Genomic DNA, 57,671 nt, shown 5'->3' with positions numbered 1-57,671 from the left:
TGGAAGTCTTGCGGCTCTCCAATACGAAGGCAACGGCTTGATCAAATAACTCATCGCTGTTTGCGTTCGGATTGACAATATTGGTGGTCTCGATGGCCGCTTCGCCACTGAGCAGACCTTCCACATAATTGGTTGGAGCCTGTTCTTTGACGAAATTGACAACTTGATGTACTTCATCATCGGAAACAAATGCACCTTGCAGGCGTGTCGGTTCTGCGCTGCCCGGTTGCAGGAATAACGAGTCGCCGTATTTGAGCAATTCGTCTGCACCCATTTGGTCAAGAATAGTGCGGCTGTCGATTTTGCTTTGTACGGTAAAGGCCATACGTGTCGGAATGTTGGCTTTAATCAGGCCGGTAACCACATCAACGCTTGGGCGTTGAGTGGCGACAATCATGTGAATACCTGCCGCACGCGCTTTTTGGGCAAGACGTGCGATTTGCTGCTCAACGGATTTGCGTTCGGTCATCATTAAGTCAGCCAACTCGTCGATAACGACCACAATCAACGGCAGTTTTTCCAGAGGCTCAGGATCGTCAGGATTTAAGCTGAACGGGTTGAGCAATGGTTTGCCTGCTGCTTTGGCTTGTTCGACTTTTTGGTTGAAACCGTCCAAATTACGCACGCCGGCATGGGAAAGCAGGCGATAGCGTTTTTCCATTTCGGCAACACACCAGTTCAATGCTTGGCCTGCCTCACGCATATCGGTCACAACCGGGCAGAGCAGATGCGGAATGCCGTCGTAAATGCTTAATTCCAGCATTTTCGGGTCAATCATAATGAAGCGGACTTCGTCGGGCGTGGCTTTGAAGAGCATGGACATAATCATGCCGTTCACGCCGACAGATTTACCCGATCCGGTCATACCTGCGACTAAAAGATGCGGCATTTTTGCCAAGTCGCCGACAACGGGGGTACCTGCAATATCTTTACCCAAGGCAACGGTCAGTTTGGACTTGGCGTCGGTAAACACGGATGAAGAGAGGATTTCGCTCAACATGACATCTTGGCGTTTCTCGTTGGGCAATTCAATGCCCATGGTGTTTTTACCGGCAATGGTTTCTACGATGCGTACCGCTTGCAGAGACATCGAGCGCGCCAAATCTTTGGACAGGGCGACAATTTGACTGCCTTTGACACCTTGTGCCGGTTCGATTTCGTAGCGGGTAATCACAGGGCCGGAAGTAGCGGAAACAACCTGTACGCCGATGCCGAATTCAGCCAGCTTGGCTTCGATTAATTCTGCGGTTTGTTGCAATTCATCCGGATTGACGGCAACCGGTTCTTCAGACGGCATACGCAACAGATTCATGTTGGGTTTGTGGTATTCGCCGTTGTTTTTAGGTTCAGTATCGTCAAACAGGGAAGTTTGGATTTTAGGGGGCGGCGCAACGGATACGGCGACGGTTTTACGGTTGCTGCTGCTGCCTGCCAACGGAGCAACCGGAGTGGCGGTAATGGTTTTGGCCTCTTTAACCATGCGGCGCGTATTTTGGGTTTCCAAAGCTTCGGAGTGGACATCTTCTTTTTTATTTTGGAATTGAGACAGTTTTTTCATCAGGCTGCCAAACAGGCCGCCCATATGGCTGCCGGATTTGGCCATGACTTCCAACCATGACACCTGAGCCAGCAGGGAAATGGATAAAAGCAACATCACCAGCATAATCAACAGGCTGCCCGACTTGCCTAACAGCCAAGCCAAGCCTGAACCGGCCAACAGGCCGACCAATCCACCGGCTCCAACGGGAAGGGATTCGCTCAATGCGTTGTCAAACAGGAAATGTTCGATAATCGGGCTGCACACCAGCAGGAGGAATAATGCCAAAGCGGCTACGCCGTGATTGTAGGGCTTATGGTTTTCCTGCTTTTTCATGGGGCGGAAGTTTTTGTAGAGGAAAACGCAAGAGGCGGCTATCCACCACCAAAATGATAAGCCGAACAGATAATATCCGACATCGGAAAGATAGGAGCCAAAGAGGCCGCCAAGGTTGGCGACATCGTTGCTTTTGGGAACGCTGCGCGACCAGGCAGGGTCGTCCATGCTGAAGCTGGCCAGGGAAATGGCCAGATAAATGGTGATAACCAAGCCAAACAGCCATAAAGCATCATTAATCAAGTTGACGACATGCTCGGGACGCGCTTTTTTTTCTTCGTTTCTTTGCAGCTCTTTGGCGGCTTTCAGGCGTTGGGAGACTTTATTGTCGGCTTGAGTTTGTGCTTTGGTGGATTTGCGTGTGGTCGGTTTGGCTGCCGGTTTGGTAGAGACGCGTTTTTTTGTTTGGGTTTTAGAAGATTTTGCAGTCATGAGATAAAGGCCGTCTGAAAAGACCGGAGGTAATGTGCGTAAAGGGTAAATTATACCGTATTTACTAGGCACAAGAAATTGAAACGGGCGTAATCATTATAGGATTCAGGCCGTCTGTTTGGCGTGACGAAAATTTTGGATTTCGTTTCCACCTATTCAGACGGCCTGATGTTTTGATTGATTTGGACTTACATTCTGCCCAGTTCGCGCTGGAGGGCTTGAATGTTTTTCTCTCTATCCAAAACCGCACCTTGCAGCGTACTGATGGCCTGTTGATTGACGCTGCCACCTTTGGCTGTCCGCGCTTGGCTCAGTTGCTTTTTGGCATCGGCCAAAGCCGCGCGTTCATTGGATAACTCGGTTTCCAAAATAGAACGGCGACTGTTGACGCCGGAGGATTTTGGAACCGGAGGAGGAGCTGTTTCAGAAGCGGTGCGGACAGGAGCTGGTTTGGGCGTTGCCTTATGGTTGGATTTTGTCGCTGTGTTTTTGCTTTTGGCCGGAGCTATTTGTGATGTCGGCGCATTGAGTGTCGGCGTATCGCTGACCGGGGCGTCGTATCGGCTGCTGCTGTATTTGCCGACAATCGGCAAATCGTTGACGGCTTGGCAGTTGCCGCTTGGGCGCGAGGTATAGACAATTGAGCCGTTGACTTCACAGGTGTAGATTTTTGCGGCATGGGCTTGGCTGTTGAAAATGGCAAGCGGCAGCAGGGATAGGGTAAGCAGATATTTTTTCATGATTCAGGTAGGGCTGATTCGTTGCAGTTGAGCATTTTATTCTTGTTCAGACGGCATGGGCTGCTGTTTTTTGGCTTTTGCACCGTTTTTGTTTTTGCTCGGTTTGTCGGCTTTTTTCTCTTGTTTATCCGATTTTTCCGCGCGTGCCTTTTTCTTAGGCTTTGCACTTGCGCGTTCATCAGAGGCATTGAGGCTGCGGATGTTGAGGTGGTAACCGCTGCCTTGATGGCCGCTGATTTTAGGCAATTCGGCCTGTGCGCAGGAGGATTTGGGTTCGGAAGTATAGCTGCCGTTGCCGCAGGAATAAACTGCGGCGGTAGCGTGAAGAGAAATACCCAAGATGAAAGAGGATACGAAGAAGTACCCGGCTTGTTTGATGGTTGAAGTCATGTTTTTCCGTATTGTGTTTTATTTCAGACGGCCTGATGGCTCTATTTTTATTGGGAAAACTCGGCTTCGACATCAACTTGGATTTGCTCAAGCTCTTCCTGCCATTGCAGCCAGTTTTCTTCCAGTTGCGTTAATTTTACTTTAGTTTCTGTTAATTGTGCGAGTGTCTCTTGCAATTTGGGTTTATTTTCTTCTGAATAAGCAGATTCTTGTGCCAAAAATGCTTCACAGGCCGTCTGAATATCAGTCAATCGTGCGATTTCTTTTTCGGCTTTGTCGATTTTCTGCTGAATCGGTTTGCTGCGTTTGGCTTTTTCCTGACGGATTTGTGCTTCTATGCGCTTGGTGTCTTTGCGGCTTTGGCTTTGTGCAGAAGCGGCGGGGGCAGCAGCTGCGTTTTCTTGTGCCAACCGCCATTGACGGTAGTCGTTCAAATCACCGTCGAAGTTGTTCAGACGGCCTTTGTCAATCAATAGGAAGCTGTCGGTAGTCGCTTCAAGCAGGCTGCGGTCGTGCGAAACGACAATCAATGCACCTTGGAAACTTTGCAGTGCAAGTGTCAGGGCGTGGCGCATATCCAAGTCTAGGTGGTTGGTCGGTTCGTCAAGCAACAGCAGATTAGGCTTTTGCCAGATAATCATGGCAAGGGCAAGCCGCGCTTTTTCCCCGCCGGAGAACGGCTCGGTCTTTTGAACCGCCATATCGCCGACAAAGTTGAAACCGCCTAAAAAGTTGCGGATTTCCTGTTCGCGGACTTCGGGCGAAAGCTGTTGGATATGCCAAACCGGACTTTGGTCTGCGCGTAAAGTATCCAGTTGGTGTTGGGCAAAATAGCCGATATTGAGCTTTTCGGAGCGAACGATGCTGCCGGAAAGTAAATCGATTTTTCCTGCCAATGCTTTGATAAATGTGGATTTACCGCTGCCGTTAACACCTAACAGGCCGTAACGTGCGCCGCTTTCCAAAGACAAGGTGATATCGTGTAAAACGGTATTGTCGCCATAACCTAAGTCGGCATGGTCGAGTTTCAATAATGGATTAGGCAGATGGGTCGGATTGGCAAACTCAAAGGAAAACTCGCTATCCAAATGCGCAGGAGCGATGCGCTCAAGTTTGGCTAATGCCTTCATGCGGCTTTGAGCTTGTACGGCTTTTGTGGCTTTGGCTTTGAAACGGTCGATAAAGGATTGCAGATGTTTAATTTGCGCCTGCTGTTTGACGTAAGCGGCTTGTTGTTGCGCCAGGCGTTGGGCGCGTTCGGCTTGGTAGAAATCGTAATTGCCGCCGTATTGGGTCAATTTTTGTTGCGACAGTTCGATGGTCTGCGTTGTGGTGGCATTCAAGAAGTCGCGGTCATGGGAGATGATGATTTGCGTACAAGGCAGGGAAGCGAGATGGTTTTCCAGCCACAACACGGTTTCTAAATCCAAGTGGTTGGTCGGTTCGTCCAAAAGCAGCAAATCGGCACGGCAAATCAGCGCTTGGGCAAGGTTGAGGCGCATACGCCAGCCGCCGGAAAAAGATTTGACGGGATGGGTATGTTCTTCTTGTGCAAAACCCAAGCCGTTAAGTAGTTTGGCGGCGCGTGCAGGAGCGGTATAGGCATCGATTTCTTCAAGTTTGGCGTGATATTCGGCTTGCTTCATGCCGTCGTTTTGTGCTTCTGCTTGGGCTAAGGCCGTCTGAAAAGCCTGCAATTCGGCATCACCTTGCAAAACGTAGTCTAAAGCGGAAATATCTAAATCAGGCGTTTCTTGAGAGACGGAAGCAAGGCGCCATGTTTTGGGAATAAGGATTTCGCCGCCATCTTGTGTGATTTCACCTTTTATCAGCGCAAACAGGCTGGATTTGCCTGTACCGTTTTTACCGATTAAACCAACGCGTTGGCCGGGGTTGATTACGGCATCGGCTTTATCGAGTAGGACTTTCAAACCGCGTTGTAAGGTGAGTTTTTTAATTTCTATCATGATGGCAGGCAAGGGGATGAGTAAAACGAAAGGCGTTATTTTACCTGAAAAGATATATAAAAGGCCGTCTGAACAAGTATGAAAACGAAATCAACGATTTCTATTTCACTTAATTCAGACGGCCTTTATGAAATGACGGTCGGAAATGCTTTCAAATTGTCTGTCGTTTCAATTAAATTTGAAGATCGGCATTGTCCGCACGGATTTGGCGCAGGAATTTTTGTGTCCGCTCATGTTTGGGATGATTGAACAAATCTTGCGGGCTGCCTTGTTCGACAATAACGCCGCCGTCCATCACGACGACCGTGGTTGCCACTTCTAAGGCGAATTTGATTTCATGCGTAACGACAACCATGGTCCAGCCTTCTTGTGCCAATTCCTTCATGGTATCCAAAACATCTTGCACCAATTCAGGGTCAAGCGCGGAAGTCGGTTCGTCAAACAGCATCAATTCAGGCTGAATCGCCAATGCTCGGGCAATGCCGACACGCTGCTGTTGACCGCCGGAAAGCTGGTAGGGGTAGAGGTCAATCTTATCGCCCAAACCGACTTTTTCAAGCAATTTGACAGCCTCTTCACGCGCTTGAGCGACAGGCTTGCCTTGTACGGCAACCGGTCCTTCCATGACGTTTTCCAACGCAGTTTTGTGCGGAAAGAGGTTGTATTGTTGGAACACCATGCCGGATTTGCGGCGCAGTGCCAAAATATCGTGTTTGCTTGGTTTTTTGGAAAAATCGATGCTTAACGGCTGCGCATTGTCAAACTCGATTTGACCTTGTTCAGGCATTTCCAAAGCGTTTAAACAGCGTAAAAACGTGGTTTTGCCTGAGCCGGAAGGGCCTAAGATAACAACCACTTGTCCTTTGCCGACATCCAAATCGATGCCGCGCAAAATGGTATTTTCGCCAAAGGTCTTATGGATATTGCGGATTTTAATCATGACAACTCCTTATTTGGCGACATAGCGGTCGAAACGTTTTTCCAAACGCGCCTGAATCAAAAACAGCACTTTGCAGAAACACCAATAAACCAATCCGGCTTCGATATAAACCGGTAGATAGTCATAGGAGCGATTAGCAATCTGTTGAGTAACTTGGAATAATTCAGTTACCGTTACAACTGCTGCAAGCGAGGTATTTTTGAACAAACCGATAAATTCATTGCTCAAAGGCGGTACGGCAACGCGGAATGCCTGCGGAGCGACAATGCGGCGGAATGTCTGCATATAGGTCATACCGATGGAGAAACCAGCTTCCCATTGACCTTTAGGTACGGACAAAATTGCCGCGCGTATGGTTTCGGAAGCGTATGCACCAACGTTGAGCGAAAAGCCGATGATGGCGGCAGGAATCGGGTCGATATAAATACCAACAGATGGCAGACCATAGAAGGCCACTGCTAGTTGTATTAAAAGCGGTGTTCCACGAATGACAGAAATATAGAATTCAACCACTTTAAGTAGAATTTTTTGAAGAATTCCACCAGGTGGCATGATTCTTACCAAAGCAACGGCTACAGCAATAATCATACCGATAACGAAAGAAGCAATCGCCAGAGGAAGAGATACTATAAAGCCGGCTTTGACCATAGGCCAAAACGCGCTGATGAGCATATCAGCGCGTGTTTCCGTCATAAACGGCAGAGAGGCAAGGAAATTATTTAACACTGATGTCTTTTCCGAAGAATTGTTCGCCCAGTTTTTTCAGCGTACCGTCGGCCTTCAGTTCGTTCATGGCTGTGCTGAATTTGGCCAATGCCTCATCATTGCCTTTATTGACAATCAAGCCGGAGCCGACTTTTTCGTCAGCCGGGGCAGACCAAACGATTTTTACACCAGCATCAGGTTTATTTTTCAGATAGTCCAATACTGCCAATTCGTCGTTCAGGGTTGCGTCGGCACGTTTTTGTTCAATCAGAGTCAGAGATTGCGCCAAACCATCTACCGGCACGAGTTCAGCTCCTGCCGCTTTGGCTTTTTCGCCATAGTTGCTGGTCAGGGATTGTGCGGTTTTCACGCCTTTGATGTCATCGATGGATTTGATGTTGCTGTCTTTGCGTACAACCAATACGGCACCGCTCCAGCTGTAAGGCTCGGATTTGTCAAAAGTCGCTTGACGTTCAGGGCTGGTCAGGCCGACTTGGTTGGCGACCACGTCAAAACGGCCGGCTTTCAAACCTGCCATCATAGAGTCCCAACGTGTTTCTTTAAATTCAACTTTGATACCCAGTTTGTCGGCAACTGCGCGGGTTACTTCGACATCGTAGCCGGTCAATTTGCCGTCTTTGTCGTGGTAAGTGAATGGTGCGTAAGTACCTTCCGTACCGACAGTGATGGTACCTTTGTTGTTGATACGCTCAATCAATGAGCCTGAGGCCGCACCGGATTGTGCCGGAGCAGAAGAAGCTGAGTTGCTACCTTCTCCACCGCAAGCAGCCAAAACTACTGCAGCGATGCTGCCAAGTACGAATTTTTTCAACATGGATTTTTACTCCTGACTTTAAGTGTGTCATTTAGTATTAAAGCGTGCATTCTAAGCGAAACTGCCCAAAATACAAAATACATCTTATGCCTTAAAAGGCCGTCTGAACGCTGATTTGTTCAGACGGCCTTGAATGATGTATAAAAAATTCAGCTTATGCAATTTCAAGCCACATGACTTGATAGGGTTGCAGGACCAAATCCTGATTCAGAGAAACGGTTTGACCGCTGATCAAATCGTGCGCTTTAAACGGCATGGCCTGCAGGGTGTGCGCACTGATGGTTTGCGCATGTTCGCTGAAGTTGCCGAATGCCAAAAGCGCGTTGTTGCGCATATAGCCGATGATGTGTTTGTTGTTGGTGTTGAAGGTGACCAATCTGCCGCCATTAAAGCGCGGATTGCTTTGGCGGATGGAGATCATATGGCGCAAACCTTGGAAAATTTGACCGGCAGTGGTCGAGCCGTCATGGCGTTGGTTGTACAACTCCTCATTGTAACGAGGACGGTGTGCCCAGCGGCTGTCATCGCTCTTGTTGCTGTCTTGCGACCAGTCATCGTCATTGAGCGTACCGACTTCGTCGCCTAGGTAAATCAGCGGTAGGCCGCCAGTACTCAAAGCAATGCTGTACAAGAGTTTGATGCGGTCAACGGCATGCGGATCATTTTGAGCCAAGCCGACCAATGCTGCGGCTGTACCGCTGACACGGCAGTCGCCTGTGCTTGGGTTGTATTGGAACGGTACGCCGCGTGCGAAGCTGCCGTCGAAATGGTTGACGAAGAAGCGGTTGAGGAATTGTCGGTGGTCATAGCCGTGAATACCGAACTGCCATGCATCCTCATCGGCAAATGTCCAGCCGATGTCGTCATGGCTGCGGACGTAGTTGACCCATGCTGTGTGGTCGGGCAGGTTGTGGCGGTAGGTCAGTGCTTGATGGAGCAGGTTGACTTCGCGTGTCGCAAGCGTGTTCCACAACAATGCCATTTGCAGAGGGTTGTAGCCGATTTGGCATTCGTCTTGGCTGATGTATTGGACAACTTGGTCAGGATGGACAATGGCTTCGGATTTGAAGAAGACGGCTGGCGCTGCGATACGCATTACAGAGTTAAACGCACGAATCAGAGCGTGTGCCTGAGGCAGGTTTTCGCAGCTTGTGCCCATTTGCTTCCAAATAAAGGCAACGGCGTCCATGCGCAGAATATCAACGCCCAAGTTGGCAAGAAACATCATTTCGCCTGCCATGGCACGGAATACCCATGGGTTGCTGTAATTTAAGTCCCATTGGAAGGAGTTGAACGTCGTCCATACCCAGCGTCCGTCTTCCAGTTGGGAGAAACCGCCCGGATGTTGGTCGGGGAAGATTTCACGCAGGGTACGGTCGTATTGATCGGGCATCCAGCGGTCGGGGAAGATGTAATAGAAGTTGTCGTAGAGCGGATCACCGGCGGCGCAGCCTTTTGCCCATTTGTGTTCGTTGGATGTGTGGTTGAAGATGAAATCGACAACGGCGGAAATACCTGCTTCATGCAAGGCAGCAATGACATCACGCAAGTCGTCTATCGTACCCAGTGCCGGATTGACATCGCGGTAGCTGCTGACCGCATATCCGCCGTCGCTTTTGCCTTCGGGACATTTAAACAGGGGCATCAGGTGCAGATAGGTCAGGCCCAATTCTTGGAAATAAGGGATTTTGGCTTTCAAGCCTTGCAGATCACCTGCGAACAAATCGACGTAGCACACGCCGCCAACCTGTTTGTTGGACAAAATCCAGTCAGGATCATTTTCGCGCGCGATATCGATATCTTTTAAGGATGAGTTGCGTTGGGAATAGCTTTGCCATGCTTGGGCAATCAGTTGCTCCAACATGGGGAGGACGGCTTCGTTGTTGTTGTAAACGTTGTCCAGCTCGTGCATCAGTTTTGGGAAGTGTTCCTCAAGTCGTCTGTCAAACTGTTTCCAGTCTTCAGATGTCTCGATGCTTGCACGCTGTTCGGTGGTATAAATCGATAAGGTGCGTTCTTTAAGGTGATGCAAGGTCAAATCAACCTGTTGAGTCTGGGTCAACATAATGCCTACTCCGAAATTAAGGTGAAATTGTTTTGAAGCTTGGTTTCACTTCTTTTGCAAATCCATGCCGATCGTGGGCGGCTAAGACTGTAATTTTGCGTCAAGAAACTGTCTCAATGATACTGGAAGTGCTTGAGTGTGCAAAGGGTTTTCAAGGTTAGGAACGATGATTTTTCAAGTGTTTGATTTTGATTAAAAGTAGGGTTGAGTATACGGAAAGTAGCCTTTTGACGAACTTATCTTTCAGACGGCCTGAGTTTATGAGAAAAACTTTTATTTTTATCATCTTAGATATCTTTTTATTCCAATATGGCCGTCTGAAACATATGTACAGCATAGCGGATTGCTTGTTTCGTCTAAAAACGTGTCACAGAGATTAAGCTCATGATTTCTGATGTAAATCAAGATTCTATAAAGAGGCAGTGATTGTGTTTTGAAGAGGGAGGGAATGTACGAGTTTCATTTATTAAAAAATGAATCCATCAATTTCTTTATTGATAGTGGTTATTATGTAGATTATCAAGTTAATAAGGGAAAGGTGTCTGTCTGGTTTGTCATGCTTTTTTAATATTATTTTTTAAAATTAGACTTGACCCATTACAAGCAATTACTTAAAGTACCCATCTTATTTTTACACAAGAAAACGGGTTGTCCCGTTCCAAAAAAATGAGCGCAATCAAACCACCACAAATCACCGTATTCGACAGCAAGCCAACCGATGCTTATTTCTTCGGTACTTGCGTTCTTGACCTTTTCATGCCTGAAGCCGGTATGGATGCCATCACTTTAATCGAACAACAGGGTATCCGTGTCCATTATCCAATGGAGCAAAGCTGCTGCGGTCAACCGGCCTATTCGTCAGGCCATCCTAAAGAAGCCTTTGATGTTGCCAAAGCGCAACTGGATTTATTCCCTGAAAATTGGCCGATTGTCGTGCCTTCCGGTTCTTGCGGCGGCATGATGAAACACCACTGGCCGACTCTTTTCAAAGGCACCGAGTACGAGCAAAAAGCCATTGATTGCGCCAACCGTATCATTGAATTTACCCACTTCCTGCTGGCGATTGGTTACAAACCTGAAGATAAAGGCGAGCCGGTTAAAGTGGCTGTCCATACTTCCTGCGCGGCACGTCGCGAGATGAATGTCCATTTGTCAGGCTGGCAGCTGATTGACGGCATGGAAAATGTTGAACGTATCGTCCACGACCATGAAAGCGAATGCTGCGGTTTTGGCGGTACATTCTCTGTGAAACAAGCCGATATTTCCGGCGCGATGGTAACCGACAAAGTCGCAGCCTTAAAAGAAACAGGCGCAACTGAAATCATCAGCGCGGACTGCGGCTGCATGATGAATATCGGCGGCAAAATCGCTAAAGACGAACCGAATATGCCACGGCCGAAACATATTGCATCTTTCCTGTTGGAACGCACCGGAGGTAAAGCATGAGCGCGCGCGAAAATATTTTGGCGAAATTGAAAAAAGCCGATGCCTTACCGATGGAAGAGCCGCCGGTTTTCGATTATTACCGTGAAATGGGTGTTTCTTGGGCAAACGATGTCGAGCGTTTGAAACATTGGGCGGCTGCCATGCGTGCCGTCAAAACGGAAATCTATTGGGTTACTAAATCTAACTGGCCGCAAGTATTCCGCCAAGCAGCCGAAGGCAAAGGCTTGAAAAACATTCTGCTTCCCTTGGAAACAGAACATGGTCAGCTGGCTCGTGCAGCTTTGGCCGATACCAATATTGAAGTGCGTGGTTTTGAGCGAAAAATCGACGACTGGAAAAACGAATTCTTTACCGATATTGAGGCTGGTTTTAGCGGCTCTAAATGCGGTATTGCCCGTACCGGTACGATTATGCTGGAGTCCAGCCCTGTCGAGCCGCGCAGCCTGAGTTTGGTGCCGCCTGTGCATTTTTGCCTGTTTGACACCAGCAAAATGTACAACGAATTCCATAATGCTGTTGAAGGCGAAAAACTGGTAGAAAAAGGCATGCCTACCAACGTTATTTTGATTTCCGGCCCGTCTAAGACTGCCGATATTCAATTGACTTTGGCCTATGGTGCACACGGCCCGCGCGATTTAGTGGTTTTGGCCGTTCTGCCTGATCACATTTCCCCTGCCGATTTGGAGGAAAAAGCATGAGTTCCCAAACCATTAAATTCCATATGAAGCCGGAAACGTTCAAGCAAAACGCTGCGATTTCTTTGCAAGACAAGCCTCTGCGTAAAAGCTTGCGCACGGCGATGGATATGCTGATGACCAAGCGCAAAGCCGTTTTGACAGATGAAGAAGAGCTGCAAAGCCTGCGTGACTTATGTGAACATGTCCGTCAACGTTCGTTGTCCAAATTACCTGCATTATTGGAACAGCTGGAAGAAAACCTGACCAAGTTGGGCGTTAAAGTCCACTGGGCGGAAACCCCTGCCGAAGCCTGCCAAATCATTCACAACATCATTACCGATAAAAACGGCAAGCTGATGGTGAAAGGCAAATCTATGGTCAGCGAAGAGATTGAGCTGAACCATTATCTGCAAGATCAAGGCATTAAAGCGGTTGAGAGCGACTTGGGCGAGTTTATCGTTCAAATGGCCGGCGAGAAACCAACTCATATCGTGATGCCTGCCATTCACAAGACCAAAGAGCAGGTTAGCGAGCTTTTCCATCAAAACCTTGGCACTCCATTAACAGACGATGTAGACCAGCTGACCGGATTTGCGCGTAAAGCTTTGCGCGATATTTACAGCACTGCCGATGTCGGTTTGAGCGGTGTGAACTTTGCCGTCGCGGAAACAGGTACTTTGTGTCTGGTCGAAAACGAAGGTAACGGCCGCTTGAGCACCACTGTGCCGCCTGTGCACATCGCCATTACCGGTATTGAGAAAGTGGTTGCGAAACTGTCGGATGTGCCGCCTTTGTACAGCCTGTTGCCACGTTCAGCTATCGGTCAGAACATTACCACTTATTTCAATATGATTACCGGCCCACGCCGCAGCGAAGAACTGGACGGTCCGCAGGAAATGCACTTGGTTCTGCTTGATAACGGCCGTAGCCAAGCGTATGCAGAAGATCAAATGCGCCGTACCTTGCAATGTATCCGTTGCGGTGCGTGTATGAACCACTGTCCGGTTTATACCCGTATCGGTGGCGCGGCTTACGGCACGACTTATCCCGGTCCGATTGGCGAGATTATCTCTCCGCATTTGTTGGGCTTGGATGCGACACGCGATCTGCCGACTGCGTGTACCATGTGCGGCGCCTGTGTCGAAGTTTGCCCGGTACGTATTCCGATTACCGAACAAATGCAACGTCTGCGCGTTGAAGCACAACGTTCGCCAACAGAAGCCGTTCCTCATCCTATCCGTGGTCAAGGTGCATCGCATACCTTCGGTGAGCAAATGGCGTGGCGTACGTTTAACGGTATTTTCAGCGGCAGTAAGGCTTATCGAGCATTCGGTTGGGCGGCTACCAAATTCCGTGCATTGACACCGAGCAAGCAGTTAAGCTGGACCAATAACCATGTTCCGATGAAACCTGCCAAACAAACATTGCATGAGATGATGGCAGAAAGAAAACGTCAGCAAGAAAAAGCATAAGGCTTGAAAATAAAACCTGGGGGATAAAAGCCTCAGGTTTTATTTTTTATTGAATATTACTGGTGTTGAATGACTGATAGTAATTGATTTCATTAGCTTATTTTTATTTCTATTAAATAAGAGGCCGTCTGAAAATGATTTTCAGACGGCCTTTATTATAGCCCAAAGTTTTTGTCTAAGTCCTTAGAGCAACACTTTCTCCACGCCGCCGTTGTTGGCTTTTTTCACAAACTCGTCCAGCCAGTTTCCGCCGAGGATGTGTTTCGCCATTTCGATGACGATATAGTCGGCGGGCATGTCGTTGTCGTCGGCGTATCGGCTCAGTCCTTGCAGGCAGGCGGGGCAGGTGGTGAGCATTTTGATGGGTTCGCCTTGCGGCAGCTCTTTGAGGTTTTTCTCAATTTCCTCTTGTTTGCGGAACTTGACCTGAGTAGCAATGTCGGGGCGTTTGACGGCGAACATGCCGGATTCGCCGCAGCAGCGGTCGCTTAAAACGACTTTCTGCCCCATGAGGCTGCTTGCCATTTGGGTGGCGTTCATGGTTTTGATGGGCGTGTGGCAGGGGTCGTGGTAGAGGTATTGCTGACCTTTCACGCCGTTCAGTTTCACGCCTTTTTCGAGCAGGTATTCGTGGATGTCGATGATGCGGCAGCCGGGGAAGATTTCTTCAAAGCGGTATTTTTCGAGCTGGTCGTAGCAGGTACCGCAACTGACGACGACGGTTTTGATGTCGAGGTAGTTGAGGGTGTTCGCCATGCGGTGGAAGGCGACGCGGTTGTTGGTGCTCATTTCTTCGGCTTTAGCCTTATTGCCGCCTGCGTCCTGCGGATAGCCGCAACACATATAGCCGGGCGGCAGGACGGTTTGTACGCCGACGTGCCAAAGCATGGCTTGGACGGCGAGTCCGATTTGGCTGAACAAACGCTCAGAACCGCAGCCGGGAAAGTAGAACACGGCTTCGGCATCTTCAGGCGCGGCGGGGTTGCGGATGGTGGGGGTGCTTTTGTCGTCTTCGATGCCGAGCATGGAGCGCGGTGTTTTGGCGGGCACGCTTTTGGGCAAAGGACGGTTGATAAAGTGGATGATTTGTTCTTTGACAGGGGCGGTGCCGACCGTGGCTTTAGGTTCGGCTTTTTGCTTTTTGGTGCCAATCGGAAGAAGCTTGCCGATTTTGTAGGCAAAGTTCTGCGCAGGGAAGCCGGTCTGTATCATGGCGGCGCGAAGGGCTTTGATGGTTTTCGGGCCTGTGGCGTTCAAAAATGCCATGCCCATTGAAGCCACAGGCGCAAAGCGTTTGTGACCGGAATCGGCAAGGTAGTTGCGTACGGCTACGGTAACATCGCCGAAGTCGATATTGACAGGGCAAGGTTTAACGCAGCGGTGGCACACGGTACAGTGGTCGCCGATGTCCATCAGTTCTTCAAAATGTTTGACGGAAACGCCACGACGGGTTTGTTCTTCGTATAAGAAGGCTTCGGTCAGCAAGCCTACGCCGAGGATTTTGTTGCGGGGGCTGTACAGCAGGTTGGCACGCGGAACGTGAGTAGAGCAAACAGGTTTGCATTTTCCGCAGCGCAGGCAGTCTTTGACGGAATCGGCGATGGTGCCGAGGTCTGATTTTTCCATAATCAGCGATTCCGCCCCCAAAAGCTCGAAAGACGGCGTATAGGCGTTGCGCAGGTCCGAGCCTTTCATCAGTTTGTGACGGTTGAAGGTGTGTTTGGGATCGACTTGGTTTTTGTAGTCCCAAAACGGCTGCAAATCTTCATCGGTCAAAAATTCGAGCTTGGTGATGCCGATGCCGTGTTCGCCCGAAATCACGCCGCCGAGCGAACGGGCGATTTTCATAATGCGTTCGACCGAACGGTAGGCCGTCTGAAGCATTTCGGCATCGTCTGAGTTAACCGGAATATTGGTATGAACGTTACCGTCGCCGGCGTGCATATGGAGGGCGACGAAGACGCGGCTGCGCACGGTTTTGGCGTGGATTTTGCCCAAACCTTGAATAATTTTGGTATCGGTTTTGCCGCTGAAGATTTCAGAAAGCGGCTTCATTACGTCCGCTTTGACAGACACACGCAGGCGGAAATCGCGGAAGGCAATAAAGCAGCTTTCATTGTCTTTGGCTTCGGGCGCGGCGTGGACGGATGCGCCATAGCGAGCTTTATAGTCGGCAAGTGGCGCATCCAAGTTAGCAAGCAACCATTCCCAACGCGCTTTGACAGAGGAAACGTGGGCTAGGGCGTGTTTGCCGCGTTCACCTAACAGTTCGGCGGTTGGCAGGTCTGTTCCCATTTTGTCGATGGGGAGTTTGCCGGACAGATATTGCTCCAAGGCGGCACAGAGTTTGAGTTTGTTTTGGATGGAAAGCTCAATGTTGATGCGTTCGATGCCGTCTGAATACTCACCGAGCCTTTCGAGTGGGATTACCACGTCTTCGTTGATTTTAAAGGCGTTGGTATGTTTGGCGATGGCGGCGGTGCGGCTGCGGTCAAGCCAGAAGGTTTTGCGCGCTTCTGGAGATATGGCGATAAAGCCTTCTCCGTCACGGGCGCGGGCGAGTTCGCAGATGTGTTCGGCGGCTGCCTGCACGGCGGCTTCATCGTCGGAAACCACGTCTGCCAGCAAGACCATTTTAGGTCGGCCTTTGCCTGCCGCTTTGGTGGCATAACCGACGGCACGGACGTAACGCCAGTCTAAATGTTCCAAACCGGCCAGTCGTACGCTTTCATGGGCAAGCAAGAAGTCGCGGATTTCGACGATGGACGGCGTGGCAGTGGCGACCGTACCGAAAAACTCCATACACACGGTGCGCGTGTATTTCGGCATTTTATGCAATACGAAGGCGACGCTGGTGATGATGCCGTCTGTGCCTTCTTTCTGCACGCCGGGCAGGCCGCTTAAGAATTTGTCGGTAACGTCTTTGCCCAAACCGACTTTGCGGAATTTGTGGCCAGGGATTTCCAAGCGTTCGGTTTTAACGATATTGAGACCGTCTGAATCCAGCGTATGTACGTCAAATATGGCGGTTTCTTCATCGTGGATTTTGCCGAAATTGTGGCGCACGCGTTCGATACGCAACCATTCGCCTTGAGGGTTAACCATGTTCCAGTAGGCGAGGTTGTCCAAGGCAGTACCCCACAGCACGGCTTTTTTACCGCCTGCATTCATCGCCACATTACCGCCTACGCAAGACGCATCGGCGGAGGTCGGATCAACGGCGAACACCAAACCTGCCTGATGCGCGGTTTCTTCCACTCGTCGGGTTACCACGCCTGCGCCGCAATGGATAATCGGATGTCTGCCGTCCAAGCCTGCCAGCTCAACGTATTCGACGCCGCGATGCTTGTCGAGTTTTTCGGTATTGATGACTGCGCTGTTTGCGTCCAAAGGTACTGCGCCGCCGGTATAACCCGTACCGCCGCCGCGTGGGATAATGACCAAGTCCAACTCAATTAAGGCGCGCACCAAAGGCGCGATCTCTGCCTCGGTATCAGGATTGACGACGACAAACGGATACTCCACGCGCCAGTCGGTCGCATCAGTAACGTGCGTTACCCGCGCCAGCCCGTCGAACATAATATTGTGCGGCTTGGTGATTTTGCTTAAACGTTCCAAAATCTGATGGCGTTTTTGGATGGTTTCATCAAAACTGCTATCAAAACGTTCGACTGCTTTTTCTGCTGCGGCAACCAAGACATCCACTTGCTGATTGTCGTCGCGGCGCTTGCGGATTTCGTTTAAACGGTGGCGCATTTCCCGCACCAGCGCGGCGCGGCGTTTCGGGTGCTCCAACAAGTCATCGACCAGATACGGATTGCGCACGACCACCCAAATATCGCCCAATACTTCAAACAGCATTCGTGCCGAACGTCCTGTTTTCCGTTGACCGCGCAGGTCTTGCAGGATTTGCCACGCTTCGTCGCCCAACAGTCGGATGACGATTTCGCGGTCGGTATAAGAAGTATAGTTATAGGGAATTTCTCGAATACGCTGAGGGGCAGTAGTCGTGGTCATGGTTGTGTTCCGTTGATGGATGTAATGTTTTTATATTAAAGGCCGTCTGAAAAATGCAATTTCTTCTTGATGCCGTAAAGTGTTAATGTAGTGTAATTTTCGATATTTTTCAACGGAAAAGACGATAAACATTTCAATGGGAATGATTTGCAACTAGGTAATATTGTTTACAATCTTGTCGTGTAAATGGTTTTCAGACGGCCTGATAGATTTTATCGCTTGAGTTTTTCTGTAAAACCGCTATAATGCGTTTCTTCTATGGCGGGTCTCCCCGCATGGTAATTCGGAACACCGGGTCAGGGGCGGAAGCCAGCAGCCCACTCTGATGAGCCAGTGCCGGGGGTTCGGCTCGCCACCTTATTCAAAAATGCCGGAGATGATAAAGTCTCTGGCATTTTTCATTGTATAAAGCGTAATAAAAAGGCCGTCTGAAACCTTATTTTCAGACGGCCTTTGAGTTTATGAACCAGCTATTTATGCTTCTTCTGATTTTGTATTGGGCAAAACGCAGTTCAGGATAATGGCCAATACGGCGCACAAACCTACACCGGCGAAGCTCAAAGTACCTACTTTGATAATCATGCCGCCGATACCGGTTGTCAATACGGAGCTGACGATAACCAGATTTTTCGGCTGCATCAAATCGACTTTTGCATCAATCAATGTTTTGATGCCCAAAGAGGCGATTGTACCGAACAGCAGCAACATAATGCCGCCCATAACCGGCATAGGAATCGAAGCCAAAAACGCGTTGAATTTACCGAAAAACGCCATGAAAATCGCAAAAATTGCTGCCCAAGTCATGATGACGGGGTTGCTGTTTTTGGTAATCATCACCGCTCCGGTTACTTCACCGTAAGTGGTCACAGGAGGGCCGCCAATCAAACCGGCCACGCACACGCCCAAGCCGTCGCCGGCGAGGGTTTTGTCCAAGCCCGGGTCTTTGGTGTAGTTTTTGCCGGTCACATTACCGATGGCCATAATGCCGCCGATGTGTTCGATAGCCGGGGCAATGGCAACGGGCAACATAAACAAGGCAGCCTGCCAATTGACTTGAGGCGTTTCAAAATGAGGGACGGCAAACCAAGGAGCGTTGATGATGGCGCTGGTATCGACCAAGCCCATGATCAAAGCCAACACATAGCCTGAAGCCACGCCGATCAGAATCGGAATCAGCTTCATCATCTTGCTGCCGAAGACAGAAACAATGACGGTTACCGCAAAGGTAAAGCCGGAGAGAATCAGCGAGTCGATATAGTCGATGACCTGTTTTCCATCCGCCTGACCCATAGCCATGCTGCTGGCTGCAGCGGCTACGGACAAACCGATTACCATAATCACCGGACCGATAACCACGGGCGGCAACAGTTTGTGTACCGCATCCAGACCACGCCATCTAATTAGCGCGGCAAAGACAAAGTACATGAAACCTGCCGCAAACAGGCCGAACATGGTAGAAGGCAGGCCCCATTCGCCGATGGAATAGATAATCGGTGCAATAAAGGCAAAAGAAGAGCCGAGGAAAATCGGCACTTTACGTTTGGTAACCAATTGGAACAACAAGGTGCCCAAGCCTGCACCCAATAATGCCAAAGCCGGGTTCAGTCCCGTCAAAAGCGGCACAAGCACCATGGCACCGAATGCGACAAACAAAATCTGTGCACCGGCTACCGCCGTTTTAAGCTGGTTCATAAAAGCTCCGAAGAAAATTCAAACGGCGCAGATTATACTGATTTATCCTAGTCATGAACATTTATTTACAAAAGGCCGTCTGAACAAATGTAACGATGACACCTGTTCAGACGGCCTTGTTTGATAGTGAATGGTTAATAACTTATCAAAATCGATTAGGAAAATTCCTAACCGCGTGTTTCGCGCCAAACCAAATAATCGCGCAGGGGCGGCATGGGCGGATTGATGCAGTGGGGGCAGATGCCGGTTGTGTCTTCGTCGTCGCTGTCGATGTGGTAGGCATTGGGGTCAAAGCGCACCTGCTGCATCACGGCTTGCGCCAATGCTTGTTCCTGTACGACATCAAATTCAAATTTTTCCAAAATCTCATTCAATAGGCGGATTTCGCCGTCGCTGAAAGATTCGCTGTGTTTAACAATGAGGCGTTGATAATCTTCATTGCTGATTTTTTCGTGAAGTAAATCGGTCTGGATAGTCATGATTTTTATTGTTGAAATAAGATGGTCAAGGTGTGGATTATAGCGGATATCGTGGTGGCTGTTTCAAAGCTTGTCTATACCATCAATAGCCTCCTATTTTTTCAGCCTGATACGCTTTTTGCAGCGGCCTAATTTGCGCCAAGCGTGCATGATCGATTTGTTCGGCAATTAAATGGGCTTTTCCTTGTGTGCGGCACTCGGCGGCAATTTTGCCTGCATCTACTTGGTTGGCGGCCTCAAGTAAGGCCAGCCAGTGTTCACGTTGCGGATAGGGGGCGTCTTCAAGGTTCAGACGGCCTTGTTTGTCAGCCACGCAGACGTTTAAGGCCGTCTGAAAACGTTCGGGGCGGCGGAACGCGTCGGTTTTTTTCAAAATCTTCAAAATGGTTTTGCTTTTGAACTGCCCGACTTGATGGAGCATGATGTGCCAACGGCAGATGAGTTCGGCAAGCTCGGCACAGTGTTTGGGCGCGCGCAGGCGTTGATTGACTTCGCGGACGGGTTCGACTCCATTGACGTCGTGTCCGTAGTGTTTCGGCAGTATATCGGCCGGTGTTTTTGCCTTGCCCAAGTCGTGCAATAAGGCGGCATAGCGTTCGGCGAGGGATAGGTTCATCTCGGCGGCTCGTTGTACAACCATCAGCGTATGAATACCGCTGTCGATTTCGGGATGATAGTCGGCGCGTTGCGGTACGCCGAAAAGGGCATCGACTTCGGGCAGTAAAACTTTGAGTGCGCCGCATTCGCGCAAAACTTCAATCATTCGGCGCGGATTTTTTTCCATCAAGCCTTTGGCCAATTCCTGCCAGACGCGTTCGGCAACCAAGGCATCCGCTTCGCCGTTTTCTACCATTTGCCGCATCAGCGACATGGTTTCATCGGCAATTTGAAAACCATAACGCGCGGCAAAACGGGCGATACGCAAAATCCGCACGGGGTCTTCGGCAAAGGCAGGCGAAACGTGGCGCAGGATGCCGGCCGCCAAGTCTTGTTGTCCGCCAAAGGGATCGATGATTGTGCCGTCTGAATCTTGCGCCATGGCATTGATGGTCAGGTCGCGGCGCATCAGGTCTTGTTCCAGCGTAACGTCTTTATCGGCATGAAAGCTGAATCCGGCATAACCTTTGGCGGTTTTGCGCTCGGTACGGGCGAGGGCGTATTCTTCGTGGCTGTCTGGATGGAGAAAGACGGGAAAATCCTTGCCGACAGGTTGATAGCCTTGAGCCAGCATGGTTTGCGCATCTGCACCGACGACTACCCAGTCGCGGTCCTTGACGGGCAGGCCTAACAGATGGTCGCGGACAGCGCCGCCGACAAGATAGGTTTTGATGGTTTGTGTATTCATATAAAAATCGAACGATATAAAAAGGCCGTCTGAAAAGCCGTATTGGGTTTTCAGACGGCCTGATTCAGAACGCTATTATGACGCTTTAGGCTTGTTGCTGTCGATAAGATTCAGTCCGGCGGCAACAAACCATATCGTTATGCGGCATATCCTTTATAATAAGTCCATTCAAATACGGAGCGGTAAACAATGCAGACTTGGCACGAGGCAATTGGTGCGGAAAAAGAAAAGGCGTATTTTCAAATGATTTTGGAGAAGGTACGCCATGAAAGGCAGGCGGGGATAACCGTTTATCCGCCTGAACGTGACGTATTCAATGCCTTTCGGACGACTGAATTCGGAAATGTAAAAGTAGTGATTTTGGGGCAAGACCCGTATCACGGCGCGGGGCAGGCGCATGGTTTGGCGTTTTCCGTGCAATCTGAAATTGCGGTGCCGCCATCGCTGGTCAGTATTTATAAAGAGTTGGCGACGGATATTGAGGATTTTCAGATTCCGCAACACGGCTATTTGCAGCATTGGGCGGAACAGGGCGTGTTGCTGTTGAACACGGTGTTGACTGTCCGTGCTGGTTCGGCTCATTCTCATGCGACTTTTGGTTGGGAGGCGTTTACCGATGAAGTTATCCGACAATTGGATAAGGAACGCGAGCATTTGGTCTTTATGCTGTGGGGCAGCCATGCGCAGAAGAAAGGCGCGTTTATCGACCGCAGCCGTCATTTGGTGCTGACCGCGCCGCACCCTTCGCCTTTATCGGCGTATCGTGGCTTTTTCGGCTGCAAACATTTTTCGCAGGCAAACGCTTATTTGCAGGCGCATGGTTTAGAGCCGATTGATTGGCAGGTTTGAATAAGATGAAAGGCCGTCTGAAAGCAGATTTTCAGACGACCTTATGATTTAGTCTCAAATCGAATATTCAATCAGTTCGTTTTGAGAAAAGACATAAACCTGTTTCGGAATCAGGTTCAATTCTTTGCCTTCGGCGATTTGGTAACGCGCGGCATCGCTGCCTGCCAGCGTGATATGTACGTCCTGTTTGTCGTGTTTCACCAAAATATGCGTCAATGCGCCGACGGCGTGGATTTTTTCGATTTTGGCACGAATCATCGGTGTTTCGTTTTCGGCTGCAAGCTGCCATTCGTGTGGGCGGATATAGCCGATAGCGGTTTGTTCCTGCCATTTGTAGTGCGCGTCCAATTTCCACGCGAAGCCGTTGTAGTGCCAGATGCCTTTTTCGATGCGTCCTTCAAAAGCGTCGGTTTCGCCTAAGAACTCGGTAACGAAGGCGTTTTCAGGTTTACGGTAAATGGCTTCGGCGCTGCCGGTTTGTTCGATTTTGCCGTGGTTCATGACGACAATTTCGTCAGAAACTTCGAGGGCTTCTTCTTGGTCGTGTGTTACTAAAATGCTGGTTACGCCTAGGTTGTGATGGATGTCGCGCAACCAAGTGCGTAATTCTTTGCGCACTTTGGCATCCAGTGCGCCGAAGGGTTCGTCCAAAAGCAGGAGTTTCGGTTCGACCGCAAGCGCACGGGCAAGGGCGATACGTTGGCGTTGGCCGCCGGAGAGCTGGTGCGGATAGGATTTGGCGAGGTGGGAGAGCTGCACGAGTTTGAGCAGTTCTTCGACTTTGGCGCGGATTTGTTCTTTGGATGGGCGTTCGGATTTGGGCAATACGGTCAAACCGAAGGCGACGTTGTCAAACACGTTCATGTGGCGGAAGAGGGCGTAGTGTTGGAACACGAAACCGACTTTGCGCTCGCGCACATGCTTGGCGGTGACGTCTTGCCCGTCAAAGAGAATTTGGCCACCGTCGGCGTTTTCCAGCCCGGCAATAATGCGCAAGAGCGTGGTTTTGCCGCAGCCGGAAGGGCCGAGCAGGGAAACGAGTTTGCCGGTGGGGACGTTGAGGTTGATGTTTTTCAGCGCGTGGAACGCTCCGAAGTGTTTGTTTAAGTTTTGAATAGTGATGCTCATGCTGCGTTCCTTTCGGCGGCGGCGAGTTTTTTATCTTGTAATTTGGTAATGATGTTTTGCACCAGCAAGGTAGCCAAGGCTAAAAGTGCCAATACGCTGGAGAGGGCGAATGCGCCGGTGAAGTTGTATTCGTTGTAGAAGATTTCAACCAAAAGCGGGATGGTGTTGGTTTCGCCGCGTATGTGTCCCGATACCACGCTGACCGCGCCGAACTCGCCCATTGCGCGGGCGTTGGTGAGGATGATGCCGTAGAGCAGCGCCCATTTGATGTTGGGCAGGGTAACGCGCCAAAACATCTGCCAGCCGCTTGCGCCGAGAATCAGCGCGGCCTGTTCTTCGCTGTCGCCCTGCGCCTGCATCAAAGGAATGATTTCGCGCGCAACAAAGGGGAAGGTAACGAACAGCGTCGCCAAAATAATGCCGGGGATGGCGAAGATAATCTGTATGCCTTGCGCTTCCAGCCAGCCGCCCAATGCCGTGTGCGCGCCGAACAATAAGACGAACATCAAACCGGCCACCACGGGCGATACGGAAAACGGCAAATCGAGCAGGGTAGTCAGCAACTGCTTGCCGCGGAAGTCGAAACGGGTCAGCAGCCACGCCATCGCCACGCCCAAGACGGCATTGACGGGGACGACAATCAGCGCGGTAATCAGCGTCAATTTGATGGCAGACCATGCCTCGGGATCGGTCAAGGATTGCAGGTATAAATCCCAACCGCCTTTTAAGGCCTCATAGAATACGGCAACCAAAGGCACGACCAGCATCAGCAGCAGAAAGCCCAAGGCGGTAGCAGTCAGCAATACGCGCAGCCAACGCGGTTCGCTCAAGTTTGGATTAGTGGAATGGGTTTTCATGTTAGTGAAGTCTCTATTTATTCTTGTATCCTTTTAGGCCGTCTGAAAAATGTTTGCTTGATGTTTCAGACGGCCTGTTGTTTGTTAAACCCTCGCTCCGGCGCGGCGGCTTAAAGTCCATTGCATAATGTTTAAAATCAGCAGGATGACAAATGAAATCATCAGCATAAACAGAGCAACGGCAGACGCGCCCTGAGCATCGTATTGCTCCAGTTTTCCGGTAATAATCAATGGCAGGATTTCAGACACCATCGGAATATTGCCTGCGATGAAAATGACCGAGCCGTATTCGCCGGTAGAGCGGGCAAACATCATGCCTGCACTGGTCAACAAGGCCGGTGTGATTTCAGGCAAAAGGACACGGCGGAACGTAGTCCAACGGCTTGCGCCCAAAGTTGCCGCAGCTTCTTCATACTCGCCTGACAATTCTTCCAATACCGGCTGCACGGCGCGGACGATAAAGGGCAGACTGACGACAATCAGCGCAATCCAAATACCGATGGGCGTAAAGGCGATTTTGATGCCCAAAGGCTCGAAAAAACGGCCTATCCAGCCATTGGGCGCATACAAGGTTGCCAATGCAATGCCTGTTACTGCTGTCGGTAGCGCAAACGGCAAATCGACCAAAGCGTTTACCAACCCTTTGCCTGGAAATTCGTAGCGCACCAATACCCAGGCGACCAACGTGCCGAACACGATATTGGTCAACATCGCATAAAACGACATCCGCAAGCTCAGCCAGACGGCCGCCAAGACATTGGGTTCGGTAATCGTGTTCCAAAATCCGCTCCAGCCGATTTCTGCCGCTTTGGCCGCCATCATCGCAAACGGCAAAACCACCAAAAGCGACAGGCATAAAACCGTCAAGCCCAGGCTGAGTTTGAAACCCGGCAATACAGAAGGCGTTTTGAGTAACAACATAATGGCAACCGTCAGAATTTAATACACGCTTACTTTAACAAGGCAGTCTGAAAACTGGAAAGAATGCTTTGTTTGGTATAAAGACGATTTTGTTATATTGAAGACATGAAAAGGCCGTCTGAAAACCAAATTTCAGACGGCCTTGCTGGTGTGGTAAGGATCAATAGGCAACAGGATCTTGAGATGCAGGCTGGTGTTGCGCCGCGTCATAGTTTTCCTGAGCCGAGCGGACGGCTTTTTCCAAACCCTTGATCCGTTCGAGATAGCGGGCATAGTTGCGTTCATTGCCATAACGTATTTTTTTGCCTTCTTCCAAATTTTTCTTGGCGGTATCTAAAGCACGCTTGGCCGCGCCGACGTCAGCCGGATTGACCGGGGCGACAGCTTCTTCCGCTTGCTCGGTTTTACTTGGGAAAGTCGGCGTTGCCGGTGTTGAAACAGGCGCAGAAGTATATACGGACGGTTTGCCGATATTGCTGGCTTTGCAGTTTTTGCCGCCGGCTTGGGTATAGACTTTGCGGCCGGCAGAATCGGTACATTCAAAAATAGGCGCGGCGGAAACCGCAGTTGTCAAAGTGAGCAGTAATGTGCTGATCCAGATTTTGTTCATTTTTTATTTTTCCTTAAAACCATTTCCACCAAACAAGCAAAGCCGCAATCATGATGATGTTGGCGAAGAGGATGGGCTTCCACTGTCTGGGCGCACGTCGTAATTCAGCGCCCGAGCGCGTGCGGCGGATATAGAAAAACGGGCTGAGCAGCATGGAAGCGGCACATACCAAAATAATCACGGCGTAATAGATTTTGTGCGTTTCCATATCGTTTCTCCGTTTCAGACGGCCTGAAAGGCTGCCTACAACGCATTTTTGCGTGAAGCGTTGCCTGTTTTCATCTTGCATCGAAATTGGGCGCATTTGCCATGGCCTCAATCCTGAGGTCTTTGCAAAAATATGCTACAATCGCGTCCGATTATAACATTCTATTTATAAAGGTTTTACGAATAATGATTTCTACCAACGGCATCACCATGCAGTTCGGCGCAAAGCCGCTGTTTGAAAACGTATCCGTCAAATTCGGCGAAGGCAACCGTTACGGCTTGATCGGCGCCAACGGCTCAGGCAAATCCACCTTCATGAAAATCCTCGGCGGCGATTTGGAACAGACTGCCGGCGAAGTAGCGATTGAAAACGGCGTGCGTTTGGGTAAATTACGCCAAGACCAGTTTGCCTACGAAGATATGCGCGTGCTGGACGTGGTGATGATGGGTCATACAGAAATGTGGGCGGCGATGACCGAGCGTGATGCAATTTACGCCAACCCCGAAGCCACCGAAGACGACTATATGAAAGCCGCCGAATTGGAAGCCAAGTTCGCCGAATACGACGGCTACACCGCCGAAGCACGCGCTGCCGAATTGTTGAGCGGCGTGGGCATTTCCGAAGATTTGCACAATGCGACCATGGCAGAAGTTGCCCCGGGCTTCAAACTGCGCGTATTGCTGGCGCAAGCCCTGTTCTCTAAGCCAGATGTATTGCTCTTGGACGAACCGACCAATAACTTGGACATTAATACCATCCGCTGGCTGGAAGGCGTGTTGAACCAATACGACTCCACCATGATTATTATTTCGCACGACCGTCACTTTTTGAACGAAGTCTGCACCCACATGGCGGATTTGGACTACAACACCATCACCATCTATCCGGGCAACTACGACGACTATATGCTCGCTTCCGCCCAATCGCGTGAGCGTGCCCTGAAAGACAACGCCAAAGCCAAAGAGAAACTGCAAGAGCTGCAAGAGTTCGTCGCACGCTTCTCTGCCAACAAATCCAAAGCCCGTCAGGCAACCAGCCGTCTGAAACAGGCAGACAAAATCAAATCTGAGATGGTCGAAGTCAAACCTTCTACCCGTCAAAACCCATATATCCGTTTTGAAGCCGACGAAAAAGCCAAGTTGCACCGTCAGGCTGTGGAAGTTGAAAAACTGGCCAAACGTTTTGAAACCCAGTTGTTTAAAAACCTGAACTTCATCCTTGAAGCAGGCCAACGCCTTGCCATCATCGGCCCGAACGGCGCAGGTAAATCTACCTTGCTGAAACTCTTGGCCGGCGCATACAACCCCGAATATTCAGACGGCCTGTTGCCGGACGAAGGCACCATCAAATGGGCGGAAAAAGCCAGTGTCGGCTACTATCCGCAAGACCATGAAAACGACTTCGACGTCGATATGGACCTGAGCGAATGGATGCGCCAATGGGGTCAGGAAGGCGATGACGAACAAGTCATCCGCGGCACTTTAGGCCGCTTGCTCTTCGGCAGCAACGATGTCGTGAAAAAAGTGAAGGTTCTCTCCGGTGGCGAAAAAGGCCGTATGCTTTACGGCAAACTGTTGCTGTTGAAACCCAATGTCTTGGTCATGGATGAACCGACCAACCACATGGACATGGAAAGCATCGAATCCTTGAACATGGCGCTGGAAAAATACAACGGTACGCTGATTTTCGTCTCGCACGACCGTCAGTTTGTATCTTCATTGGCTACCCAAATCATCGAATTGGATGGCAAAGGCGGATATGAACACTACTTGGGCGATTACGAAAGCTATCTGGAGAAAAAAGGCTTAGTTTAAGCCCATGCTGATAACCTATTAAGGTATTGAAATGCCGTCTGGAAATCTTTATGTTTTCAGACGGCATTTTTTTGAAGCGTTTCATATTATCAATCACTGAAACTGCTAAGATTAAAATGGATAAATTTCTTGTTAGGAATTTTTATTAAAGCCATAAAACAGATATACAAAAGGCCGTTTGAAATATTTCAGACGGCCTTTATTTATGTTTTGATAGAAAGATGATTAACTGAATAAACCTTTAAACCACAACACAATCGCGTCCCACATACGGCGCAACCAGCTGCCTTCTTCCACGCCGGTCAGTGCGACGACGTCTTTTTCGGCAATGATTTTGCCGTCTTTCATGACTTTCAGCTTGCCCAATACTTGGCCTTTTTCAATCGGGGCGAGGACGGGCTGAAGCGTTTCTAAGATTGGTTTGACGTTTTTGCCGGTATCGTGGGGAATGGTAATGTAAACATCGTCCAAGAAACCGATATCTACGGCTTTGGTGCTGCCTTTGTAAACTTTGACTTGGGAAATCACTTCTCCGCCGTTGTACAGTTTAGGCGTATCAAATGCCTGTAATGACCAGTTGAGCAATTTGCTGCTTTCGCTGGCGCGCGCTTCGGTAGATTCGGCACCGGCAAGAATGGAAACAATACGGCGGTTGTTGCGTTTGCTGGAAGCGGCGAGATGGTAGCCTGCGCCTTCAGAATAGCCGGTTTTCAAACCGTCGATACTGCTGTCGCGATAGAGCAGAAGATTGCGGTTGGGCTGCTCGATATTATTGTATTTGAAAGATTTGTTTGCAAACAAAGGATAGTATTTAGGATAGTCGTTGATCAGTGCGGCTGCCAAAATGGCCAAGTCGCCAACGGTTGAAACATGGCCGTTAGAAGAAATGCCAGTCGGGTTGTTGAAGTGGGTGTGCTTCATGCCCAAGCGTTTGGCTTCTTCATTCATTTGTTTGACGAATTCGTCGATAGAGCCGTTGCCAAGGGCTTCGGCAAGGGTAATGGCGGCATCGTTGGCCGATTGGATGGTTGTACCCTTAATCAAATCGCTGACGCTGACAGGAACTTTGGGGTCGAGGAACATGCGCGAACCTTCGACTTTCCAGCCGACGTTTGAAACTGTCAGCATTTGATCTGCTTGAAGCGTACCGTTTTCCAGTGCTTTAAAGGCAAGGTAGGCTGTCATCATTTGCGTCAACGCGGCAGGCTCGATAGGGGTATCGGCATTGTTGGATGCCAAGGTTTGCTTGCTGTGCAGATCGGTAACAATATAGGCGGTCGCCGCAATTTCCGGCGGCGTTGTCGGGCTGTTGATGCTGTGCAGCAGCGGCTGCGTTTGAGCCTCGCTTTGTACGGCAGGTGCGGATGCAACCGGGTCGGCAGCGAGGGCAGGAGTATTCAGGAGGGCAGCAAAAATTAAGCTAAGTAGCGTTTTTTTCATCATTATTTATGGATTTGAATATGAGTGGACACTGTTTCTTTCAAAGTAAACAGTTTGGCATATTAAATAGATATTAAGCGGACATTATACCGTCTCATTTAGGCTTTGCTAAGATTTTTCTTGCCTTCAGACGGCCTCAGGGGTATGGTTTTAACTTTTTCCTCCGGTCGATTTGACCGAATTGCAATTTATTTCCGAACACTAAAATACCATGAACCATTCCCTTCCTCTTTCTGATTATCTAACCCGTATTTTGACCGCTTCCGTTTATGATGTGGCCGTAGAAACGCCCTTGGATTTGGCGCGCAGTCTGTCAGGCCGTCTGAACAATCAGGTTTTGCTCAAACGTGAAGATTTGCAGCCGGTGTTTTCGTTCAAAATTCGCGGCGCGTACAACAAAATGGCGAAGCTGCCTAAAGAAGCCTTGGATTGTGGCGTGATTGCAGCAAGCGCGGGCAACCATGCACAGGGTGTGGCTTTGTCGGCTCAATATTTGGGTTGCCGCGCCGTCATCGTGATGCCGGAAACTACGCCGAAAATCAAAATTGACGCAGTCAAGAGCCGAGGCGGCGAAGTGGTATTGAAAGGCGTGTCTTACAACGATGCCTATGATTATGCGATGGAGCTGGCAGAAAAGGAAAAACTGACTTATATCGCGCCATTTGATGATCCTGATGTGATTGCCGGTCAGGGAACTGTTGGCATGGAAATCCTCCGTCAACACCGCAATATCAATGCGATTTTTGTGCCGATTGGCGGTGGCGGTTTGGCAGCAGGCGTTGCGGCATTTATTAAACAGGTTTGCCCTGAAATTAAAGTCATTGGCGTGCAAACCGATGATTCTTGCTGTATGAAGCAATCGGTAGAGGCAGGGGAAATCGTACATTTGAAAGATGTCGGCCTGTTTTCAGACGGCACGGCGGTTAAAGTGGTGGGCGAGGAAACTTTCCGCCTGTGTAAAGAGCTGTTGGACGAAATTATTACGGTCAATACGGATATGTTGTGCGGCGCGATTAAAGATATTTTTGACGATACGCGCAGCATTACCGAGCCTGCGGGCGCATTGGCCCTTGCCGGCTTGAAGGCTTACGTTGCGAAAAACAATATCCAAGGTCAAAATTTGGTTGCCGTCACCAGCGGTGCCAACATGAACTTCCACCGTCTGCGCCATGTTTCAGAACGCAGTGAGCTGGGCGAGGGCAACGAAGGTATTTTCGCCGTTACCATTCCTGAAGAAAAAGGCAGCTTCCTTAAATTTATCAATGTCTTGGGCACTCGGAACATTACCGAGTTCAACTATCGCTACGGCAATGACAACAATGCTCATATTTTTGTCGGCTTGCAAACTGCCGGTGCGCAAGACTTGGCTGTCATCAGTGAACAACTGACTGAAGCAGGCCTGCCCAATGTCGATCTGACCAATGACGAAATCGCCAAAATCCATATCCGTTACATGGTCGGCGGACGTACGGAAAAAGTATCCGGCGAACGCTTGGTCAGCTTTGAATTTCCGGAGCGCCCCGGCGCATTGTCCCGTTTCTTGAACCATATGCGTGCCGAATGGAATATTACTTTGTTCCATTATCGCAATCATGGTGCGGACTACGGCCGTATTTTAGTCGGTATCGATGTACCTGAAAGCGACAATGAGGCTTTTGCCGACTTCTTGGATAGCTTGGGTTATGTCTATAAAGAAGAAACCGACAATCCGGCTTATAAACTTTTCTTGGCTTAATCAGTAAGATAAAAGGCCGTCTGAAATTTTTCAGACGGCCTTGTGTTTTATGTTTGGCTTTATTTCTTACGGAACACCAAGTCCCAAACGCCATGACCCAATCGTTTGCCTCGGGCTTCAAATTTGGTTTCAGGACGATAATCAGGCGTAGGGGCGTAATCGGCAGCCGTGTTTTGCAAAGAGTCGAAACTGCTCAAAACCTCCAGCATTTGCACGGCGTATTCTTCCCAGTCGGTCGCCATATGGACATAGCCGCCACTTTTGAGTTTGGGCAACAGCTTTTCAACAAATGGCACTTGTACCAAGCGGCGTTTGTTATGGCGCTTTTTGTGCCAAGGGTCAGGGAAGAAAATATGAATGCCGTCTAAAGAACCGTCTTCCAGCATCTTTTCTACTACTTCCACTGCATCATGACGCATCACGCGGATATTGGAAATGTGTTCTTCCTCAATCAGCTTCAAGATATTACCGACGCCCGGGCCGTGAACATCAATCGCTAAAAAGTCGGTATCGGGCAGACGTTTGGCAATTTCCACTGTCGCGACGCCCATACCGAAACCGATTTCCAAAACTTTAGGATTATCCCGTCCAAAAGCATGGTTCAAATCCAAAGGAGCTTCTTGGAAGTCCACACCAAATTGCGGCCACATTGTATCGATGGCGCGCTGTTGGGCTGCGGTCATATGGCCTTGGCGCAAGACGAAACTGCGGATGCTGCGTTTGTGTTCTTCTGGAACGGTATTTTCGGGCGTATTTTCTGGAATGTTTTCAGACATGTTGTTTTAAATCAGTGAGAAATCAAATAAAAAGGCCGTCTGAAAGAATCAGACAACCCTGCATATAAATCGGCGTGATTATAGCGAATAAACGCTTTTCCTGAAACCTTTCAACAACAAGGTTTCAGGTTCAGACGGCCTTTTTAAGACAATACCGGTTGCGGTACTTTGTGTTGCACTGCATAAACCGCTGCTTGGACGCGGCTGCTTAGGTTTAACTTGCGCAACAGGTTTTGTACATGCACTTTGACGGTTGACTCAGCCAAATTTAAATGGCGGGCAATGATTTTGTTGCTGTGTCCGGCGGCAAGATAGCCCAAGATTTCCATTTCGCGCGGGGTCAGTTGCTCCAGCAGATGGTCGGAGCGGGAAGGAGAAGGGGAAATCAGCGATTGCACCAAGCGGCTGGTCATTTCTGGAGAAAAGACGTTGTCGCCATCGACAGCTTTGCGGATGCTTTCTAACAGGAAGTCGGCGTTGATGTTTTTCAGCAAAAAGCCTTTTGCACCCATACGCATACATTCGGTCAAATCGTCGCTGTCTTCAGAAACGGTCAGCATGATGACGGTCAGCTGCGGATTGATACTTAAAATTTGAGCCAATGCTTCGCGGCCGTTCATGACCGGCATATCCAAATCCAGCAAGACTACATCAGGCTTGAGCTGCTCAACCATTTTTACGCCGGCCAGGCCGTCTGAAGCTTCGCTGACGACTTCAAAATCAGGCTGGCGGGAGAGCAGGGCTTTGATGCCGCTGCGAAATAGGGTGTGGTCGTCAATAAGGGTAATTTTAATCGTCATGATGCTGTTCTCATTTGTTGCGGCAAAGTCAGCATAACCGCCGTACCTTGCCCAATCTGCGATGTAATGGCCAATTCTGCGTTAATCCGTTGGGCCCGTTCCTGCATAATGCCCAAGCCGACATGTTCGCCTGAAGGCCGGTTTGATAGGTGTTCTTTATTAAAGCCTGCGCCGTCGTCCCGAATTGTCATGACAAAATCGCCGTGGTTGGCAATTTCGACGCTGACATGTTGCGCACGCGCGTGCTTCCGGATATTGGACAGGCTTTCCTGCAAAATGAAGATGATCTGCAAATGCTCATCATAATTCAAAGCCTGCCCGTCGTCCTGCCATTTTAAATCAACTGGAATACCGGTTTGTCGTTCAAAACGCGCCAGCAGCGATTCTACCGCTTCAGGAAAATCTTTATTACTGATTTTGGTGCGGAAATTCATCAAAAGTTCGCGTACGTCCTCGTAGCATTCCTGCACGCCATCTTTGATAAAGCCGATATTTTCTTCTGCCTGCTCGCGTTGGTCTGAAGCAAACGCGCTTTCCAGCATTTGTACCTGCAAATTCAAAAAGGTCAAAGCTTGTGCGATGCTGTCATGCAAACCTTGCGCAATCAAGTTACGCTCCTGCAAGACTGCAAGCAGGCGGCGCTCTTGTTCCATGCGGTTGTTGGCGATGGAAATGCCCAGCTGTCCGCTTAAGGTATGCAGCAGTTTTTCGTCTTGCTCATCAGGCATATGGCCGTCTGAAAAATACAGGGCCAATACACCGAGCTGTTCGTCTTGGTAAACGATTGGGAATTCTACACGATTTCCCTCTTCGGTTTCACCGACACTTGCCGCCAAGTCAGAGCGTTTGCGTTCTTCATCGGAAAGATATACCGTACCGCCCAAAGCGGAAAACGCCGGCAGAATCTGAGCCAAAAATTCTTCTGCGGCCTGTTGCGGCGTAAAGGTTTGGTGCAGATTGCGCGTGGTTTGGTAGAGCAGGGTCAAATCACGGTTTTGCCGCGCCAAGTCTTGGGTTTGTTTGGCAACTTGTCCTTCCAAGTCTGTATAAAGCGTATGCAGACGGCGGCTCATTTGGTTAAAGCCCTTGCTTACTTGGGCAAACTCACGGATCTGGTCTGTCTCGATTTGAACGCCGAAATGCCCTTTACTGATGGTTTCTACGCCATCACGCAGTTTTTCCAAGGGGCGGATAATCCATGAGTAATGCCAAACAATCATCAAACCAGCAGCCACAACAATCATCAGCATCATGGCCATTTGAAAGCGGCGCAGCCACAAGGTATTTTGCTCGTTGGCATTTTCCATCGCCTGTAAAAACAGCTCAATATTGCCGGCAAAACGGTATAAGCCGATTTGGGTCGGACGCTCGTAATGTTGCAAAGACGGCTTGATATTGGATTCCCAATCAATCAACAGCATCGATTGAATCAAGTCGTAAGCCAACGGCGTTTGAGACGGAATCAGCGGATGAATGGCATCACTTTGCGTCACATTGGCCAGCGTACGCTCAAATTCTTTGATTTGGTTGTCAATTTGCGCATTGGGTGTACGGACACTTGCCATATAGGCCAAACGATACACCTGCATTTTCAAACTGCCTGCATCTTCAATCGTTTTAGCCGCGTTTTCCAAACGCCAAGAAAGCAGCAGGGTAAAGACAATCGACAAAAATGCCGAACTGACCCATAAAAAAGTCAGCAGTTTTAAACGCGAAGACAGGCTCAGGCCGTCTGAAGATCCGGAGAATAAACGCATAATGCACGCAGGGAAACTAATCCGATAATCTTATAAAAATATCATTCTTTCGGCCTATAAACAACCTGTCTAAAATAATTGTGTGGTTATGATAAGAAAAAACAGGGGTTTAATGTAAAATCATGTTATGATAAAATTCATCTCAAGTGAATTAAATCATGAAAATAAGGTTTCAGACGGCCTGAAACCTTGAAACTTATCCAATAAACACAACATCTTGAACCACACTCCATACTCTGCTTCGCAAAGGACTACCAAAATGAAAATTTTCGCACTGATATTGGCCGGCGGGCAGGGAAGCCGGATGGGAGGTGTCGATAAGGGGTTGGTGCAATGGCATAACAAAGCCTTGATAGATCATGTTATCGAAAAAATCCGCCCGCAAGTCAGCCATATCGCCATCAGTGCCAACCGCAACCTTGAATCTTACGCCCAACGCAGCGCGCACGTTTTCTCGGATTCGCGCCAATGGCAGCATTACGGCCCTCTAGCCGCTTTATGTACTGCCGCCAACGATTTGCAAATTGCCACTGCCGATTGGCTACTTATCGTATCCTGCGATATGCCGCGTTTGCCGGAAAATTTGGTATCCCAATTTGAAACCATCGCTCGGCGCACGCCATTGTGCAATGCATTCTATGTGGAGACCTCTGCCAGACCGCATTACAGTGTGATGTTCATCCGTCCGCAAATCCTGCAAAGCACTGTGCCATACCTTTATTCAGGAATGCGCAGCATCCGCGGCTGGCTGCAGCAACAGCGCGCGCGGGTTGTCCATTTCCCTTATGAGCAGGATTTTATCAGCTACAACACGGAAAACGATTTGGCCCAGCCTTTGTAGTTGGGTCAGTAAGGGGACTAATGTTTAGGTAGAGATATGCTAACTTGATGATTATTTAATATCTTTCAATAGGTAATAACTATCTTGTAATTAGTTCTCTTAGAAATTCATCAATCCGTATATTTAAATAAAATATACGTTCTTCGTTAAAATAAACTTTGGCTTTTTCCCTATCGACTGTTGCTTTTAGGTCATTTAGTCTGCCTAAGTCCAAATTTTCACTGGTATATTTTCTTGCCAACAGTGCACGTAGCAAATCTCCATCCAGCCCTAAACCTTTAATTACTTTTAGCACCTTATCGTTGGCATCTTTTTGTTTGTAATCAGTAATGTAGTCGCTCAATGCCAAACTTGGGTCAAGCTTAATATCACCGGATTGCACATCGTGTAAAAACAACTCAGCAAATTTTTGATCTTCTTTAGAAAGCGTAGCAAAAGAGTGGTGTAGCTCCTCAAGTGCAGCAGCTTCTTCTATGCCGCCGATGGTTTTAAGCCATTTTTCAAAACGGGCATTCATATAATTTTGATCAATTTTATCGGTTTCGATTTCATTGATATACGAACGCAAATCAAATGGCACATCATCGCTACCTCCACCGCCGCCGCCAAGTTCTTCTTTAAATAAATCTTTATAACGTGCCAGCAGTTTATCGTAGGTCTCTTGATCGAAATTGAGTGTGGCAGTGATCACGCTGTCGTCTTCCTGTACCACGTCATAGCTTAATTTTTCCCACACAAAACCGAGCAGCCGCGCAGCCTGCAAGTGCTCGTTGAGCTGATTGAATAGTTTGACAAACTTCGCACACGCAGTTGCATCATCAGGATTGGTTGCAAAATCTGCCACTCCCGCACGTTTGAAAATATCGGCAATATCGGCAAAGCAGACATTCATTTTATCGATAACCTTATCCAAATTATCCACAAATAGCCCCATTGGGCGGTCGCCCGAATAGAGCTTAACGGCTCGCTCAATATTGCGTTGCATCGTATGCGGCTTGCGGTAATAGCGGATTAACCCAAAAGGCTTATCGGTTTTGTCGCATAAGCGGTTAGTGCGGGAAAACGCCTGAATCAGGTTGGCGTAATCCAAAATTTTGTCCAAATAAAGCGTATTGAGCCATTTGCTGTCGAAGCCCGTCAGCATCTGATCAACCACAATCAACAAATCCAGCTGCTCGTCGGGCTTGATTCTCTTATACGCATTGATATGCGACAACCTATCCGACAAATCCGTTTTAAATCGGGAATAAGTGGCGTAGCCGAAACTTGTGCCAAACTGGGCGTTGTAATCGGCCAAAATTTCGGCAATCCATTCTTCTTTATCACTTCCCTGCCCATCATTAAGGATATTGGGATCGAAAAGGGCAGTCAGCTTCAGCCCGGAATTTTTGACTTTAATTAAGCGGTAATAATTGACCGCTTCGGGAATAGAGCTGGTGGCAAAAATGGCATGATATTTTTTGCCTTGGCTGAGGCGTTGCCAATTTTCCAGCATGTCGTCGATCACTGCATTCACATGTTCCGGCGTTTGATATTGCACATTGGGTACATAATCTTCAATGCCTTTTTGATATTTGCCGTCTGAAGTATATTCTCCCGCCATCGGCACATCGTTTATAAATTGATTGTAGATTTTTTTCTTTTGGTCATCGGCAAATACTTCGCTTTCATCTGTTGCTTTGGCTTCTTGCAAAGCGACAGATCTGCGTAAATCGCTGTCTTTAAAGGTGCGGATATGGAAGGGGTGAAAGCCCAGCACATTTTCATCACGAATGCCGTCTGCAATCGAATATCGGTGCAATTCATTACCGAAAACCGTGGCAGTGGTTGAATTTTTCTTAGCGTTTTCTTCTTCAATCGGCGTGCCGGTAAAGCCGAAGAAAATCGCATTGGGGAAGGTGTGCTTAATGGTGAGCAACATATCGCCAAAAGTAGTGCGGTGGGCTTCATCAACGATAAACACCAAACGTTTACCACTGATTTGCTCGATTCAGCCTCATTTACCCCTTCTTCCGCCTTGATATTACTCATTTTTTGAATGGAGGTAACGATTAAGCGGTCGCGGTCTTGTTTGCTTTTCAGCTTAGCGAGCAAAATGGCGGTGTTTTCCGTTGCCTGCACATCATCTTTACTATCGGCAAAATTCTGATATTCCTCCAGCGATTGCTTGCCCAGCTCAATACGGTCGAGCAAGAAAATCACCTTATCCGCATCTTTACGGCGGCTGATTAACTGCGCCGATTTAAAACTCGACATCGTTTTTCCCGAACCGGTGGTATGCCAAATATAGCCGCCGCGCTGATTGCCCGAAGCCCAATCTGTCTTTGCCACCGTGTCAGCAATCTTGTTGACCGCATAATACTGATAGCTGCGCAACACTTTCAGCTGCTCGTCTTTCGCATCGGCAATGGTGTAATCGCCGATAAACTGGTGCGCCATCGGAATCGAGAGGAAATGCGTTGCCACCTTATCCCAATCGTTCATATACACATTATTGAAATCCGCCCAACGGAAATAAAACGCAGGATTTAATTGACCGCCGGTATTGGCAAAATAGCGGCATTCTTCCGGCGTCATCGCCACAAACACCTGCACCAGGCTAAAAATGCCCGAAAACGCGCCTGCCTTATGGTATCGCTCAATTTGATTGGTCGCTTGGCTGATGGGCACGCCAGAGCGTTTCAGCTCAATATGAAACATCGGCATCCCATTAATTAACAACATCAAATCGCCACGCTGTTTGGGGTATAAATCCGAACGAGGGGTGAAATGGGGCTGCTGGGCAATTTGATAGCGGCTTTTGCCGGCAGAAATTTCCTCACGGTCAAAAATATCCAGCGACACTTCCTTGCCGAAATGACGGCTTTTCTCATTTTCACGCTTGATGGCCACTGTTTTGCCGTTGATAAAGCCGTTTAGCGCATAAGGCGTTTTCAATGCCTGCACCTGCTCCAAAATCTGGTTCATTTCCGTGCGAATCAACGGCACATCAAGCTTGTCGATATGTTGGTTGGTTTTATTCAAATGCCCCTGCCAGTTGGCAATTAACTTTTCTTCGGTGGGATAGCGCAACACTTCCTTTTCCCAGCTTTTAGTGGACAGCAAGGCAATCAGTGCGTTTTCAAAATCAGCTTCTTTATTAAACATTCTTTTTCTCCGTAAGGGCGCTACTACAATTTTTCAGACGGCCTTAATCATGGGTAGGAACACAGCCCTATACCAACATCGCCGCCAACAGCCCTTTTTTAAGTTGGTTTAATTTTTCGACTTCTGCCGTCTGTAAGGCAATGGTTTCGTCCAGTTGGCGGAAGAACAAACCGATGGCGGTTTGTTCTTTTTTATCTTTTGGAAATTCAATTTCAATTTCCAACATTGTGCTTCCATTTAATTTAGCTCGACCACCACCAACTAAAAATTGGGAAATATCCATTGATTGAAAGCGCGAAAATAAAAAAATATTATTTAAAATTTCAGATTTACCTTGCAAAATATGAGCATGGTTATTTACCCAACACTTCCCATTAACATACTGAACAGGATAGTTCTTTAAATCATTTGCACCATCTTCTGCAATTAATACAAACTCTCCATTATGAGTGAAACCATCAACATAATCTTGTATCCCATTTGCTCCAAAATAAGGCGTATTGCCTGAAGTTCTTTTGTTTTCAGATACTGGGATACGTAAATTATCAAATACATTAACCACATCTTTAAGTATTTCTCGCTTCCACCCCCCCTCAAACCCTTTAAAGCGGATTTTTGGTATTTTTTCACCGTTTGCGGGGAACATTTTTGCCAGCATTGCCTTTTTAAGCTGACGGCTTTTTTTCAATACCGCACGGCTCTCGGCAATTTGGTTGTCTAAGCGACGGAAAAACAAACCGAGGTGGGTTTGTTCGAGGAAAGAAGGAAAGGAAATTTTGCAAGCTCTTAAATCATCATTACGTAAGTGTACAACCGATTTTCCTTGTGCTTTTTTAGCTAATTCTTGATTACTTTTCCCATTCGTTAAAGTTAAAGCTAAAAATGGTGAAGCAATATTCTCATTAGGTGTAATGATATTCAAATCTCCACCTAAAATTACATCTTGCTGATAAACCGCAGACGCACGAGCAATATCTTCAGCCGTTTCTCCTGAAGCTGGCACAATAACTTCATTTCCTAAACTTTTTAGGGCATTTTTATCACAAGAAACAAAAGTATCTACATTTTCAATAATATTTTCATATTTTGTATAAAGACGACCATACAAAATTATTGGAAATCCACTATCTGTTAAATCTGATTTAGAGTAACCACTGCCTTTTGTAAAACTAGCATTCTCGCCCAACACTTTTTCTTCCCACGCCCCCGTAAACCCCTTAAACCGCAAACGTGGCTCTTGTTGTTTATTCATTTTGTCCCCTTAGCCTTTCAAAATCGCCTGCCATGCGGCAATGCCCTGCAAATTAAATTCGCTGCCGGTGAGTTCGTCCATCATTTGTGCCAGTGCGGCGGCGCTTTCCTGTTTGCGTTGGCTGATGTGCTGATAGGTGTCGGCATATTTGTCGCAAAGTGCGGTCAGTCTTTGGCTGAATTGCGCCAGCATGTTTTCAGGCAGCTTGCACATCGCCTCATTAAGCGGAACAAACCATTTTTGACGGAGCAAATCGAGGGCTTCGGCATCATCCAGGGATTCAATGGCGGCTTTGGTTTTGCTGTGAAGCTCGGCGGATTGGGTTTTGAGTTCCGCCTTGAGCGTTTTTTCTTCGGCAAGCAGTTTATAGGCAGCCTGCAATTTTGCGCCCAGGCTTTCTTCGGCAAATATGTGTTTGTCGATGGCTTTGGCTAAGTCGGATTTTTTGGCGATTGCTACGCCGTCGGATTCCAATTCTTGTTGCAAGGCTTTGGGAATTTCGGCATTGATAAAGCCGTCGCCTTCTTCATTGACGGCAGGGCAGGCTTTTTCTTCTTCGCTGAGGTTTTCCAAAATGCTTTGCATTTCGGCGGCAATTTCCGCCAAGCGGGTTTCTTTGGCTTTTAGGTTTGCCAATTCCTGCGGCAATTTGACGGCCTGCACCAATTCAAACGGCAGAATATGCCCCACCCAGCCGTCTTGTACTTCGGCTTCTTTTTTGGTTTTGCTGTCTTTTTTCAACACCATAAATGGATCAACCTGCTTAATTGCCTGTTTGCCTTCAGTTTGAATCATCTCCAAATCGGCGGCAATGCCTGCCACATCGGCGCGCCATAAGTCATCGAGTTTTTGATAGGCGGTATAGAAATCCAATAAGGGCATGGCCTGCACTTTTTGGCGGATGAGTTCTGCAAGCTGCTGCTGGGTTTGGGAGATATTGAGCGTTTCCATCGGCTCAATCAGCAGGGTTTCCAAGCGAGCGGGGAAATCGGCAAAGTTTTGGGCAAATTGCGCTTGATAATTCAGCACGCTGGCGTGGCTTTGCATGGCGGCTTTAAGATTGTCGGTTTTCGGCTGCACATAAGGTGTGCCGTTATCGGTAAATAAGGCCGTCTGTAAACCGTCAAAGGCTGCCCAATAGTCTGCAAATTGTGCCAGCTCGGCTTTGGGAATACCGCCGTGTATGGTGGCGAAAATATCCCATTGCTCCGTCGGTTCGGCGGAATCGACATAGCGCGGAATATTGAGGTTGTAGCCGTTTGCCACAATTTCGGCTTTCGGCACAATGCGGGAGAATTTAGGCAATTCCCGACGATGGGTCACGCAATCGACAATGCGCTTGATGTCGCTTGCCTGTAAATGGTTGTTTTTGCCCACTTTGATGAAATGTTTGGAGGCGTCAATCATCAGTACGTCATTACGTTCGCGCTCTTGGCGTAAAACGACGATGATGGTGGGAATGCCCGTACCAAAAAAGATATTGGCAGGCAGCCCGATAATGGCATCGATATGATTGTATTCAATCAGATTTTTGCGGATTTTCTCTTCTTCGCCACCCCTAAAAAGCACGCCATGCGGCAAGACGATGGTCATGATGCCGTCGGGTTTTAAGTGGAAGAGGTCGTGTAATAGAAAGGCAAAATCGGCTTTTGCCTGCGGGGCGATGCCAAAGCGTTTGTAGCGGATGTCGCCTTCTTTGTCTTTGGGATTCCACGGCTGGGAATAGGGCGGATTGGACACTACGGCATCCAGATACAGCGGATCGCCTTCCAGCGGCCAGTCGGCTTCTAATGTGTCGGCGTTGCGGGTGAAAATATTGCTCGGCAAAATGCCGCGCATGACCAGATTCATGCGCGTGAGGTTGTAAGTGTTTTCTTTTAATTCTTGTGCGTAATATTTGATGCTGTCGGCGCTTTTGAGATGTTTGGCAACGCTATGGCCGATGTTGATCAGCAATGAACCTGAGCCGCTGGTCGGGTCGTAAATGCTGATTTCTTCACGGTCTTTGAGATGGTCGGCAATGATTTCAGACATCAGCAAAGATACTTCGTGCGGCGTATAGAATTCGCCCGCTTTTTTGCCTGCGTTGGCAGCAAACATGCTAATCAGGTATTCATAAATAAAGCCCAATACGTCATAGCCTTGTTTACCGTCCATCGGAATATCGGCAATCAGCACGAAAAGGTCTTTCACCGCATTGGTTTGGCTGGCGGCGGTATCGCCCAATTTGCTCAAACCGGATTCTAAGGTTTTAAAAATGCCGTCAAAAACTGAGATGTAGTTTTCTGCAATATTGCGGCTGAAAGCGCTCATTGCAGTGCGGACGTTGGCAATATTGAAATCCGAGCCTTGGGCTAACCAAGTTGAGAATAGATGTTCGTAGCTGATGAAATAGCCGAGGTTTCTTTTGATATGGTTGACAAGATCCACGTTAGATTCGGTAAGTTCATCGGCAAAATTTGATTTTTCTAAGCCTTGTTCAAGGGCAAATTTCTCCAGTTTGTCGGACAAAAATTTGTAGAAAATAAAGCCTAAGATGTAGTCTTTGTATTCGTTCGCTTCAATTTTGGAACGCATTTTATTCGCAGATTGCCAAATTTTGGCTGCAAGTTGTTGTTTATTCATTTTTTCTCTTATTGGTTTTTGATTTTATACATATTGCGGTATTTATGATTGCTTGGTGCAGGCTTTGCTATGATAAACCATCAACACGGTGTTTACATAATTTACATCGTAGAGGGAGTATGATTCATCGATGTAATGAAAAATGGTAGGAAAGCTCACATTACACAAAGGCCGTCTGAAACTTAACTTTCAGACGGCATCTTGTATCCATATAAGAGCCGCTATCTCTATTGGCGAGGATGAGATTGAGATTGTCATCTTTGAATATAAATGATTAGGATAGAACAAGCGTTTGGATTTTGAAGATGATTTATAAAAACTCTTTGAAATTTCTCTACTCTTTGAAAAAGAAAAAAGGCCGTCTGAAAAGTACAGGCTGCTTTTTGGGTTTTCAGACGACCTCCAAAGCAGCCTGCACTCAGGTATTTTGGATTGACTAACGCAAGCTATCTGCCAAATACTTTCCGCCAGGCATTCGGATTGATCTTAAACTTGGCTTTAAACTGCAAGCGCAGGTTTGCCGCGCTGCCGAAGCCGCTTTGTTCGGCGATGCGTTCTATCGGCAAATCCGTATTTTCCAATAAATCCTGTACCTGCCATAGCCGCTCTGTGGTGAGCCATTCACCGAAATTCATACCTGTGGCTTGAGAAAAATGGCGGATAAAGGTTCGGCGGGAAACGGCTAATTTTTTTGCCAAATCGTCCAAGCGGTATGGGGTCGCAAGGTTTTGGCGCAGTTCGTCCAATAAGTGATTGATTTTGTCATCGGCGGTACGACGTTCGACAGGTCGGTGGATAAACTGTGCCTGCCCGCCTTCGCGGTGTGGTGCCGCAACCAAGGTACGAGCAAGGTCGTTGGCAACGGTTGCACCGTGGATTTTGCGGATGAGGTACAGACAGCAATCCAGCCCACCCGCCGCACCTGCCGATGTTAAAAAGTTGCCGTCTTCCGCATATAGGCGGTTGGTATCTAGATGAATTTTAGGGAAACGGCGGACAAAGTCGTCTTCTGCCAGCCAGTGGGTGGCGGCGGTTCTGCCGTCTAAAAGTCCTGTGTAGGCAAGGGCGTAAGAGCCGTAGCATAGGGCGACAATATGTGCACCACGTTTCGCTGCCCGCTGTAAATTCTCAGCCAGTTCCGGCGTCGGGGTTTCTTCAATGTTGCGCCAGCCTGCGATGACGATGATGTCGGCTTCTTCCGTCAAATCTAGGCCGCCATGTATGGGAATGCTTGCGCCCAGTGCCGTGATGACGTCTTTGCTGTCATCGGAACAGATTTTCAGGTCAAAGAGCGGATTGTCCCGATAGGTCGTCTGAAAAACAGAAAAGGGAATGTTGAAGACAAAATCATTCATGCCCGATTGAGCATATAGCACGATTTTGGGGACAGCTTGATTTTGGCGAAACTCGTTACGCTCGTTTTCAGACGACATTTTGGCACTATCCTTACGTTTATTGGCAATATTGCCTATTTTAGCCGATGCACCTGCTGCTTAAAATACGCTCCATGATTTTTTAAGGAGCAACATCATGAAATTCAAGCAATTTATTCTTGCTACTGTTTTGGGCGCGACAGCCTTTTCCGCTTGGGCAGACGATTCATACCAACATATCCGTAACGCTACTGCCAAAGTCGAATACGCAGGACAGACGTTTTTGGTTGACCCGTTTTTCGCCCCCAAGCATTCCATGAACGGCTTTGCCGGTACGTTCAACAGCCAAGCCAAAATGCCGCTGGTCGGGCTGCCGATGAGCGTGAATAAAATTTTAGACGGTGTGGATGCAGTCATCGTTACCCATACCCACGAAGACCATTGGGACGAAACCGCCGCACGTTCCATTCCGAAAAACCTGCCCGTATATGTGCAGCACCAAGCCGACGCGGCAAAAATCCGCAGCCAAGGCTTTACTGATGTACGCGTGTTGAACGGCAGCTCTGTCTTCAACGGTGTAACTATCAGCAAAACCGGCGGCGTACACGGTACGGAAGCCATGTATGCCAACCCTCAGTTAGCCGAAATCTTAGGCGATGCAATGGGTGTAGTATTCCAAAGCAGCGGACATAAAACCGCTTATATTATGGGTGATACTGTGTGGACGGCAGATGTAAACAAAGCATTGAACCGCTACAAACCCGATTATCTGATTATGAACACGGGCTACGCGCTGATTTCAGGCATTTCAGACGGCATTATTATGGGGACGGCTGATGTATTAAAAGCCAGCCAAGTCATGCCTAAAGCCAAAATCATCACCGTACACATGGATACCGTGAATCATACCGCCGTCAGCCGCGCCGATATGCGTAAATTTATACGCGGTCAAGGCATTGAAAGCCGTGTGAACGTTCCGGAAGACGGAGAGACTGTGAGGCTAGATTGATAAGCGATCATCTTTTAAAGAGAATTTGCAAAAATACTGGAAAATTTGGCCTCTCTTTGTTATGAAAAAAGCCGTCTGAAATTTCAGACGGCTTTTACTTTTAACGCATCCACAATCAACTTAAATACATTGGAATGCCCGCGGCGGCTGGGGTAATAGAGGTAAAACGGTTCGTAAGTGATTGCGTATTCAGGCAACAGCTCGACCAGGTGCCCCGAATTGAGTGCATCCGCTACGCTCATATGTGCTATCCACGCAATGCCAAGGCCGTCTGAAACGGCTTGCCGGCGCAGATGATTGTTGATGGAAAAGTGCGATTTTGGCGTGAACGTAATCAGCTCTTTTTTGTATTTGAATTCCCACTGCATCTCCGTGCCGTGTTCAGCGGAGAGTTTTATGCCGATAAGGCGGTGTTGTTGCAGATCATCAATATTTTTCGGTGAACCATGTTGCGCCAAATAATCGGGCGAGGCAACCAATACCATTTTGAGCGGTGCGGAAATTGGCACCGCAATCATCTCTTTCGCTACCTTGTTACCTAACCGAACGCCCATATCAAATCCTTCTTTCACAATATCTGCCCAACGATCGTCCACCACGATTTCCAAGCGGATTTTCGGGTATTGGTTCAAAATCGGCTTTAATTTCGGGTATAACACCGCTTCCGCCACCAGCGTCGGAGAATTGATACGAATCAGCCCCGATGGTGTATTCAAAAAGTCATTTAAGGCATCGACTTCGTGGTTAATCGCTTGATAAAGCGGAGAAAGTTGGTCGAAAAGCTGCTGCCCAGCTTCGGTCAGCGACACATTGCGCGTAGTGCGGTTGAGCAGGCGCAAATTTAGCCGCGTTTCTAAATTTTTCATGCTATGGCTCAGCGCCGAAGAAGAAATCCCCAAAAGCTGTCCCGCTTTTACAAAACTCTGTGTTTGCGCCAACGTCAAAAAATAATTCAGCTCGTTAAAGTTCTGCATTTTCCTACCCCGTTTTAGGTGATTAGTGAATTTAATTCACGACATCATAAAACCAAACCTAATTTATCTCAATAAAAACACGGGCTAAAATGGCTACACGTTTATGAGAACAAACAGGAGACAATATCATGCAAAACATCACATTAAACAACGGCGTACAAATTCCTGCACTTGGTTTCGGCGTATTCCAAATTCCGCCCGCAGAAACTGAACAGGCCGTGATTGCCGCCATCAAGGCAGGCTATCGTCACATCGACACCGCGCAGGTTTATATGAATGAAACCGAAGTCGGTTTGGGGATTAAAAACAGCGGCGTGGCACGCGAAGAATTGTTTGTTACCACCAAAATTTGGGTAGAAAATTTCGGCTACGAAGCCGCCAAGGCCTCGCTGGATCGTTCATTAGGCCGTCTGAATTTGGATTACATCGATATGGTGCTGATTCATCAGCCTTACGGCGACAGCTACGGTACATGGCGCGCGCTGGAAGAATATCAGGCAGCCGGCAAAATCCGCGCCATCGGCGTGAGCAATTTTTCGCCGGTGCGTGCGGTGGATTTGGGACTATTCAATAAAGTGATGCCGCAAGCCAATCAGATTGAAATTAATCCGTTCCAACAAAAAAACGAAGCCGTTTCCGCTTTGCAGGCTGAAGGTATCGCCGTGGAAGCATGGGCGCCGTTTGCTGAAGGCAAAAACGATATTTTCCACAATCCCGTGTTAAGCAAAATCGGTGCGAAATACGGCAAATCCGTGGCGCAGGTGATTACCCGATGGCTGGTGGAACGTGGCATCATTGTATTGGCAAAATCCACCAAACCCGAACGCATGGCGGAAAACTTGAACATCTTTGACTTTGCCCTCAGTGATGAAGACAAAGCAGAAATTGCCAAACTGGACGGCACGTTCGACGCCATCGTCAATCACGACACGGTGGATAATTTGAAACGTATCGCTTCATGGAAAACGGGACAATAACCGCAAACATCACATCCCTTTTTTATAAATTATTTATTCTAGGAGTAAAAATGAATATTTTATTATTAAACGGTGGTAAAGCTTTCGGCCATTCGCATGGTGAGTTAAACAACACGCTTCACAAAAAAGCAAAAGACGTTTTGACCGCACTTGGACACAATGTAAAAGAAACTGTGATTGATGCTGGCTATGATGTTGAGGCAGAAATCGAAAAATTCTTGTGGATGGATGCCGTGATTTGGCAGATGCCTGTTTGGTGGATGCACGAGCCTTGGACAGTGAAGAAATACATAGACGAAGTATTTATCGCTGGACACGGCAAGCTTTACCACAGTGATGGCCGTCATCGTGTTAGTCCAACTGAAGGCTTCGGTACAGGTGGTTTGTTGCAAGGCAAAAAACACATGCTTTCGCTTACTTGGAATGCGCCGATTGAAGCGTTCACCCGTGAAGGCGACTTCTTTGAAGGCAAAGATGTGGATGCTGTGTACATGCCTTTCCACAAACTCAACGAGTTCATCGGTTTGACCCGTCTACCGACATTTACATGTAACGATGTAGTTAAAAATCCACAAGTAGAACAATACTTCGCAGACTACCAAGCACATTTGAAAAAAGTGTTTGGTTAATGATAAAACATCAACTTGAAGTGGTGGACTTTTGCCCACCATTTTGTCAGTCGCTAATTGGTACGAAATATGGCAAATCCGTGGCGCAAGTGATTACCTGCTGGCTGATTGAGCGCGACATCATCGTGTTGGCAAAATCCACTAAATCCGAACGCATGGCGGAAAACTTGAATGTCTTTGACTTTGCGCTTAGTAATGAAGACAAAGCCGAAATTGCCAAACTGGACGGCACGTTCGCCGCCATCGTCAATCACGACACGGTGGATAATTTGAAGCGCATCTCCGCGTGGAAAATGGGCGTGTAAGTGTAGCGAAAAACCATCTGCAATTCATCATATGAAAGGACAAAACATGATTAACGGGTTAGATATCGAACGTTTCCGAACTACCATGGCAGCGGTTGAAAACGACCATGCAAAAGGCAAGGCAGTATTACTCGCCGATTCGCGCTGGGTATCCGGCACGAAGAACGAAATCTCCGTGCGCCGCTTCCCTGCCTTTACCACAGACGAACCGAAAAACATGGGCGGTGAAAACGCCACCCCAAGTCCGATGGAATACCTGATCGGTGCTGCTGCAGGCTGCTGCGCCATAGGTTTCGAGTTGCAAGCAGCACAAGCAGGCGTGGAACTGGAACAGTTTGAAATATCCGCAAGCGGCGGTATCGACATGGCCAAACTGTGCGGCATGGAAGATGGCTACGGCGGACTGGATAATCTGGTGCTAACCATAAAAGTAAAAGCCGACGCCGACCTTCCTACCCTGCAAAATTTCGCCGACCGCTCCGCCGCTACCTCCCCAGTGTTGAACAGCCTGAAAGCGCGGGCAAAAGTGGTTGTGGAAAAAATCTAGACGACTCAAAACGTTTTCTTGTTTTCATTTCGTTAAAAGCCCCTTTTCTGGACAACTAGAAAAGGGCTTAATCGCTCAAAGGAGTACATGGCATGCAACAACTGCACACTTTGAAAGACATCGAACAGGCCATCGCCACACACCCTTTAGTATCACTGTACATCAAAGCCCCAATCTGCGGTGTTTGTACGGTCGTGGGCGCCCAGCTCGACTCAGCTTTGGCGGAGGAAGGAAATGTGTATGCCGTAAAAGCCGATATTGCTGAAATACCCGAAATGGCCGGACGTTTCCACGTGCTGACCGTACCTGCATGGCTGCTGTTTTATCAAGGCAAGGAAGTAGAACGGATGGCCCGCTTCATCCCTCAGGCACAGATGAAGCAGACATTGGCAAAATGGACAAAAGTAGCAGAAAGCGGACATCAGTAACCGGTCTATCAATGTTTCAGACGGCTGCGGTCTTGATAATGATGCAAGCGGTCAAATTTTTAAGATGATTTGCAAAATACTTAAAAATTTGACCGCTCTTTATTACGAAAAGGTCGTCTGAAACGGCTTGCAGACTGATATGATTATTGAAGAAACGCTGTGATTTGTACACTAAAACCATCTTCTGAAAATCCCCTTTGACATTCCCCTTCATTCCTTCTAAAATGCGTTCAAGTTTTTAAACATATAAACTCAAGAATCCGAATATGCCACAACAAACGATGAATTTAATGCGCGAGTGCATTCCCATTTTTACCGTGTTGAGCGATGAAAACCGCCATCAAATCCTGCGCGTGCTGTGGGAACATGGCAAGATGAATGTGAATGAGCTGACCGAGCATCTGCATCTGTCGCGCCCTGCGGTGTCGCATCATTTGAAAATCATGTTGCAAGCCGGGGCGGTGGCGGTGGAGCAGGTCGGCAAAGAGCGGTTTTACAGTATTGCCATGGCGGATGTGGTGGCGAGATTGAAACAGCTTGCCGATTTGATGGCACAAAATTGCCCGCTTTCAAAATAGGGTTATCCGTTGACCCTTTATTTTTACTCAAATACGTTCACATTTTTAAACTTATCAACTTAAAGGAACGATTATGTTATTCACGCCATTCACTTTTCAAAACGGTAAAACCGCCAAAAACCGTATCTTCAAATCCGCCATGGAAGAGCAACTTGCCCAAAACGACCAGCCGTCTGAAAAACTTGTCCGCCTCTACGACACTTGGGCAAAAGGCGGTGCAGGTGTGTTGGTTACGGGCAATGTGATGGTCGCCGAAAGCGGCAAAGGTTCGATAAACGATGTGGTGATTTCAGACGGCCGCAGCCTTGAGATGCTGAAAAAATGGGCGAATGCCGGCACGCAAAACGACACGCTGCTCATCATGCAAATCAACCATGCGGGCAAACAGTCGCCTGCGGTGATCAATAAAACCCCACTTGCGCCGAGCGCCGTGCCGTTGGTGGGCATGGATGGCTTCATCAATCCGCCGCGTGAATTGACTGCCGATGAAATCAACGGGCTGATTCAGCAATTCGTGCAAACCGCGAAATTGCCGAGCAGGCAGGCTTTTCAGGCGTACAAATTCACGCCGCGCACGGCTATCTCATCAGCCAATTCCTCTCGCCGCACCACAACCGCCGCCAAGACCAATGGGGCGGCAGTTTGGAAAACCGTATGCGCTTCCTTTTGGAAACCTACACCGCCATCCGCGCTGCCGTGGGCAAAGATTTCTTGGTAGGTGTAAAACTCAATTCGGCAGATTTCCAAAAAGGCGGATTTGACGAAAGCGAATCGGTGCAGGTGGTGCAAAAACTATCGGAAATGGGCATTGATTTTATTGAAGTTTCCGGTGGCAACTACGAAAGCCCGCAAATGCTCGCTGCCAAAGACAGCACCCGTAAACGTGAAGCCTTCTTCATTGATTACGCCGAAAAAGCCCGTGCAGTCAGCCAAGTTCCATTGATTATCACTGGTGGCTTCCGTTCACAAAGCGCAATGGAAGATGCCTTATCCAGCGGCCATTTAGATTTGGTCGGTGTTGCTCGTCCGTTTGCCTTAGTCCCTGATTTGGCGAACAAAATGCAAAACGGCTCTTACCAAACCGTACAAACTGACCGCATCAAAACTGGCGTGGCATTGGTTGATAAAAAAGCAGGGGCAATGTTGGAAATGAACTGGTATATGACGCAAATGGACTTGATCGGACAAGGAAAACAGCCTGATCCTAAATTGTCGGCGTGGAAAGTATTGCTGAAAACTTTGTGGGAAAATGGAAAAGCAGGGTTAAGTACTGGCAGATCTTGATGGGGTAAGCAGGGATTTGAAGGAGGATTAAATTTTAAAATTTAGCCGTATTTAAAAGTATGAATATAAATAAGTTGATACTAAAAAACCATTTGAATCTTCAAGTTCAAACGGTTTTTTAGAATTTACGATAAAGACATTAATACAGAAAAGACCTTGTTTTAGTTGAGATTTAAAATAAAAAATAATGAGTAGATTTAAAACGAGCGTATTGGGGCTTGCGCTAACAGTGTGTCGATGTGTGAAATAGGTAATTATTGTAAATGAGCCACATCGTTAAGCTGCTCAATATGAAAACCGCTTTCACTATTGTATTTCACAATACTGATCGAAGTATTTAACAATGACACGGATTTACCCTCATCACGATGGTTTTCCCAAGTCGCTCCGCCCAGTAAGGACAATAAAAGTCGCAAGGTATGGCCATGCGATACCACTAAAATATTAGCACCCGATTGATGTACCTTAATGATATCGTAAAGGGCGTCCATTGCACGTACTGCTAATTGTTCAAAGGTTTCGCCACCATTGCTTAATGCTTTATAAGCTGCCGGGTCATTGGTCAGTTGTTTGAATTCGGTTAGCTTCCGCAAGTCAGCGATCTGCATACCTTCCCAACTTCCAAAAGATTGTTCATTTAGTCCACAGTGTTGAAAAAGAGGAATGGGACGCTGGCCGATAATATGGCCAGCCGTATCAATAGCACGTTGTAAAATGCTGGAGTAAGCAGCGGTAAATTCTACTTGTTGTAGCGCTACGCCGGTTTTCTGAGCTCCTGCAATTCCTTGTTCGGTTAGTGGTGAATTGCCGGATCCCTGTAAAAGTCCTTGTTCGTTCCATTGGGTACGGCCATGGCGAATAAAATAAAAAGTGAGTTGTTTTGACATCATAGTTCCTTGGAGAACGGGAAGTATAGGGTATAACTAATTCATGATGCAAAGGCCGTCTGAAACGATAATTTCAGACGGCCTTTTACTTTAACGTGTGCCGTTTAGATACGGTCGTGCCTGGAGGATAACAAGCTTACCATTATCAAACGCCCATTCGATGTCCTGCTCACCATTTGCAAATAGCTGTTTGATTTGTTGGCCGGTTTGGTCAAGGCGACGTATTTGTTCTTGATTCATCACGTTACCACTGGTTACAGGAACTTCTCGTACTCCACCGTTTTTATCCAGTTGCAACGCTGTGGTTTCATTAGAGGAGCTGAGACGTTGTACAGAATCATTGCGACGGTTATAGACTACCTGTTCGGCTACCCGTTTGCCCTCAACGACACGAATACCCAACCCGCGTTTGGCGGCAATGTAGGAGCTGTTTTTCTGAGCAATATCATAAGGATTGATGGTAACCAACACGCCGGAGAAATCTGCATTGATGCTTTGTTGCACAAAGACACTCATTTTCACGCTATCGTGAGGCAATCCGGCAATACGGCGGGCTTCGTATGCGCTGTAATTGAAGACAGAAGCCCAAGATTGCTTCACTGCTTCAGCCAACGCGTTTTCATCAGTAACATTTGGCACTGTGGTGTACAGTCCTGCGCCGCTGAAATTGGGCAGGTCTTCGGAATTAGAGGAGCTGCGGATAAACACGCCTTTGCTGTTTAATTGATTACGCCATTGCTCAGCCCATCTGTGCTTCCATTCTGACGGGATTTCGGCATCGGTAATTTTTTTCTGCAGTGTGAGTAAAGCAGTGCGGCGCTTGCGGTTGTCTCCATCACTTTGTGTTTCGATGTGTGCCAGTGTTGTTGCGTTAATACCCAGTCTATCCATCATGGCTTGATAGTAGGCAAACGGAATGCAGAATCCATCAGGTACATTACTGCCTGCAATATGGGCGCGGATATGGCCGAGGTTGGCAGCCTTACTGCCGCAGTAATGGCTGTCATCACGGCGCAGGTTTGTCAAAGCCCGAAGGCTGTAATCGGAAACATCAGGTTGGGGCAGGGTAAGGCCGTCTGAAAAGCTTTTACTGGTAGTGTTCCGGTTGGTTTGGACAATTCGGTATTGCTTAGCAGTCGCTTCAAATTCGATACGACAGCGAATATATGGGGCTAGGATTTTTTCTGCGTCTTTAAGGTAAATATTTGGAATCCCCCAGCCGCGTGCCAATACATTCACATGCGATAGTGCAGTAGATGGTTTCTCACTGATAATCCCCGCCACAGGTGGCAGCTCTAGGGGAACCTCTTTCAAAATAATAATATCATCGGCACCGACATTATAAAGATCATCTTCTTTGGCAATAACGCGTAATGTGCCTATCGCTTTACCTTGGTTTAGAGGCAGGTAGGGGAAATTTTTAATCAAACTTTCTTGGGTAATAAAAGGAACTTTACTTTGCTCAGCAACGGTTTCCTGCCATAAAGAATTGGTTTTATAACGCAACGGAGCGTAGAAACTGTCTTTCAGACAACCTGCTGCCAATTTCAACAATTCAGGCGTGATTTTGTCTCCTTCCCAAAACTCATAAACATATTCCTGAGTACTATTCTGCCAACTGATCGTACCAAACAGATAACGCCGATTAGGACTACGGTATTGTTGATTCAATTCAGTTTTTGACAGCATGGGTTTCAAGATAGTAGCCAGATAATGCTCATGCAGCCGAAACTTGGGAGTATTGATGTAGTCGGTACGGTTATCATCTTCACGATCGATGAGAAAGAGGATATGAGGAATTTCATATTCACTACCTTGCTCATAGATACGCGAAAGTAAGTCAAAATCAGCCTGACTTTTGATTGCAGATAACACAGGAATTTGTGTTTTAATTGGAGTGGCTGTTGGTTGACGCTTTTCAGACTCGTAATAAGAAGGCTTACGCGCCGTTGGTGCAGCCGTGTCGGCTGTCTCAGCTTCAGGACGGCAGGCTGAAAGTAAAAGCAATATTGGGAGGCAAAAAGCAGGCTTCATGATGTTGTCGGTTATCTAAATCAAATGAAAAGCAATATATTTATGGTAAAAATATGTATTGTGATCTTTCCGTCGGGAGGACATATGCTGCCTACGCGTCTTGTGTTCCCAAACAGCCTGAAACCGCAAGGATGGGGCATTTGCGTTTTCAGGCTATCCCAATTTACCGCTGAATCTGCGAGGTAATCGTGCTGTCGGGAATCTTGTCGTCTTCCGCCAGCAGCATGGCTTTGGAGAGGATGACTGAGAGCGTGTTGTCACCTTCAAACGGAATAAACAGCTTGTCGGATACGTCTTTTTTGCGGCTGTCGGGTACGATGCAGAGGTATTGATCATCCGGCAGCATCAGGATGTTGCTGCTGCCGATGTGGATTTTGTAGGTACGCAGCTTGCCCTGTACGACGAGGAAGTTGCCGTCTATGTGGGCAACCTTGGCAATTTTCAGGCGCGGCAGCAGGGTTTCCAATACGGCTTTGCGGGTTTTGGCGACTTCGCCCAAGTCACCGAAGGAATAGCTTTGCCAGTAGCTGTAAAAACGTGCCTCTCCACCGTTGTCTTCCCAGGTCGGGTCATTACCTACGCTGGCCACGCCCACAAACAAATCCACGTCGCGCAACACTTCGGAAAACACGCGCGGCGGAATATCAATTAAGTCCAGCACAGTGGCATGGTAATCGTCGTCCAACCGGTGAAAGCGCACTTGGTCGGTACTGACATACTGCCAGATACCGCTTTCCGTCCATGCTTCTTCGCTATCCACCGCGTTTGTCCAAAATTCGGCGCGTAGGTTGTATTCGGGCAAATCCAACGATACGGTTGCGTCGTCGCTACCGTCCCACGCACCGGCCAGCGAGCCCCTCCAGCCGCGTCCTTTGGCAAGCGTCATATATTGGTGTTGTTTCAGGATGTGGGCGGCAAAGCGGTTGCTGTATGTTTTGGTGTTGATTTCGGCTTCGGTGAGCAGATAGATTTCACGGTATGCCTGTTTCAACGGCTGGCGGATTTCTTTGTCCAGCAGCAGTTGACGCCACTGGGCGATGCTTTGCTGCGTGGCAAGCGCGGGATGCCACAAGCTGACTTGCAGGCAGTCTGAAACATCGGTTTGTGCGCCCGTTTCGTCCACCCATGTTCCGTCTAACCACAGTGCAGCGCGACCCTGCGTATCGTTTTCGTCGCGGAAAAACTGCCATATTAGCGGACGCGTGAGGCAGGACATCAGTCCGTGCTGCCAGTAATACTGTTCGGCGTGTTCCAGCGGTACGCGGTGTTCGGAGCGCATCATTTGGTCCAAGCGGTCGCGTTGGGCGGTGAGCGTGGTGTTGAGGTTTTTTTGTGTGGCTTTGAGCTTTTTCAGTTTGTCGGCATGGTCGGTTTTCACGAAGGCGGGTACGGTTTTCTGCGGCGAGCCGTCGGGTTTGAACCAGCGCAGTTCGGACTTGCCTACGCCCGTTACCGCCAGACGGCAGGTGTAGCCGCCGAAGTCATAGTCGCGGCAGCCTTCCTGCAAGCCGAAGCTGTCCACCGCCATGTCTTCGATTTCGTTGCGGGATACACCCCGCTGCGCAGCGGCTTCGTCCAAATATTTGGCAATCGCGCTTTGCACATTGCTGAACTTAATCCGCAGGCGCAGGCGCGAAAGGCAGGCGATGCCGTCCAGCCCTTTGGAGCGGAACAGCGCATAGAAACAGGCGTTGCCCACGGAAGCATAGCGCGCGCCGAGATTGGGGATTTTGTCGTATGAATGCAGCGCAAGTTGGGTAAGAGTGGACAGGGTGGCGCTGTCGTGGAAATGGCTGCACATCCACACCAGCCCTTTGAGCACGGTCTGGTTGACGCTGCAAACAGGTAGGACATGGGTGCTGTAACTGTATTCTCCGTGGATGACGGTTTCGGTCTGCACTTCGCTGTTGCAGACAAATTCTATCCAGCCGTACAGCATTTTTTTGAACCTGTCCGCACCCAACGCGTCGATCAGCGTTTTGGATTCTTTCAGGTATTTTTCGCTTGGCTTGCCTGCATTGGCGGATAGGGCAAGCGCAATGATTTTGCTCCATATGTCCTGCTGTTCCGGTGGCAGAGCAGCAAGTTGCGGATTGGCGTATCGGGCAAACTCGTCATCTTGGGCGGGGAAGCAGGCTTCGGCGGAACTGCCTGCCAGTTCTGCCAGGGCGGCAAGGTTGGCGGTAGCGGCTTTCTTGTCCCATAGGTTTTCCGCAAAGACGCGGTAACGGTCGCAGGCGTTTTTCAGGCCGTCTGAAAGCGTTTTGCTCGGATTGGGAAACTGTTTTTTGATCTGGTTTATCAGATATTTGAGCGGATAGTAATCTGCCTCCTGCTCGGACAGCCCGTTATCGTCCAGCATGGCGGCAAAAATATGCTGCACATCCTGCTCCGTCATCGGCAACGTTTTACGCGCCAGAGCCATCGCTACCGCTACACGGATGGTGCCGTAATTGTGTATCCTGTCCTCGCCCATATTTTTAAAAATTTTATTTCGTCCCCAGCCGCGTATCAAATCAATGCAGTGGATCAGCAAATCGACGCGGTATCCGGGTGCGGCTTTCTCCACTTCGGCAAAACTAGGGCAGAGCTTCAGGTTTATCGTGTCGTATTCGTGTGAACGGCTTTGGAGCCATTCTTTTTCCAGTGTGTTGAGAAGCTGATTGAACTTGGCACGGTGGCTGTCGGAAATCTGCACGGTTTGGTTTTGGCTCATAGGACTGTCCTTGCGTATCAATGTGTTGGTTATTTCGCTGCAAAGGTGGATAACGTCGGTAAGGGTTTTCTTGTCCGCACTATTCAGGCTGTATGGGGCATCTTCTACAAAGGTGAGGTAGCGTTGCGCGGCGGTTTTCAGGCTGCTTATCCGCCTACTAGCGGCGTGAGTTTGATGAAATTGACGACCAGCCCGTCATGCAGGCACACCATATCGTCCAGCGTTTCCAGTTGGCGATTGTCGGCAAGGATGAAAAACGAATTTTGCTCAAAAGCTTTCAAAGCGACGGCGATTTGCTTTTCCACGTCCACAGGTTGCGGGTGCGTGCCTTTTTTGCCGTGCGTTTCCCGAATCACGATGTCGCCGAGATCGGTGGGGATAACGAGGCTGTGGCGTAAGAGGACATCGGCGGCGCGGTTGTTGTAGGCTGCAACTTCCTGCCGCACGCGTTCGGCAATCAGATCCGCCGCGCTGATGTGCTTGGTTCTAAATTTTAAAAACAGCTCATGCAATACTTTGCCGGCGAGATTTTGGTCTTGGATCGTGATGGTAGCTGCGATCATGGATGACTCCTCCAAACATAAAACAGACAAATCATACTGTTTTTTGATCGTTTCAGACAGGCTGAAAACAAAGCAGCCTTTACATTGATAGATGCGAGTGCAGGTTGCCCTTTACATTTTAGTTCTGTAGGAACTTTGTGAGACCTTTGCAAAATTCCCCAAATCTTTTCATGGGAATTTTGCAAAGGTCTCGACTTGAGTTGAAACTCAAGCAGATGACTTTGTTCAGGAAATATTGTGATGAAGAGCGAAAAAAGGTCGTCTGAAAAACCAAATTTAGGTTTTCAGACGACCTTTTCATTTATGGCTTTACTGTTTATTCGATGACAACGCGCGCGTTAAGCGGCTGGACGGGGCGGTTGTTATGCGAGCCGATGGCGCGGGTGAATTTTTCTGCCTGCGCCTGATCGATGTGGTCGTAGGTTTTCAACAGCAGCCACGATACGCCTTCGCTGCACGGCGGTGTGGTCAGCGAACCGGCAAAGCGGTAGTATTTCAGCCGTTTCGGCAACAGGGTGCTGGCGTCGAAGGCTTTGTCGAGGTTTACCTTTCCTTCTTTCATCGGCATCACGTTCCATATCGGAGCCAGGCGGTCGTTGGTTTTGCCGGGTTCGTACAATACTGCCAATACCAAAGGCTGGCGGTTTTCGTCCAAGTGGACGAAGTGGGCTTCCATTGGGAAGGTGCGGCCTTTGATTTGGTTTTCACTGGGTACGTGGAAATGGAATTGTTTCAGGGTGTAGGTGCGACCGTTCACGCTGAGGGTATTGCCGCCTTCGGGGTAGTTGACTTGGATGGTGTGGCCGTTGTTTTCCACGTTAACCGCGCTCGGCTTGTAATCGACTTTGATGGCGGGCAGTCTGCCGGAGACGGTTTCGGTAATGTTGACGGGGGATTGGTTTTTGCCTGTAGAGCATAAACGGAACTCTTCAGAAAGCTCACCCCAGCTTTCGGGGGAGTCGTGTCCGGTGTAACCCCAATGTGTGTGGTTTCCGTGTGCAGCTGCGGAGAATGCCGCGAAGGTGGACAGCAGGAAGACAGTCAGACGAGGCAACGTACGGGTCAAGCAGGGCATTGCAATATCCTTTCTATAAGGAGGAGGGAAAAAAGCATTGCGGTGTGCATGTGGGATATTGTTATTTTTTATTAAACCATAGCCACATTAAATCGTCAGGTCAAGCCTTCTTTGGGTAATTAATTTAAGGCTATGAAGTTAAAGCGAATTCATTTTTTTCCAAACGATATTATCGTTTAGAAAATTGATAATAATTTGAAATAGAAAACTTCCGTTTTTCACACCTTAAAAATTTAAGGAAGCCGACTCATGAAAAAGGTCGTCTGAAAAACTAAATTCAGGTTTTTTCAGACGACCTTTTTGCCTTGCCTGACAAGGGTTATTTGTGCAGCCCGCATTCTTTGCTGCCCTTGCTTTCCCCCCACTAGCAAGCCGTAGCCCATATGCAACCTAAACTCAACAAGGATGTGTGAGAAACGCACGTATGCGGTTCTCAAGGTTTGAGCTAAGAGGCCGT

The 57,671-nt window shown here is 48.4% G+C and carries 45 protein-coding genes, 1 other RNA gene and 3 pseudogenes (1 of these 49 only partly in view); 16 read left to right on the top strand and 33 right to left on the bottom strand.

From position 1 onward, the window contains the following. From HMPREF3139_RS04060 to HMPREF3139_RS04025, 8 genes are all read right to left on the bottom strand, one after another. Window positions 1-2,305, bottom strand: the 5' portion of a protein-coding gene (locus HMPREF3139_RS04060) for a DNA translocase FtsK (RefSeq protein ID WP_070460715.1). It extends 140 nt beyond the left edge of the window; the window shows 2,305 of its 2,445 coding nt (coding positions 1-2,305); the start codon lies at window positions 2,303-2,305; its stop codon lies beyond the left edge, outside the window. 188 nt (window positions 2,306-2,493) lie between these two features. After that, the gene (locus HMPREF3139_RS04055; protein ID WP_070460713.1) at window positions 2,494-3,045 is read right to left on the bottom strand and encodes a hypothetical protein; all 552 of its coding nucleotides are present in this window, start codon (window positions 3,043-3,045) and stop codon (window positions 2,494-2,496) included. A 36-nt stretch (window positions 3,046-3,081) separates the two neighbouring features. Then, entirely contained in the window at window positions 3,082-3,435 is a 354-nt protein-coding gene (locus tag HMPREF3139_RS04050) for a nucleolar protein (protein WP_070460711.1), read from the bottom strand. 47 nt (window positions 3,436-3,482) lie between these two features. Further along, complete coding sequence (locus HMPREF3139_RS04045) at window positions 3,483-5,402, bottom strand: ATP-binding cassette domain-containing protein (RefSeq protein WP_070460708.1); 1,920 nt, start codon at window positions 5,400-5,402, stop codon at window positions 3,483-3,485. Between the two features lie 172 nt (window positions 5,403-5,574). Continuing rightward, the gene (locus HMPREF3139_RS04040; protein WP_049333845.1) at window positions 5,575-6,342 is read right to left on the bottom strand and encodes an amino acid ABC transporter ATP-binding protein; all 768 of its coding nucleotides are present in this window, start codon (window positions 6,340-6,342) and stop codon (window positions 5,575-5,577) included. A gap of 9 nt (window positions 6,343-6,351) precedes the next feature. Further along, on the bottom strand, window positions 6,352-7,068 hold the full coding sequence (locus HMPREF3139_RS04035; RefSeq protein ID WP_083290040.1) for an amino acid ABC transporter permease: 717 nt from the start codon (window positions 7,066-7,068) through the stop codon (window positions 6,352-6,354). Beyond that, window positions 7,058-7,882 carry an amino acid ABC transporter substrate-binding protein gene (locus HMPREF3139_RS04030; protein WP_070460706.1) on the bottom strand — a complete coding sequence of 275 codons (825 nt, stop codon included), beginning with the start codon at window positions 7,880-7,882 and terminating at the stop codon, window positions 7,058-7,060. Before HMPREF3139_RS04030 ends, HMPREF3139_RS04035 begins: the two co-directional genes overlap by 11 nt. A gap of 154 nt (window positions 7,883-8,036) precedes the next feature. After that, window positions 8,037-9,947, bottom strand: coding sequence for an alpha-amylase family protein (locus tag HMPREF3139_RS04025; protein ID WP_070460704.1), 1,911 nt, complete (start codon window positions 9,945-9,947; stop codon window positions 8,037-8,039). A 666-nt stretch (window positions 9,948-10,613) separates the two neighbouring features. Between HMPREF3139_RS04025 and HMPREF3139_RS04020 the strand changes: the two genes are divergently transcribed. From HMPREF3139_RS04020 to HMPREF3139_RS04010, 3 genes are read left to right on the top strand one after another with little or no spacing between them, the layout of a single operon-like run. After that, entirely contained in the window at window positions 10,614-11,393 is a 780-nt protein-coding gene (locus HMPREF3139_RS04020; RefSeq protein ID WP_049344813.1) for a (Fe-S)-binding protein, read from the top strand. Beyond that, window positions 11,390-12,091, top strand: coding sequence for a LutC/YkgG family protein (locus HMPREF3139_RS04015; protein ID WP_070460702.1), 702 nt, complete (start codon window positions 11,390-11,392; stop codon window positions 12,089-12,091). Before HMPREF3139_RS04020 ends, HMPREF3139_RS04015 begins: the two co-directional genes overlap by 4 nt. Further along, a complete protein-coding gene (locus HMPREF3139_RS04010) occupies window positions 12,088-13,542 on the top strand; it encodes a LutB/LldF family L-lactate oxidation iron-sulfur protein (RefSeq protein ID WP_070460701.1) in 1,455 nt (484 codons plus the stop codon). Before HMPREF3139_RS04015 ends, HMPREF3139_RS04010 begins: the two co-directional genes overlap by 4 nt. Window positions 13,543-13,725: 183 nt before the next feature. Here the strand turns inward: HMPREF3139_RS04010 and HMPREF3139_RS04005 are convergent, their stop codons facing one another. Next, a complete protein-coding gene (locus tag HMPREF3139_RS04005; RefSeq protein WP_070460700.1) occupies window positions 13,726-17,559 on the bottom strand; it encodes a DUF3683 domain-containing protein in 3,834 nt (1,277 codons plus the stop codon). Window positions 17,560-17,819: 260 nt separating this feature from the next. Here HMPREF3139_RS04005 and ffs point away from each other — a divergent pair. Then, window positions 17,820-17,916, top strand: an RNA gene (gene ffs / locus HMPREF3139_RS04000) — signal recognition particle sRNA small type. Between the two features lie 117 nt (window positions 17,917-18,033). On the opposite strand, the gene HMPREF3139_RS03995 is transcribed toward ffs, so the two are convergent. From HMPREF3139_RS03995 to HMPREF3139_RS03985, 3 genes are all read right to left on the bottom strand, one after another. Further along, complete coding sequence (locus HMPREF3139_RS03995; RefSeq protein ID WP_003679234.1) at window positions 18,034-19,251, bottom strand: uracil-xanthine permease family protein; 1,218 nt, start codon at window positions 19,249-19,251, stop codon at window positions 18,034-18,036. Between the two features lie 167 nt (window positions 19,252-19,418). After that, a complete protein-coding gene (locus HMPREF3139_RS03990) occupies window positions 19,419-19,730 on the bottom strand; it encodes a hypothetical protein (protein WP_036490806.1) in 312 nt (103 codons plus the stop codon). A gap of 82 nt (window positions 19,731-19,812) precedes the next feature. After that, window positions 19,813-21,075: a multifunctional CCA addition/repair protein gene (locus HMPREF3139_RS03985; protein ID WP_070460699.1), complete on the bottom strand. Its 1,263-nt coding sequence runs from the start codon at window positions 21,073-21,075 to the stop codon at window positions 19,813-19,815. Between the two features lie 189 nt (window positions 21,076-21,264). On the opposite strand from HMPREF3139_RS03985, the gene ung reads away from it, so the two are divergent. Further along, a complete protein-coding gene (gene ung / locus HMPREF3139_RS03980; RefSeq protein WP_070460698.1) occupies window positions 21,265-21,924 on the top strand; it encodes a uracil-DNA glycosylase in 660 nt (219 codons plus the stop codon). Window positions 21,925-21,978: 54 nt separating this feature from the next. Here the strand turns inward: ung and HMPREF3139_RS03975 are convergent, their stop codons facing one another. From HMPREF3139_RS03975 to HMPREF3139_RS03955, 5 genes are all read right to left on the bottom strand, one after another. Then, window positions 21,979-23,052 (bottom strand): sulfate/molybdate ABC transporter ATP-binding protein, encoded by a 1,074-nt coding sequence (locus tag HMPREF3139_RS03975; protein WP_063075725.1) that lies wholly within the window; start codon window positions 23,050-23,052, stop codon window positions 21,979-21,981. Then, entirely contained in the window at window positions 23,049-23,909 is an 861-nt protein-coding gene (cysW, locus tag HMPREF3139_RS03970) for a sulfate ABC transporter permease subunit CysW (protein WP_070460696.1), read from the bottom strand. Before cysW ends, HMPREF3139_RS03975 begins: the two co-directional genes overlap by 4 nt. 84 nt (window positions 23,910-23,993) lie before the next feature. Continuing rightward, window positions 23,994-24,830, bottom strand: a complete 837-nt coding sequence (gene cysT, locus HMPREF3139_RS03965) for a sulfate ABC transporter permease subunit CysT (protein ID WP_070460694.1) — start codon at window positions 24,828-24,830, stop codon at window positions 23,994-23,996. Between the two features lie 160 nt (window positions 24,831-24,990). After that, entirely contained in the window at window positions 24,991-25,440 is a 450-nt protein-coding gene (locus tag HMPREF3139_RS03960; protein ID WP_070460693.1) for a DUF4124 domain-containing protein, read from the bottom strand. 13 nt (window positions 25,441-25,453) lie between these two features. Further along, window positions 25,454-25,648 carry a hypothetical protein gene (locus HMPREF3139_RS03955; RefSeq protein WP_049336152.1) on the bottom strand — a complete coding sequence of 65 codons (195 nt, stop codon included), beginning with the start codon at window positions 25,646-25,648 and terminating at the stop codon, window positions 25,454-25,456. 185 nt (window positions 25,649-25,833) lie between these two features. Here HMPREF3139_RS03955 and HMPREF3139_RS03950 point away from each other — a divergent pair, with 185 nt between their 5' ends. After that, entirely contained in the window at window positions 25,834-27,462 is a 1,629-nt protein-coding gene (locus HMPREF3139_RS03950; RefSeq protein WP_003683571.1) for an ABC-F family ATPase, read from the top strand. 225 nt (window positions 27,463-27,687) lie between these two features. Here HMPREF3139_RS03950 and HMPREF3139_RS03945 read toward each other — a convergent pair whose 3' ends face one another. Then, window positions 27,688-28,905: a D-alanyl-D-alanine carboxypeptidase family protein gene (locus tag HMPREF3139_RS03945; RefSeq protein WP_070460691.1), complete on the bottom strand. Its 1,218-nt coding sequence runs from the start codon at window positions 28,903-28,905 to the stop codon at window positions 27,688-27,690. Window positions 28,906-29,113: 208 nt separating this feature from the next. Between HMPREF3139_RS03945 and ilvA the strand changes: the two genes are divergently transcribed. Further along, window positions 29,114-30,637 (top strand): threonine ammonia-lyase, biosynthetic, encoded by a 1,524-nt coding sequence (gene ilvA, locus HMPREF3139_RS03940; RefSeq protein ID WP_070460689.1) that lies wholly within the window; start codon window positions 29,114-29,116, stop codon window positions 30,635-30,637. Between the two features lie 59 nt (window positions 30,638-30,696). On the opposite strand, the gene trmB is transcribed toward ilvA, so the two are convergent. The 3 genes from trmB to HMPREF3139_RS03925 all read right to left on the bottom strand — a co-directional run bounded on the left by trmB (window position 30,697) and on the right by HMPREF3139_RS03925 (window position 33,970). Next, window positions 30,697-31,413 (bottom strand): tRNA (guanosine(46)-N7)-methyltransferase TrmB, encoded by a 717-nt coding sequence (trmB, locus tag HMPREF3139_RS03935; protein ID WP_070460687.1) that lies wholly within the window; start codon window positions 31,411-31,413, stop codon window positions 30,697-30,699. Between the two features lie 143 nt (window positions 31,414-31,556). Next, window positions 31,557-32,213 carry a response regulator gene (locus tag HMPREF3139_RS03930; RefSeq protein ID WP_070460685.1) on the bottom strand — a complete coding sequence of 219 codons (657 nt, stop codon included), beginning with the start codon at window positions 32,211-32,213 and terminating at the stop codon, window positions 31,557-31,559. Next, window positions 32,210-33,970: a histidine kinase gene (locus HMPREF3139_RS03925; protein WP_070460683.1), complete on the bottom strand. Its 1,761-nt coding sequence runs from the start codon at window positions 33,968-33,970 to the stop codon at window positions 32,210-32,212. Before HMPREF3139_RS03925 ends, HMPREF3139_RS03930 begins: the two co-directional genes overlap by 4 nt. Before the next feature lie 259 nt (window positions 33,971-34,229). Between HMPREF3139_RS03925 and mobA the strand changes: the two genes are divergently transcribed. Continuing rightward, entirely contained in the window at window positions 34,230-34,811 is a 582-nt protein-coding gene (gene mobA, locus HMPREF3139_RS03920) for a molybdenum cofactor guanylyltransferase MobA (protein ID WP_070460682.1), read from the top strand. 79 nt (window positions 34,812-34,890) lie between these two features. Here mobA and HMPREF3139_RS11185 read toward each other — a convergent pair whose 3' ends face one another. The 6 genes and pseudogenes from HMPREF3139_RS11185 to HMPREF3139_RS03900 form a co-directional block, all read right to left on the bottom strand. Further along, a complete protein-coding gene (locus HMPREF3139_RS11185; RefSeq protein WP_283127009.1) occupies window positions 34,891-36,504 on the bottom strand; it encodes a type I restriction endonuclease subunit R, EcoR124 family in 1,614 nt (537 codons plus the stop codon). 114 nt (window positions 36,505-36,618) lie between these two features. Next, window positions 36,619-36,774 (bottom strand): annotated as a pseudogene (locus HMPREF3139_RS11180) (DEAD/DEAH box helicase family protein); the annotation flags it as partial. An 80-nt stretch (window positions 36,775-36,854) separates the two neighbouring features. Further along, a pseudogene (locus HMPREF3139_RS11175) lies at window positions 36,855-37,958 on the bottom strand (type I restriction endonuclease); the annotation flags it as partial. 67 nt (window positions 37,959-38,025) lie between these two features. After that, window positions 38,026-39,210, bottom strand: a complete 1,185-nt coding sequence (locus HMPREF3139_RS03910) for a restriction endonuclease subunit S (protein WP_070460680.1) — start codon at window positions 39,208-39,210, stop codon at window positions 38,026-38,028. A gap of 9 nt (window positions 39,211-39,219) precedes the next feature. Beyond that, window positions 39,220-41,835, bottom strand: coding sequence for a type I restriction-modification system subunit M (locus HMPREF3139_RS03905; RefSeq protein WP_070460678.1), 2,616 nt, complete (start codon window positions 41,833-41,835; stop codon window positions 39,220-39,222). Window positions 41,836-42,281: 446 nt separating this feature from the next. Then, on the bottom strand, window positions 42,282-43,268 hold the full coding sequence (locus HMPREF3139_RS03900; protein WP_070460676.1) for a GlxA family transcriptional regulator: 987 nt from the start codon (window positions 43,266-43,268) through the stop codon (window positions 42,282-42,284). Window positions 43,269-43,365: 97 nt separating this feature from the next. On the opposite strand from HMPREF3139_RS03900, the gene HMPREF3139_RS03895 reads away from it, so the two are divergent. Next, window positions 43,366-44,217 (top strand): MBL fold metallo-hydrolase, encoded by an 852-nt coding sequence (locus HMPREF3139_RS03895; RefSeq protein ID WP_070460674.1) that lies wholly within the window; start codon window positions 43,366-43,368, stop codon window positions 44,215-44,217. Between the two features lie 83 nt (window positions 44,218-44,300). Here the strand turns inward: HMPREF3139_RS03895 and HMPREF3139_RS03890 are convergent, their stop codons facing one another. After that, entirely contained in the window at window positions 44,301-45,191 is an 891-nt protein-coding gene (locus HMPREF3139_RS03890) for a LysR family transcriptional regulator (RefSeq protein ID WP_070460672.1), read from the bottom strand. Between the two features lie 128 nt (window positions 45,192-45,319). Between HMPREF3139_RS03890 and HMPREF3139_RS03885 the strand changes: the two genes are divergently transcribed. The 7 genes and pseudogenes from HMPREF3139_RS03885 to HMPREF3139_RS03850 all read left to right on the top strand — a co-directional run bounded on the left by HMPREF3139_RS03885 (window position 45,320) and on the right by HMPREF3139_RS03850 (window position 49,939). Continuing rightward, window positions 45,320-46,168 (top strand): aldo/keto reductase, encoded by an 849-nt coding sequence (locus HMPREF3139_RS03885; RefSeq protein WP_070460670.1) that lies wholly within the window; start codon window positions 45,320-45,322, stop codon window positions 46,166-46,168. A gap of 50 nt (window positions 46,169-46,218) precedes the next feature. Further along, window positions 46,219-46,797, top strand: a complete 579-nt coding sequence (locus HMPREF3139_RS03880) for an NAD(P)H-dependent oxidoreductase (RefSeq protein ID WP_070460668.1) — start codon at window positions 46,219-46,221, stop codon at window positions 46,795-46,797. Further along, window positions 46,797-47,102: an aldo/keto reductase gene (locus HMPREF3139_RS03875; RefSeq protein WP_070460666.1), complete on the top strand. Its 306-nt coding sequence runs from the start codon at window positions 46,797-46,799 to the stop codon at window positions 47,100-47,102. The genes HMPREF3139_RS03880 and HMPREF3139_RS03875 overlap by 1 nt, the downstream gene beginning before the upstream one ends. A 46-nt stretch (window positions 47,103-47,148) precedes the next feature. Beyond that, window positions 47,149-47,649: an OsmC family protein gene (locus tag HMPREF3139_RS03870; RefSeq protein ID WP_283127007.1), complete on the top strand. Its 501-nt coding sequence runs from the start codon at window positions 47,149-47,151 to the stop codon at window positions 47,647-47,649. A 92-nt stretch (window positions 47,650-47,741) separates the two neighbouring features. Next, window positions 47,742-48,077: a thioredoxin family protein gene (locus tag HMPREF3139_RS03865; protein ID WP_049332398.1), complete on the top strand. Its 336-nt coding sequence runs from the start codon at window positions 47,742-47,744 to the stop codon at window positions 48,075-48,077. Window positions 48,078-48,343: 266 nt separating this feature from the next. Next, entirely contained in the window at window positions 48,344-48,655 is a 312-nt protein-coding gene (locus HMPREF3139_RS03855; RefSeq protein ID WP_070460660.1) for an ArsR/SmtB family transcription factor, read from the top strand. A 73-nt stretch (window positions 48,656-48,728) separates the two neighbouring features. Then, window positions 48,729-49,939: pseudogene (locus HMPREF3139_RS03850) on the top strand (NADH oxidase). Between the two features lie 254 nt (window positions 49,940-50,193). Here the strand turns inward: HMPREF3139_RS03850 and HMPREF3139_RS03845 are convergent. The 5 genes from HMPREF3139_RS03845 to cah all read right to left on the bottom strand — a co-directional run bounded on the left by HMPREF3139_RS03845 (window position 50,194) and on the right by cah (window position 57,214). Further along, window positions 50,194-50,826 carry a histidine phosphatase family protein gene (locus HMPREF3139_RS03845; protein WP_070460658.1) on the bottom strand — a complete coding sequence of 211 codons (633 nt, stop codon included), beginning with the start codon at window positions 50,824-50,826 and terminating at the stop codon, window positions 50,194-50,196. Window positions 50,827-50,916: 90 nt separating this feature from the next. Beyond that, complete coding sequence (locus HMPREF3139_RS03840) at window positions 50,917-52,860, bottom strand: PEP/pyruvate-binding domain-containing protein (protein WP_070460656.1); 1,944 nt, start codon at window positions 52,858-52,860, stop codon at window positions 50,917-50,919. Window positions 52,861-53,023: 163 nt separating this feature from the next. After that, on the bottom strand, window positions 53,024-55,576 hold the full coding sequence (locus HMPREF3139_RS03835; protein ID WP_070460654.1) for a DUF4132 domain-containing protein: 2,553 nt from the start codon (window positions 55,574-55,576) through the stop codon (window positions 53,024-53,026). Window positions 55,577-55,722: 146 nt separating this feature from the next. Then, entirely contained in the window at window positions 55,723-56,139 is a 417-nt protein-coding gene (locus tag HMPREF3139_RS03830; RefSeq protein ID WP_225905474.1) for a hypothetical protein, read from the bottom strand. A gap of 316 nt (window positions 56,140-56,455) precedes the next feature. Next, entirely contained in the window at window positions 56,456-57,214 is a 759-nt protein-coding gene (gene cah, locus HMPREF3139_RS03825; protein WP_070460650.1) for a carbonic anhydrase, read from the bottom strand. Window positions 57,215-57,671: the final 457 nt, after the last annotated feature.

It is taken from the genome of Neisseria sp. HMSC15G01 (assembly GCF_001808255.1).
GTDB classification, from domain to species: Bacteria; Pseudomonadota; Gammaproteobacteria; order Burkholderiales; family Neisseriaceae; genus Neisseria; species Neisseria subflava_A.
Note: the sequence above shows the minus strand (reverse complement) of the source record. Positions and strands in the feature narration are given on the sequence as shown.

Bases quoted from the DNA above. Each gene is read 5' to 3' on its own strand.
- HMPREF3139_RS04055 (WP_070460713.1), bottom strand. From the start codon at position 3,045: ATGAAAAAATATCTGCTTACCCTATCCCTGCTGCCGCTTGCCATTTTC.
- HMPREF3139_RS04050 (WP_070460711.1), bottom strand. From the start codon at position 3,435: ATGACTTCAACCATCAAACAAGCCGGGTACTTCTTCGTATCCTCTTTC.
- HMPREF3139_RS04045 (WP_070460708.1), bottom strand. From the start codon at position 5,402: ATGATAGAAATTAAAAAACTCACCTTACAACGCGGTTTGAAAGTCCTA.
- HMPREF3139_RS04040 (WP_049333845.1), bottom strand. From the start codon at position 6,342: ATGATTAAAATCCGCAATATCCATAAGACCTTTGGCGAAAATACCATT.
- HMPREF3139_RS04030 (WP_070460706.1), bottom strand. From the start codon at position 7,882: ATGTTGAAAAAATTCGTACTTGGCAGCATCGCTGCAGTAGTTTTGGCT.
- HMPREF3139_RS04025 (WP_070460704.1), bottom strand. From the start codon at position 9,947: ATGTTGACCCAGACTCAACAGGTTGATTTGACCTTGCATCACCTTAAA.
- HMPREF3139_RS04020 (WP_049344813.1), top strand. From the start codon at position 10,614: ATGAGCGCAATCAAACCACCACAAATCACCGTATTCGACAGCAAGCCA.
- HMPREF3139_RS04015 (WP_070460702.1), top strand. From the start codon at position 11,390: ATGAGCGCGCGCGAAAATATTTTGGCGAAATTGAAAAAAGCCGATGCC.
- HMPREF3139_RS04010 (WP_070460701.1), top strand. From the start codon at position 12,088: ATGAGTTCCCAAACCATTAAATTCCATATGAAGCCGGAAACGTTCAAG.
- HMPREF3139_RS04005 (WP_070460700.1), bottom strand. From the start codon at position 17,559: ATGACCACGACTACTGCCCCTCAGCGTATTCGAGAAATTCCCTATAAC.
- HMPREF3139_RS03995 (WP_003679234.1), bottom strand. From the start codon at position 19,251: ATGAACCAGCTTAAAACGGCGGTAGCCGGTGCACAGATTTTGTTTGTC.
- HMPREF3139_RS03990 (WP_036490806.1), bottom strand. From the start codon at position 19,730: ATGACTATCCAGACCGATTTACTTCACGAAAAAATCAGCAATGAAGAT.
- HMPREF3139_RS03985 (WP_070460699.1), bottom strand. From the start codon at position 21,075: ATGAATACACAAACCATCAAAACCTATCTTGTCGGCGGCGCTGTCCGC.
- ung (WP_070460698.1), top strand. From the start codon at position 21,265: ATGCAGACTTGGCACGAGGCAATTGGTGCGGAAAAAGAAAAGGCGTAT.
- HMPREF3139_RS03975 (WP_063075725.1), bottom strand. From the start codon at position 23,052: ATGAGCATCACTATTCAAAACTTAAACAAACACTTCGGAGCGTTCCAC.
- cysW (WP_070460696.1), bottom strand. From the start codon at position 23,909: ATGAAAACCCATTCCACTAATCCAAACTTGAGCGAACCGCGTTGGCTG.
- cysT (WP_070460694.1), bottom strand. From the start codon at position 24,830: ATGTTGTTACTCAAAACGCCTTCTGTATTGCCGGGTTTCAAACTCAGC.
- HMPREF3139_RS03960 (WP_070460693.1), bottom strand. From the start codon at position 25,440: ATGAACAAAATCTGGATCAGCACATTACTGCTCACTTTGACAACTGCG.
- HMPREF3139_RS03955 (WP_049336152.1), bottom strand. From the start codon at position 25,648: ATGGAAACGCACAAAATCTATTACGCCGTGATTATTTTGGTATGTGCC.
- HMPREF3139_RS03950 (WP_003683571.1), top strand. From the start codon at position 25,834: ATGATTTCTACCAACGGCATCACCATGCAGTTCGGCGCAAAGCCGCTG.
- HMPREF3139_RS03945 (WP_070460691.1), bottom strand. From the start codon at position 28,905: ATGATGAAAAAAACGCTACTTAGCTTAATTTTTGCTGCCCTCCTGAAT.
- ilvA (WP_070460689.1), top strand. From the start codon at position 29,114: ATGAACCATTCCCTTCCTCTTTCTGATTATCTAACCCGTATTTTGACC.
- trmB (WP_070460687.1), bottom strand. From the start codon at position 31,413: ATGTCTGAAAACATTCCAGAAAATACGCCCGAAAATACCGTTCCAGAA.
- HMPREF3139_RS03930 (WP_070460685.1), bottom strand. From the start codon at position 32,213: ATGACGATTAAAATTACCCTTATTGACGACCACACCCTATTTCGCAGC.
- HMPREF3139_RS03925 (WP_070460683.1), bottom strand. From the start codon at position 33,970: ATGCGTTTATTCTCCGGATCTTCAGACGGCCTGAGCCTGTCTTCGCGT.
- mobA (WP_070460682.1), top strand. From the start codon at position 34,230: ATGAAAATTTTCGCACTGATATTGGCCGGCGGGCAGGGAAGCCGGATG.
- HMPREF3139_RS03910 (WP_070460680.1), bottom strand. From the start codon at position 39,210: ATGAATAAACAACAAGAGCCACGTTTGCGGTTTAAGGGGTTTACGGGG.
- HMPREF3139_RS03905 (WP_070460678.1), bottom strand. From the start codon at position 41,835: ATGAATAAACAACAACTTGCAGCCAAAATTTGGCAATCTGCGAATAAA.
- HMPREF3139_RS03900 (WP_070460676.1), bottom strand. From the start codon at position 43,268: ATGTCGTCTGAAAACGAGCGTAACGAGTTTCGCCAAAATCAAGCTGTC.
- HMPREF3139_RS03895 (WP_070460674.1), top strand. From the start codon at position 43,366: ATGAAATTCAAGCAATTTATTCTTGCTACTGTTTTGGGCGCGACAGCC.
- HMPREF3139_RS03890 (WP_070460672.1), bottom strand. From the start codon at position 45,191: ATGCAGAACTTTAACGAGCTGAATTATTTTTTGACGTTGGCGCAAACA.
- HMPREF3139_RS03885 (WP_070460670.1), top strand. From the start codon at position 45,320: ATGCAAAACATCACATTAAACAACGGCGTACAAATTCCTGCACTTGGT.
- HMPREF3139_RS03880 (WP_070460668.1), top strand. From the start codon at position 46,219: ATGAATATTTTATTATTAAACGGTGGTAAAGCTTTCGGCCATTCGCAT.
- HMPREF3139_RS03875 (WP_070460666.1), top strand. From the start codon at position 46,797: ATGATAAAACATCAACTTGAAGTGGTGGACTTTTGCCCACCATTTTGT.
- HMPREF3139_RS03870 (WP_283127007.1), top strand. From the start codon at position 47,149: ATGATTAACGGGTTAGATATCGAACGTTTCCGAACTACCATGGCAGCG.
- HMPREF3139_RS03865 (WP_049332398.1), top strand. From the start codon at position 47,742: ATGCAACAACTGCACACTTTGAAAGACATCGAACAGGCCATCGCCACA.
- HMPREF3139_RS03855 (WP_070460660.1), top strand. From the start codon at position 48,344: ATGCCACAACAAACGATGAATTTAATGCGCGAGTGCATTCCCATTTTT.
- HMPREF3139_RS03845 (WP_070460658.1), bottom strand. From the start codon at position 50,826: ATGTCAAAACAACTCACTTTTTATTTTATTCGCCATGGCCGTACCCAA.
- HMPREF3139_RS03840 (WP_070460656.1), bottom strand. From the start codon at position 52,860: ATGAAGCCTGCTTTTTGCCTCCCAATATTGCTTTTACTTTCAGCCTGC.
- HMPREF3139_RS03835 (WP_070460654.1), bottom strand. From the start codon at position 55,576: ATGAGCCAAAACCAAACCGTGCAGATTTCCGACAGCCACCGTGCCAAG.
- HMPREF3139_RS03830 (WP_225905474.1), bottom strand. From the start codon at position 56,139: ATGATCGCAGCTACCATCACGATCCAAGACCAAAATCTCGCCGGCAAA.
- cah (WP_070460650.1), bottom strand. From the start codon at position 57,214: ATGCCCTGCTTGACCCGTACGTTGCCTCGTCTGACTGTCTTCCTGCTG.